Source organism: Pedobacter folensis (genome assembly GCF_056490665.1).
Map to the genome: position 1 here is coordinate 634,386 of NZ_JBWJIF010000001.1, position 57,671 is coordinate 692,056.

The 57,671-nt window shown below is 39.0% G+C and carries 39 protein-coding genes and 1 tRNA gene (2 of these 40 cut by a window edge); 27 read left to right on the forward strand and 13 right to left on the reverse strand.

Going from position 1 to position 57,671, the window contains the following annotated elements; all coding sequences use genetic code 11:
* The 4 genes from mutS to AC04QZ_RS02535 form a co-directional block, all read left to right on the forward strand.
* Positions 1-1,853, forward strand: the 3' portion of a protein-coding gene (gene mutS, locus AC04QZ_RS02520) for a DNA mismatch repair protein MutS (RefSeq protein WP_478356443.1). It extends 727 nt beyond the left edge of the window; 1,853 of the gene's 2,580 nt are visible here — the last part of the coding sequence; its start codon lies beyond the left edge, outside the window; it ends in the stop codon at positions 1,851-1,853.
* Between the two features lie 170 nt (positions 1,854-2,023).
* Positions 2,024-2,548, forward strand: coding sequence for a C40 family peptidase (locus AC04QZ_RS02525; RefSeq protein WP_086546065.1), 525 nt, complete (start codon positions 2,024-2,026; stop codon positions 2,546-2,548).
* 155 nt (positions 2,549-2,703) lie between these two features.
* A complete protein-coding gene (locus AC04QZ_RS02530) occupies positions 2,704-3,171 on the forward strand; it encodes a TlpA disulfide reductase family protein (RefSeq protein WP_086546066.1) in 468 nt (155 codons plus the stop codon).
* Between the two features lie 6 nt (positions 3,172-3,177).
* Positions 3,178-3,783, forward strand: a complete 606-nt coding sequence (locus AC04QZ_RS02535) for a thioredoxin family protein (RefSeq protein ID WP_478356444.1) — start codon at positions 3,178-3,180, stop codon at positions 3,781-3,783.
* A gap of 54 nt (positions 3,784-3,837) precedes the next feature.
* Here the strand turns inward: AC04QZ_RS02535 and AC04QZ_RS02540 are convergent, their stop codons facing one another.
* Positions 3,838-5,025, reverse strand: coding sequence for an acetyltransferase domain-containing protein (locus AC04QZ_RS02540; RefSeq protein WP_478356445.1), 1,188 nt, complete (start codon positions 5,023-5,025; stop codon positions 3,838-3,840).
* Positions 5,026-5,311: 286 nt separating this feature from the next.
* On the opposite strand from AC04QZ_RS02540, the gene AC04QZ_RS02545 reads away from it, so the two are divergent.
* From AC04QZ_RS02545 to AC04QZ_RS02555, 3 genes are all read left to right on the forward strand, one after another.
* Entirely contained in the window at positions 5,312-6,736 is a 1,425-nt protein-coding gene (locus AC04QZ_RS02545; RefSeq protein WP_478356446.1) for a glycoside hydrolase family 125 protein, read from the forward strand.
* 270 nt (positions 6,737-7,006) lie between these two features.
* Complete coding sequence (locus tag AC04QZ_RS02550; RefSeq protein ID WP_478356447.1) at positions 7,007-8,230, forward strand: GAF domain-containing sensor histidine kinase; 1,224 nt, start codon at positions 7,007-7,009, stop codon at positions 8,228-8,230.
* On the forward strand, positions 8,211-8,405 hold the full coding sequence (locus tag AC04QZ_RS02555) for a hypothetical protein (RefSeq protein WP_478356448.1): 195 nt from the start codon (positions 8,211-8,213) through the stop codon (positions 8,403-8,405). Before AC04QZ_RS02550 ends, AC04QZ_RS02555 begins: the two co-directional genes overlap by 20 nt.
* On the opposite strand, the gene AC04QZ_RS02560 is transcribed toward AC04QZ_RS02555, so the two are convergent.
* Both AC04QZ_RS02560 and AC04QZ_RS02565 read right to left on the reverse strand, forming a co-directional pair.
* Positions 8,406-8,759, reverse strand: coding sequence for a nuclear transport factor 2 family protein (locus AC04QZ_RS02560; RefSeq protein WP_086546072.1), 354 nt, complete (start codon positions 8,757-8,759; stop codon positions 8,406-8,408).
* A 135-nt stretch (positions 8,760-8,894) separates the two neighbouring features.
* On the reverse strand, positions 8,895-11,120 hold the full coding sequence (locus AC04QZ_RS02565; protein WP_478356449.1) for a glycoside hydrolase family 95 protein: 2,226 nt from the start codon (positions 11,118-11,120) through the stop codon (positions 8,895-8,897).
* A gap of 265 nt (positions 11,121-11,385) precedes the next feature.
* On the opposite strand from AC04QZ_RS02565, the gene AC04QZ_RS02570 reads away from it, so the two are divergent.
* Entirely contained in the window at positions 11,386-13,539 is a 2,154-nt protein-coding gene (locus AC04QZ_RS02570; RefSeq protein ID WP_478356450.1) for a GH92 family glycosyl hydrolase, read from the forward strand.
* Between the two features lie 202 nt (positions 13,540-13,741).
* Here AC04QZ_RS02570 and AC04QZ_RS02575 read toward each other — a convergent pair whose 3' ends face one another.
* Positions 13,742-14,152: a hypothetical protein gene (locus AC04QZ_RS02575; protein WP_086546079.1), complete on the reverse strand. Its 411-nt coding sequence runs from the start codon at positions 14,150-14,152 to the stop codon at positions 13,742-13,744.
* A 180-nt stretch (positions 14,153-14,332) separates the two neighbouring features.
* On the opposite strand from AC04QZ_RS02575, the gene AC04QZ_RS02580 reads away from it, so the two are divergent.
* The 3 genes from AC04QZ_RS02580 to AC04QZ_RS02590 are packed head-to-tail and all read left to right on the forward strand — an operon-like array spanning position 14,333 to position 17,501.
* Complete coding sequence (locus tag AC04QZ_RS02580; protein ID WP_478356451.1) at positions 14,333-16,375, forward strand: tetratricopeptide repeat-containing sensor histidine kinase; 2,043 nt, start codon at positions 14,333-14,335, stop codon at positions 16,373-16,375.
* Entirely contained in the window at positions 16,362-16,997 is a 636-nt protein-coding gene (locus AC04QZ_RS02585) for a response regulator (protein ID WP_478356452.1), read from the forward strand. Before AC04QZ_RS02580 ends, AC04QZ_RS02585 begins: the two co-directional genes overlap by 14 nt.
* Before the next feature lie 54 nt (positions 16,998-17,051).
* A complete protein-coding gene (locus tag AC04QZ_RS02590; protein ID WP_478356453.1) occupies positions 17,052-17,501 on the forward strand; it encodes a GNAT family N-acetyltransferase in 450 nt (149 codons plus the stop codon).
* 72 nt (positions 17,502-17,573) lie between these two features.
* On the opposite strand, the gene AC04QZ_RS02595 is transcribed toward AC04QZ_RS02590, so the two are convergent.
* The 3 genes from AC04QZ_RS02595 to AC04QZ_RS02605 form a co-directional block, all read right to left on the reverse strand.
* Positions 17,574-17,646: transfer RNA gene (locus AC04QZ_RS02595), tRNA-Lys, on the reverse strand.
* Positions 17,647-17,826: 180 nt separating this feature from the next.
* Positions 17,827-18,525 carry an NUDIX hydrolase gene (locus AC04QZ_RS02600; protein WP_086546083.1) on the reverse strand — a complete coding sequence of 233 codons (699 nt, stop codon included), beginning with the start codon at positions 18,523-18,525 and terminating at the stop codon, positions 17,827-17,829.
* Between the two features lies 1 nt (position 18,526).
* Positions 18,527-19,198, reverse strand: a complete 672-nt coding sequence (locus AC04QZ_RS02605) for an HAD family hydrolase (protein WP_478356454.1) — start codon at positions 19,196-19,198, stop codon at positions 18,527-18,529.
* Positions 19,199-19,490: 292 nt separating this feature from the next.
* On the opposite strand from AC04QZ_RS02605, the gene AC04QZ_RS02610 reads away from it, so the two are divergent.
* Positions 19,491-20,642, forward strand: coding sequence for an aldose epimerase family protein (locus tag AC04QZ_RS02610; protein ID WP_478356455.1), 1,152 nt, complete (start codon positions 19,491-19,493; stop codon positions 20,640-20,642).
* Positions 20,643-20,744: 102 nt separating this feature from the next.
* On the opposite strand, the gene AC04QZ_RS02615 is transcribed toward AC04QZ_RS02610, so the two are convergent.
* From AC04QZ_RS02615 to AC04QZ_RS02635, 5 genes are all read right to left on the reverse strand, one after another.
* Positions 20,745-21,914: an alpha-hydroxy acid oxidase gene (locus tag AC04QZ_RS02615; protein ID WP_478356456.1), complete on the reverse strand. Its 1,170-nt coding sequence runs from the start codon at positions 21,912-21,914 to the stop codon at positions 20,745-20,747.
* Positions 21,915-22,172: 258 nt separating this feature from the next.
* Positions 22,173-22,994, reverse strand: a complete 822-nt coding sequence (locus AC04QZ_RS02620) for an amidohydrolase family protein (protein WP_478356457.1) — start codon at positions 22,992-22,994, stop codon at positions 22,173-22,175.
* 10 nt (positions 22,995-23,004) lie between these two features.
* Positions 23,005-23,334: an L-rhamnose mutarotase gene (locus tag AC04QZ_RS02625; RefSeq protein WP_478356458.1), complete on the reverse strand. Its 330-nt coding sequence runs from the start codon at positions 23,332-23,334 to the stop codon at positions 23,005-23,007.
* A 1-nt stretch (position 23,335) separates the two neighbouring features.
* Positions 23,336-24,190 (reverse strand): fumarylacetoacetate hydrolase family protein, encoded by an 855-nt coding sequence (locus AC04QZ_RS02630; protein ID WP_478356459.1) that lies wholly within the window; start codon positions 24,188-24,190, stop codon positions 23,336-23,338.
* Between the two features lie 33 nt (positions 24,191-24,223).
* A complete protein-coding gene (locus tag AC04QZ_RS02635; protein WP_086546091.1) occupies positions 24,224-24,988 on the reverse strand; it encodes an SDR family NAD(P)-dependent oxidoreductase in 765 nt (254 codons plus the stop codon).
* Between the two features lie 264 nt (positions 24,989-25,252).
* Here AC04QZ_RS02635 and AC04QZ_RS02640 point away from each other — a divergent pair, with 264 nt between their 5' ends.
* From AC04QZ_RS02640 to AC04QZ_RS02670, 7 genes are all read left to right on the forward strand, one after another.
* Positions 25,253-27,988, forward strand: coding sequence for an alpha-d-galacturonidase (locus AC04QZ_RS02640; RefSeq protein WP_478356460.1), 2,736 nt, complete (start codon positions 25,253-25,255; stop codon positions 27,986-27,988).
* The gene (locus AC04QZ_RS02645; RefSeq protein ID WP_478356461.1) at positions 27,988-29,541 is read left to right on the forward strand and encodes an MGH1-like glycoside hydrolase domain-containing protein; all 1,554 of its coding nucleotides are present in this window, start codon (positions 27,988-27,990) and stop codon (positions 29,539-29,541) included. The genes AC04QZ_RS02640 and AC04QZ_RS02645 overlap by 1 nt, the downstream gene beginning before the upstream one ends.
* Before the next feature lie 178 nt (positions 29,542-29,719).
* Positions 29,720-31,297, forward strand: a complete 1,578-nt coding sequence (locus AC04QZ_RS02650; RefSeq protein WP_478356462.1) for a glycoside hydrolase family 28 protein — start codon at positions 29,720-29,722, stop codon at positions 31,295-31,297.
* A gap of 1 nt (position 31,298) precedes the next feature.
* On the forward strand, positions 31,299-34,115 hold the full coding sequence (locus AC04QZ_RS02655) for a glycoside hydrolase family 95 protein (protein ID WP_478356463.1): 2,817 nt from the start codon (positions 31,299-31,301) through the stop codon (positions 34,113-34,115).
* A 171-nt stretch (positions 34,116-34,286) separates the two neighbouring features.
* Positions 34,287-37,760, forward strand: coding sequence for a malectin domain-containing carbohydrate-binding protein (locus AC04QZ_RS02660; protein ID WP_478356464.1), 3,474 nt, complete (start codon positions 34,287-34,289; stop codon positions 37,758-37,760).
* Between the two features lie 98 nt (positions 37,761-37,858).
* A complete protein-coding gene (locus AC04QZ_RS02665; RefSeq protein WP_478356465.1) occupies positions 37,859-39,427 on the forward strand; it encodes a sodium:solute symporter family protein in 1,569 nt (522 codons plus the stop codon).
* A gap of 54 nt (positions 39,428-39,481) precedes the next feature.
* Entirely contained in the window at positions 39,482-40,414 is a 933-nt protein-coding gene (locus AC04QZ_RS02670; RefSeq protein WP_478356466.1) for a dihydrodipicolinate synthase family protein, read from the forward strand.
* Positions 40,415-40,634: 220 nt separating this feature from the next.
* Here AC04QZ_RS02670 and AC04QZ_RS02675 read toward each other — a convergent pair whose 3' ends face one another.
* A complete protein-coding gene (locus tag AC04QZ_RS02675; protein ID WP_025143623.1) occupies positions 40,635-41,504 on the reverse strand; it encodes an AraC family transcriptional regulator in 870 nt (289 codons plus the stop codon).
* 224 nt (positions 41,505-41,728) lie between these two features.
* Between AC04QZ_RS02675 and AC04QZ_RS02680 the strand changes: the two genes are divergently transcribed.
* The 8 genes from AC04QZ_RS02680 to AC04QZ_RS02715 form a co-directional block, all read left to right on the forward strand.
* Positions 41,729-43,366, forward strand: coding sequence for a fucose isomerase (locus AC04QZ_RS02680; RefSeq protein WP_478356467.1), 1,638 nt, complete (start codon positions 41,729-41,731; stop codon positions 43,364-43,366).
* 12 nt (positions 43,367-43,378) lie between these two features.
* Complete coding sequence (locus tag AC04QZ_RS02685) at positions 43,379-44,047, forward strand: DUF3826 domain-containing protein (RefSeq protein WP_478356468.1); 669 nt, start codon at positions 43,379-43,381, stop codon at positions 44,045-44,047.
* A gap of 554 nt (positions 44,048-44,601) precedes the next feature.
* Positions 44,602-47,718 (forward strand): SusC/RagA family TonB-linked outer membrane protein, encoded by a 3,117-nt coding sequence (locus AC04QZ_RS02690; protein ID WP_478356469.1) that lies wholly within the window; start codon positions 44,602-44,604, stop codon positions 47,716-47,718.
* Between the two features lie 11 nt (positions 47,719-47,729).
* On the forward strand, positions 47,730-49,625 hold the full coding sequence (locus AC04QZ_RS02695) for a RagB/SusD family nutrient uptake outer membrane protein (protein ID WP_478356470.1): 1,896 nt from the start codon (positions 47,730-47,732) through the stop codon (positions 49,623-49,625).
* Positions 49,626-49,672: 47 nt separating this feature from the next.
* The gene (locus AC04QZ_RS02700; protein WP_145954235.1) at positions 49,673-50,662 is read left to right on the forward strand and encodes a hypothetical protein; all 990 of its coding nucleotides are present in this window, start codon (positions 49,673-49,675) and stop codon (positions 50,660-50,662) included.
* A gap of 782 nt (positions 50,663-51,444) precedes the next feature.
* A complete protein-coding gene (locus AC04QZ_RS02705) occupies positions 51,445-54,699 on the forward strand; it encodes a SusC/RagA family TonB-linked outer membrane protein (protein WP_478356471.1) in 3,255 nt (1,084 codons plus the stop codon).
* A 14-nt stretch (positions 54,700-54,713) separates the two neighbouring features.
* A complete protein-coding gene (locus AC04QZ_RS02710; protein WP_086546118.1) occupies positions 54,714-56,543 on the forward strand; it encodes a RagB/SusD family nutrient uptake outer membrane protein in 1,830 nt (609 codons plus the stop codon).
* 396 nt (positions 56,544-56,939) lie between these two features.
* A protein-coding gene (locus AC04QZ_RS02715; protein ID WP_478356472.1) for a pectate lyase family protein crosses the window boundary here: on the forward strand, positions 56,940-57,671 show its beginning. The gene runs 924 nt beyond the window's last position; the window shows 732 of its 1,656 coding nt (coding positions 1-732); it begins with the start codon at positions 56,940-56,942; its stop codon lies beyond the right edge, outside the window.

Genomic DNA, 57,671 nt, shown 5'->3' on the forward strand with positions numbered 1-57,671 from the left:
ATATCAGTTCAATAGGCCGTATTGAAGAAGACCGCTACATGTGGTTAGACCGCTTTACGATCCGTAACCTGGAGCTGGTAAATTCGCCGAACGACAACGCCGTAACCTTGTTCGATATTCTGGATCATACCTGTACGCCAATGGGTGCACGTTTGTTGCAGAAGTGGATCATCATGCCATTAAAAGAACTTAAACCAATCCAGGAACGTCTTGGTATGGTGGAGTATTTTGTAAAACATGAGGAACTACAAGGGGAATTTTTAAGTAACATTAAACAGATTGGCGATTTAGAACGACTGATTTCTAAAGTTGGTCTGCAACGTGTTGGTCCGAGAGAATTGGTGGCGCTAAAACGTGCACTTTACCATATAGAGGCGGTTAAAAAACTGGCTGCCGATTCTAAAAATCCTTTCCTGATTAAAATAGCGGATCAGTTGAATCCATGTTTGGGCATTAGGGAAAGAATTGAAAGGGAATTACAGCCTGAGCCACCGGCATTGCTGATTAAAGGAAATGTAATTGCCGACGGCATTGATGAAGATTTAGACCGCTTACGTAAAATTGCTTTTGGTGGTAAGGATTACCTGGTACAGATACAAAAACGAGAAGCAGAAGCAACCGGAATTCCATCTTTAAAAATTGCCTTCAATAACGTTTTTGGTTACTATTTAGAGGTTACACATACCCACAAAGATAAAGTGCCGGCAGGCTGGATCCGTAAACAAACGCTGGTAAATGCCGAGCGTTACATTACACCGGAGCTTAAAGAATACGAAGATCAAATTTTAGGTGCAGAGGAAAAGATACAAGCCATTGAAATCCGCCTGTATAATGAACTGATGTACGAAACAGCCAGTTACATTAAACCGATCCAACTCGATTCATTTTTAATTGCCCAATTGGATTGTTTATTGTGTTTCGCACAATTGGCCGCTAAAAATCATTATAACAAACCTAAGGTTACCGAAAATAAGGTGCTTGACATTAAAGGTGGCCGTCACCCGATAATTGAGAAACAATTGCCTGTTGGGCAGGAGTACATTACTAATGATGTGTATCTGGATACCGACAGTCAGCAGATTATTATGATTACCGGCCCCAACATGGCGGGTAAGTCGGCTATTTTAAGACAAACCGCGCTGATTGTATTGATGGCACAAATGGGCTCTTTTGTTCCGGCTAAAGATGCTGAAGTAGGTATTGTAGACAAGATATTTACCCGCGTAGGGGCATCTGATAATATTTCTTCAGGAGAAAGTACATTCATGGTCGAAATGAATGAAACGGCCAGTATTTTGAATAATATTTCGGATGATAGTTTGATTTTACTCGATGAAATTGGTCGCGGAACGAGTACTTATGATGGTATTTCAATCGCCTGGGCCATTGCAGAATTTTTACACCAGCACCCAACCGCGCGACCAAAAACATTGTTTGCCACGCACTACCATGAGCTAAACGAACTGGCCAATACCATGCCGCGCATCAAAAACTTTAATGTATCGGTAAAAGAAATGACCAATAAGGTGATCTTTTTACGGAAACTGGTTCCTGGTGGCAGTGAACATAGTTTTGGTATACACGTAGCGAAAATGGCGGGGATGCCAACCAAATTAATTGGTCGTGCGAATGAGATCCTGAAAAAACTGGAAATAGACAGAACCGAGGGACAAAGCATTAAAGACAGTATTAAAAAAGTGCAGAACCAGGCTTATCAGTTACAGATGTTTGCCATCGATGATCCTGTTCTGGTGAAAATCCGTGATACACTGAATAATCTGGATGTAAATGCGTTAACACCAGTAGAGGCTTTGCTTAAATTGGACGAAATACAGCGATTGATTAAGAATTAGGAAAGGTTAGAGATTTAGGGTGTAAGGCTGAAGTTAGGTTTAAGGCTTAAGGCTAGGTATCTCAAGACCAAAAATATTGAAGCCTTTGAAATAATATTAAAATCTAAGCCTTACACTGAAAAATAAGCTTAATATAAGAATAACAATTTAGTGACCATAAAATTGACACGATGGAAATAACCTTAAACCTTCCACCTTATGCCTTACGCCTCAAAAATATTTTTTACTTAATAACACTCATAGTTTTTCTTTCGTCATGCGGTAGCCGGAAATACACCGTTAAAAGTGACACGAAAGCTTCAAAGGCGGCTGATGCGATGGCAAATTTACAAAGCAAACCACTTTATCGTTTCATTACCGACTGGACAGGTGTTAAATACCGTTTTGGTGGTTTAGATAAAGGCGGAATTGACTGTTCTGGTTTTGCTTTTTTATTGGAGAAAGAAATTTATGGGGTTACACTTCCGCGTATTTCACGCGAGCAGGCCAATGTGGTGAGGCGTAAAAGTATCGATAATTTAAAGGAAGGGGATTTGGTGTTTTTCTCTTTTGGCGGCAATGATGTAGATCACGTAGGCGTATACCTCAACAATGGTTTTTTTGTGCATGCCAGCACGACCAGAGGGGTAATTGTTGATGATTTAACTTTACCTGCCTACCAAAGGGTATTGGTAAAATCGGGATCGGTGAATTAGTTAATTCCTATACTTGTCGTCATGCTGAACTTGTTTCAGCATCTTATTAGTGAAAATGAATTACGATGAGTATTATTCTTTAAAGACCCTGAAACAAGTTCAGGGTGACGGACATTAAAAATAAAACAATCTTCACCAAACTTCGTTATTCATTTATGCGTATATTTTTCATAATCTGCTTATCTTTAATTACTTATTCTGTTAGTGCGCAGGTGAAATTGCTCAAACTGGATGATCTGGATAAACGTATGGCCAATGGAAAAGATACAACCTATGTGATCAATTTCTGGGCAACCTGGTGCGGGCCATGTGTGGCAGAGTTGCCGAATTTCGAGAAATTGCGTTTAGCCAATTTAAAAAAGCCGGTTAAAGTGCTTTTGGTGAGTTTAGATTTTAAATCAAAATTGCAAAAGGAAGTGATTCCATTTGTATTGAACAATAAAATTAATGCGGAGGTATTTCTTTTAAATGAACCGGATCAGCAACAGTATATTGAACGGGTCGACAAAAAATGGTCTGGTGCTATTCCTGCTACACTGTTTGTAAACAAGAAAAGCAGGCATTTTTACGAAAAGGAATTTACAGAGACTGAACTGAAAAATACTTTGTTAAACTTAAAATAGATCGTTATGAAAAGATTAATTTTAATGGCTTTTATGCTGATCTCGGGATTCGCATTTGCACAGACTGAAGGTTATAAAGTGGGTGATGTAGTTAAAGATTTCTCGCTTAAAAACGTAAACAACAAAATGGTTGCCCTGGCCGATTACAAGGATGCAAAGGGTTATATTGTTGTTTTTACCTGTAATACTTGCCCGGTAGCAAAAGCTTATCAAGACCGTATCTCGGCCTTAAATGCAACTTACGCCGCAAAGGGTTATCCGGTGGTGGCCATTAATCCAAACGATGCTGGAGCTGTTCCTGATGAAAGCTTCCAGAAAATGCAGGCACTAGCATCAGAAAAGAAATTAAATTTCCCTTATCTTTTAGATCCAGACCATGTCGTAACCAAACAGTTTGGTGCAACCAGAACGCCACATGTTTTTGTGCTGAACAAAACCGACAAAGGAAATGTTGTGGAATACATTGGCGCTATCGACAATGATCCGGAAGAAGCAAACAGCACCAAAGTAGAGTATGTTAAAAATGCAGTAAACGAATTATCAATTGGTAAAAAGCCTGCAATTGCATCAACTAAAGCTGTTGGCTGTGGTATAAAATGGAAAAAAGGTTAAACAAAAACATGACAACATCGGAGGTGAAATCGCCTTTAGGATGCCCTCTTTGTTTTAAATATAGCTTAACCACCATTGCCGGTGTTTTTCTTTATACAGTTTAAACCATCTGCAGGGGAGATACAGAGAGGCTACCACACAAATCCATATCAAATAAACTATTGGTAAACTAAAGCCAAATGCTGCTGGTCTAAATAAAAACGGAACCTGTATGATTTCTTTGGTGTGATGCCCTGTGGCAAAAAACACCACGATTAACAGGGTATGCAACAGATAAAAATGCAGTACATAGTAAAAGAAAGGCACAGCCCCATACACAGAAGTTATCCTGGTAAACCGGTTGCTTAGGTTTTCGGTGAAAGCCAAAAACAGCATCGCCGGACCTAAAGTCATGGCCGTATATTGTAAGGAAGGTGGATATTTGCTTACATTAAAAAAGGCGAGTAGATTCTTAAAAAAGTCGTGATACTCTTTTCGCGGTGCGGGATCTCCATAGATATTGATCAACCTCAGGGAGATAAATACAAATATAGTGAGCAAACCTATAATTAATAAATTGCGCTGTCTGCGCTCAGCAACGTAACCTTTTTTATACCAAGCACCAATTCCATAGCCTACAAACATTACACCCGTCCACGGAAGGATGGCATAAAATACCCCAACCAAATGATTGGCAGAAAGCGGTACCACAGTGCCTGACGCAGTGAAAAATACCTTTAAGATCAAACCACCATTTTGGTCTGTTGGCGCAGGGAATAAATTAAAAAGATTATGTCCGAAAACCAATATCAGGCCGGTTATGAGCACGGTTTTATACGAAATGCGACTGGCCAATGCCAGAAATACCATACTACTGCCAATCGCCCAGATGACCTGTAGAATAATGAAATTGTACGATGGATTAAAGGTTAATCCAAATGTGATCACCACAATTTCGATCAATATTAGCCATAAACCCCGTTTTAATAAAAAAGAACTTGCCTGTGCCGGTGTTTTGCGCTGTGCCGATAAATAAGCTGATAAGCCTGATAAGAAAACAAAGGTTGGGGCACAAAAATGTGTAATCCAACGGGTGAAAAACAACATGCCTGTAGTGGTATCAGGATTTAAGGGGTCACCGGTCATGGCACCGATATGAAAGAAATCTCTCGTATGATCCAGCGCCATAATAATCATTACTAATCCGCGTAATATATCGATAGATAAAATGCGTTTAGATAAAGTTACGGTATCAGCATTCATAACAATAGGTTTGGTTATTTAAATATACTCATTCAAAATTATTTTTACTCACTTAATTATTACCTTTAGCCTCGTCAGGATCCTATCCGAGTCTGTTTCTGTGTGTTGTAGAGGAAAATCGATTTAGGAATGGTTTAATTGACTATAATGATTTTGATGTTCGAAAAATTATAATAATATTTGTTAAGCGCTAACCGAATAATATCTTACCACTACTATTATCATCATCGATAATGGATAGATTTCGTTTAGTAGAAATTAAACCAAAATATCATAAACCATCATAATGAAAAGAAGAACATTTATACAAAACACAGGTTTGTTAGGGGCTGGAGTTGTCGCATCGAAATTTTCTTTTGCCGCTAATCTTGCACCAGAATTTCCTGTGGTACGTGTAGCTGCCGCAAAACGACACTTTCAAAGTAAAGCCGTAGATGCTGCCATTAAAACTTTCCAGGCAAACGTTAAAAATCCCGAATTGGCCTGGCTGTTCGAAAACTGTTTTCCCAATACTTTAGATACTACAGTTTACCATTCAGAAAAAGATGGCCGACCAGATACTTATGTCATTACCGGTGATATTGATGCCATGTGGTTACGCGATAGTTCGGCGCAGGTTTGGCCATATCTTCAGTTTGTAAACGAAGATGAACCGCTTAAAAAATTAATAGCCGGCGTAATTATCCACCAAACTAAATGTATTTTAAAAGATCCTTATGCAAATGCTTTTTATGGTGATCCGACCAAAGTAGGTGAGTGGAAAACAGATAAAACGGCCATGCAGCCCGGAGTGCACGAACGCAAATGGGAAATAGATTCTTTATGTTATCCCATCCGCCTGGCTTACCATTACTGGAAAAAAACAGGTGATAAAACACCTTTTGATGCCAGTTGGAAAAAAGGAATTGAAGCCACTTTAAAAACATTCAAAGAACAACAGCGAAAAGCGGATAAAGGACCCTATCATTTTCAGCGGGAAACAACTCAACCGACAGATTCACTACCCATGGCCGGTTACGGTTTTCCGGTAAATCCGGTGGGCTTAATCTGCTCCGCATTTCGTCCGAGTGATGATGCCACCATTTTCTCTTTCCTGGTTCCATCTAACTTTTTTGCGGTATCGAGCTTAAAACAGGCCGCAGAAATGATTAAAGCCTTACAAAGTGATCAGGCTTTGGAAAGTAGTTTGTTAAACATGGCTGATGAAGTGAGCGCTGCGCTACAGAAACATGCAATCGTTAATCATCCGAAATATGGTAAAATTTATGCCTTTGAGGTAGATGGTTTTGGAAGTTCTTATCTGATGGACGATTCTAATGTACCAAGCTTGCTGGGTTTACCTTATTTAGGTGCGATGAAAATTGAAGATCCCATTTATCAAAATACACGGAAATTTGCACTTTCTAAAGATAATCCATATTTCTTTAAAGGTACAGCTGCAGAGGGAATTGGTGGACCGCACGCTGGTCAGGATATGATCTGGCCAATGAGTATCACCATGCGTGCCTTAACCTCAAAAGATGATGCTGAGATTAAATCTTGTATCGATATGTTACGTAAAACACATGCTGGTAAAGGTTTTATGCACGAATCTTTTCATAAAGATAATCCTGCGAACTTTACAAGGGCATGGTTCGCCTGGTCGAACACCTTATTTGGTGAGTTGCTTTGGAGAACCTACCACGAAAAACCAGCTTTGCTAAAAGCCTAATACAAGCCACCGTATTGATTGGGGTTTGTGATTGATTTTGATATTCAGTTCAATGCCTGATCAATACGGTTTTGTTTTGTCTTACCTTATCTCCAGGATAAGGTGCACGGGGACTGTACAACGCACTACCTGTTTACATGATGTTGCACAATTTGACGGTAATTACAGGGGATTTATACGCCATTCGGGAATAAATTGATCAATGTGTGTAAAAGCTATGTTATAACGCTAAATTCTATCCTTTGCCTGTAATAAATATTTGTAAATTGCTTGAAATTATTCCCTTTAGCATTGCAAAATTTTAGTAAAACCATCCTGGAAGATATTGAATCTATAAATCAGATTCCTGCTGTTGCGCATATCTTAGAAATTGTTTGTAGAACCACAGGTATGGGGTTTTCGGCAGTGGCCAGGGTAACATCAGATAGCTGGGTAGCCTGTGCCATTCATGATGAAATAAATTTCGGATTAAGCGTGGGGGGCGAACTCAAACTGGAAACAACCATTTGTAACGAGATCAGGCAGCATAAAAATGCCGTTATCATTGATCACGTGGATGAAGATCCTGATTTTGCACAGCATCATACACCATTGATGTATGGCTTTCAGAGCTACATCTCGGTGCCCATTACGTTAAAGAATGGTGAGTTTTTCGGTACGCTTTGTGCCATAGATCCTAAACCGGCCAAGCTGAAAAATCCGACCGTAACTGGTATGTTTACCATGTTTGCCGATTTAATAGCCTTTCATTTAGATGCACTGGAAGAACTGGCTAACAAGGAGCGGGAGTTAAAAAAAGAACAGGAAATAGCTGTTTTAAGAGATCAGTTTATTGCTATTCTGGGTCATGATTTACGAAATCCGTTAAATGCCATTTCGAACAGTGCACAACTTTTATCGCGTTTGAATTTAGATGAACGCAGTGGGCGTATCACTAAAATTATTAAAGATTCATCTTTCAGAATGAATGGTTTGATTGAGAATATGCTCGATTTTGCCAGTGGACGTTTGGGCGAGGGCATTACCATCAGCAAAACACCAGACGAAGATTTAGAGAAGTTGCTGCTCCAGGTGGTAGAAGAGTTACAGGCCATTTGGCCATCGAGGGATATCAAGCTAAATTTTGATCTTGCTTATCCTGTTCATGCAGATGGAAAGCGACTGGCACAGCTTTTTTCTAATTTATTAGGCAATGCTTTAAATTATTCTCCATCAGATTCTACAGTCGAAATCAGTGCTTTCAGTACCGAAACAGAATTTAATCTTTGCGTAACCAATGAGGGTAAACAAATTCCGGCTGTTGCCATGGACAGGTTATTTCAGCCTTTTTCCAGGGGTGAAGTAGAACCCAATCAAAAAGGCCTTGGTCTGGGTTTATATATTGCATCAGAAATTGCCAATGCCCATAATGGAACACTCAAGGTATCTTCTACGCCTCAAAACACCTGTTTCACCTTGCACTTACCTTCTAGTGATGATAACAATAAACGATAACCTGCCTACCTCTACACTTTTAGAACTGAAAGTAGGCGATAAGATTACAGACGGGAATACTCAATCTGGTACCATAAAAAATATCGAGATCAGTGAAACGGATGAATTTTTAATGTTTATTTTTCAGTTGGAAAAACAGCACCTTACCGTGAAGAAACTCAAACAGGTTTGCTAATTATAAAATGGGCCTCGGATCGAATATAACCTGAAAGGACTTAATTTTTTCGTTGGCTAACTGGTACCAGCCACAGGCATATATCGTGCTTTTACCCATGTTAATATCGTACCATAAACAAACATCCTCCTGATCTAAAAATACTTTTTTAACATCGTATTTGAATTTCATTTTCTTCATGTCGTCGATATAAATATCAGCGCCGTTTCTTTCCCCCATAACGCCTTTAAAAGTCATATCATCATGTAGTTGTGCCCTGGCCACCTCAAAATTTTCGGTGTTTAAGGCATTGATAAAATCAAGTACAACAACCTTTGCATTATGCTCGGTTAATAGTTTATCGGATGTGCTCATAACAAAATCTATTTACCATTAAACGAAAGTCAGAACCAAAATGTTTGGAAGGAAGTGACTTGGTGAGTAACAAATGAACATTTAAATAAAAAGAGTCGTCATTGCTGAAAAAGCCTTCATGCAATGACGACTATGCTATCCTTCAAAACTATATACTTTTCCAGGCTGTGTTTTAAAACTGTATTTAAAGTCCTTTCCTGATTTTTCTTCTTCGATAGCCTTAAGCTTACGCTTTAACGCATTTGGAGATCTCACGATACAATCTTCGCCTGATAATGATTTGATCGACAGCTTTGTAATTTTACCATCTTTCCATTGCAGGTCTGTAATTTCAAAGTTACCTCTGGCTCTTAGGCCTTGAATACTTCCCGTTGACCATTGATCAGGTAGGGCCGGTAAAAATTGTAGCTCACCTGCCTGGCTTTGCAATAACATTTCTGAAACGCCTGCTGTGTAGCCAAAATTTCCATCAATCTGAAAGGGGGGATGTGCACAGAAAAGATTGGCGTAAATGCCTCCGCCTTTATTATAATCGGTGCCCGAGCCACCCACTGGCGTAATAAAGTTCTGCAATATTTTATAGGCATGATTACCATCCTGCAGCCTGGCCCAAAAATTAATTTTCCAGGCCATAGACCATCCTGTTGATTCATCACCTCGGGCTGTTAAAGTTACCTTAGCGGCTTTTGCAAGCTCAGGCGTTTTAATGGTACTGATTTCTCTGCCAGGATGCAGGCCAAAAAGATGCGAAATGTGTCTGTGTTGGTCTTTGGGGTCGTCGCGGTCGGTTTCCCATTCCTGTAATTGTCCCCATTTACCAATTTTTGGTTTTAATAAATGAGCTTTAAGATCTGCAATGTGTTTTTTATAATCACTATCGATGCCTAAAATTTCAGCTGCTTCTATATAATTCGTAAATAAATCGTAAACAATCTGCTGATCGTGTGTTACGCCATCTTCAGTCGGGCCATGTTCTGGTGACCAGCCTAATGGCGATACCAAAGTGCCATCTGCTCTTCTTTTTAAGTGGTCATCCCAAAACTCGGATATCTCTTTGATAATGGGGTAGGCGAAATTTTTTAAATAATCTTTATCCCTGGTAAAAGAATAGTGCTCCCACAACGCCTGTGCATACCAGGCACTTCCAGGTGTATTCCATAAAAAACTCATTCCACCGAAAATATTGTTTTCTGTTTTTACGGTCCAGCCACGGGTATTTGGATATTTCTGGCGTGTAGTGATGGCACTTACCTCGCGCATGCTGTTTATATAATCCAGATATGGGATATGACATTCTGAAAGGTTGGTTGGTTCTGCCAGCCAATAATTCATCTGGATATTGATGTTAGAGTGGTAATCGCTGCCCCATGGTGGAGTATTGCTCTCATTCCAAAGTCCTTGCAGATTGGCTGGTAAACCTCCCTTTCTTGAGGAGCTGATTAAAAGATATCTGCCATATTGAAAAATTAAAGCTTCTAAGGCTGGGTCAGGCGTCTTTTTGTAATTGATTAACCTTTGGTAAGTTGGTAAACTATTGTTTTTTAGATCATTCTGACCCAAATTAATAGCCAAGCGGTTGAATAATTGCTTGTAGTCATCAACATGTGCTTTTAATAGATTTGAATAGGATTTTGTAGCGCTTTGTTTCAGTATACGATCGATTTTTGAAGCCGGTTCTTCTCCTTTCCAGTTTTCACTGCGTTTATTACTGTAATTAGTAGCAGCGGTGAAAAGGATAGTTATGGCATCGGCATGATCGATTTTTAATTTTTCACCATCATCATCTTTAACCGTATGGCTGCTACCATTCTCAATTTTAACCAAAGCAGTCGCCTGATAAGGCATTCCATTAGATAATTTGCCTGTAAATTGGATGGTATTCCCGCTAACGGTGATATTGCCCTGATGTGCATTTTTTAATCTTATGGTGGCAGAATACGACTTTTTCTGATTAGCAGTGAACCTTAAAACCATTACTTTGTCCGGAAAGCTGCAAAAATATTCACGTTTATAGCTGGTTCCATTTTGGGTGTAATTGATGGAATGGATGGCATCAGCAAGATTTAATTGACGTGTATAGTTACTGAAATTTTGTTCTTTATTGTCGAAGTCAATCCAGATATCTCCAAAAGCCTGGTACATACCCCGGTCATTTTCATCTCCTGTCCAGAGGGTGTTATCGTTAAACTGAATATGCTCCTGATTAACACCACCGAAAATCATACCCCCAATGCGGCCATTTCCAATAGGGTAGGCTTCAGTCATCCATTTGCTTGCTGGTTTGTTGTCCCAAAGCAATAGAGGCGTGGTTTCTTTGTTTTGAGCGAAAATAGGTGTGGAAAAGCTAAAGGCTAAAAACAAGATTAGCGTGCAGCGAATAGCTTGCTTGCAATTAAAAAACATGTCGGTTATTTGATTAGTGTGTAGTCAAATATATAGATTATCAAACGATTGTGCTATGCGCTAAGCAGGCGAATGCTTATCGATTATTGGCATACTATTCAGTTATTTAAGCATGTGATGAGGTGCACCAGCATATTTTTTTTGGTAACTATTGTGATAGCTTAGATTGGATTTTAACAGATTTTATATATTTGGTATCACACACTAAAACGTTTTATGTAAAATGAAATCGCTAACCAAATTTTTATCCCTAATCCTTTTTTTGAACCTAATGGGCATTCAAAATGTTCAAAGTCAGACGAAAGGCTCTTTTACGAAATATGTAAATACTTTTATCGGAACTGCTCCCTTAACTGACCCTAAAATTTTAGATTATGAGTTACCGCAGGGTTGGCGATCGTGGGCAGGTTTAACTTTTCCAGGCAGCTCATTGCCTAATGCGATGGTGCAATTAAGTCCGATTACCGAATTTGGATCTGGTGCCGGATATGAATATGAAGATGATACCATTTATGGCTTTGCGCACACCAATAAAGGGCATTGGAATTTATGTAATATTCCCGTTTTGCCATTATCCAATGCCACTGGTAGGTTCGGATCGAAGTTTTCGCACAAAAATGAAAGTTCGGCACCAGGTTTTTATCAGGTTTATCTTGATGACTATCAGGTAAATGTAAAGCTGACTTCGACTTTAAGGGGTGGATTCCATCAGTATGAATATAAAAATTCCAATAATAGACAGATTCTTTTTGACATGGGAAAAGCCAATAGCAGGGTTTCTACCTGGAATATCGAACAAGTGGGCACTTCTGCCATACAAGGCTTTCAGGGAGGAGAGAATATTTACTTCTACGCCACGGTAAACGCCAGGATTGAAAAACTGGATCAGACGGATGCAGGTAAACGCTCAGGTTTTGCCATTATCCATTTGGCCGATGGCGGGGCGGAACCTGTAGAACTTAAAATCGGTTTATCGTTTGTGAGTATGGCCAATGCCAAAGAAAACCTGGAACAAGAAATCGGCAATAAAACTTTTACACAGATTCGTAATGAAGCTACTGCAAAATGGGAAGCTCTTTTATCGACCATACAAGTAAAAGGAGGTACCGATAAGCAGAAACAAATGTTATACTCTTGTTTGTACCGTTCTTTTTTATGGCCAGCTTTACGCAGTGATGTAAACGGCGAATTTAAAGATGCAAAGCACAACGTAATAAAGGGCAATTTTAATTATTATACCGAACCTTCACTTTGGGATACCTATCGCAATAAGGACGTGCTGTTGGGCTTAATTACGCCAAAAGTTACATTAGATGTAATTAAATCGATGAAAGATGTAGGCGATAAAACTGGTTTCATCCCGACGTTTTTTCACGGCGACCATGGTGCGTCTTCTATTGCAGGCGCTTATTTGAGGGGGATAAATGATTTTGATATTAAAGGCACTTACCAGATTTTATTGCGTAATGCCAATGTAGATGGTGGTGCCCGTCCCTTTGTGAAAGAATATATCGAAAAGGGTTATATTTCAGATCCTGATGTCAAAAATCCACATGTTGAAACCAAAGCTAAAGCGGGTGTTTCTAAAACACTCGAATATGCTTATGATGACTATTCTCTGGCGCAAATCGCTAAAAAACTAGGCGATAGCAGCAATTATCGGATTTTAATGACCCGATCAAAGAACTATAAAAATATGTTCGATCCCACTACGCGATTCATGAGGGGCAGATTAGAGAACGGCGACTGGATTAAACCTTTTAATCCGCAATATCCTTATTACGAATATATGTACAGAGAAGCCAATGCCTGGCAGGTTTCGTTTTATGCCCCTCATGATATGACAGGTTTAATTGAACTATATGGCGGTGCAAAAGGTTTCGAATCCAAGTTAGATTCTTTGTTTACTTTACCCTGGAATCCGAAATATATTGCCCGGAATGTAGAAACCATGATTGGTCAGTACTGCCAGGGAAACCAGCCCGATCATGAAGCGCCCTTTGCTTATACTTTTATCGGAAAACCAGAAAAATCACAAAAAATCATCGATAAAATCCTGAATGAACTATATGGCATAGGCGACGATGGTTTGGCACTTTCGGGAATGGATGATGCCGGTGAAATGTCTGCCTGGTATGTATTCAGTTCTTTAGGTTTGTATCCATTTTCTGCAACTGATGCTGAATATTTGGTTACCGCTCCACTTTTTGATGAAGTTAAATGGAAAACCAGTACAGGGAAATTGTTAACAATAAGCAAACCTAATAAGGGAAGGGGCATTACCAATATTAAAGTGGACGGAAAGACAAATAATGGATATTTTATTTCTCACGATTTATTTAAGAACGGAGGGAAGGTAGAAATTGGCACTAAATAGGATTAACCATGACCAAATATTAATCAATGTTAATCCATGCAATGGGGAAATGGTGCGTCTGGTTATCTGTTATTCATTTAAAACCTGAATGAATATGTTAAATGAACATTCAGGTTTCAACACAGGTGATGGAGTAGCAATTAACTTTACAACGGTAATATTTATCGTTTATTTAGCCCCTATTAAAGTAACTGTGTATGGATTAATAAAGCAATTCGATTTTACTTTTAGTTAAATCGATGGTTTTGCCTACGGAGTAATCGACTGCTAATTTTGCAGAGAATGTTTTACCCGCCTGAACATCGGCTACATAACTATTTTCATCATAACCAGATCCATCAGTTGCTACTACTGTCAGTTTGAGTTTAACGGGATTAAGTGCATATTTTTCTACCGTATAATCAGTACCCGAAGTGTTCTTGATGTCAAAGTCAATTAAGACTGCCGATTGCGAAGTAAGGTTTTCCTGTTTGGTAATTTTAGCAGTGAAATTTGTCAGGGGGAACTTGTCATTTGACGGCGCATCATCCTTTTTTTTGCAGGATGCCAATAAAGTAACAACGAATAAGAAGGTAAATGCACTTGTTAACTGGGTTTTGAATAATTTTTTCATTGCGTAAATAATTTTTTATAGGTGAAATATTAATTACCCAAAGCTACAGGCACAAAATCGTAGCAGCAATGACTGGAAAAAGTCAATTTTTAACTAGCTGTTTTCAGCTATTTTTTACATTTATTTTTATATGTAAGATTTTATCTTAAATATTGCGGCAAACCGGTTTGGTCATTCGCTATGAAAATAAAAATAGGCATCGTTTGCTTTTTGTTTGCTTTTAAGCTTTACGCACAAAGTCCTGCAAATAAGTTAAATTATGCAGATAGTATTACGCAGGTATTAAAAAGGCAGTTGCCCCCCAGCAGCAAGCGCTTCTCCGATAGTTTAGTGAACCTCACCAAACGCACCAAATCTGATAGTTTGAGGGCCCGTGTGTTTTTTAAACTGGGTTTCTATTGGCGTGATCTAAATCGTACTGTATCTGAGAAATATTTAACTGCCGGCTATAAGTATGGTGCTAAATTTCCCTATGTAAAAGCCGTTTATTACCATTATCTCGGGGCTTTCTATTATCCGGTTGATGCAGCAAAAAGTGAACTTAATTATATTGAAGCAGATAAACAGTTATCAAAGTTTAATACAGAAGAAGCTTATTTTTTAAGGGCAAAAGGCTGGGGGAATTATGCCAATTTGCAGCAACAAAAAGGTGATGAACTGCTTATGGCAGAAATCCTGTTAAATAAATGCATCCCTTTAATAAAAAAAGCAGGAGTAAATGAATTTTTGGCTAAGTACTATGAAGATCTGGCAACCGTATTTATGGACCAAAAGCAGTATGATAAGGCAGAAAAATATTTTTTGCTGGCTATTGCTACTTTCGAAAAAATAGAGCTATGGGATGTGGTTCATTTATACGATGCTTACATTGGCACCACAGAAAACTATTTGTTTAACAATAAAATAACGGAAGCCAAAAGAACTTTAGAAAAAGCTAAAAATCTGATGTCGAAATGTAACGACACTTTAAGCCATACGGAGTATTATTTAGCCGAATGCATATTTTATAGAAAAACCAAAGCTTATGATCAGTCACTTCAAAGTGCAAATACCGGGCTTAAAATGGCAGTTAAAATAAACGACGATTACCAGGTAGAAGTGCTGAATATACAAAAATACAAAACACTCATTGCGCAGGGGCATTATCAAAAAGCGGCCGTTCTCATCGAAGACATCGTTCGGAAAAACAGTTCAAAATCACCAACAAATATCTTAGCCTGCTTTTTTGACCTGTCGGAAGTATATGATAAAATGGGAAATCCTAATACGGCCTATTTCTGGCTCAAAAAATATAGTGTTTTAAATGATAGTTTAAATAGGCAAGAGGTTTTAAGGAAAATTAATGCCTTAGAAATAAAGTTCAAAACAGCGGAAAATGAAAAGACAATTATGAACCTCAACGCTGAAAATGAGAAAACAAAACTCATTACAAAAAACAGCAGGTTAGTAAACTGGCTTTTAGTTTTAACCTGTGTGTTTTTATCCATTCTGGCGATAGTGGGTTGGTTCTTTTTTCGCAACAGTAAAAAACTGGCTTTGCAAAAAGATTTAAATCATCAGCAGGATCTTAAAGATATTTACAGTCAGCAACATATTCAATTGGTAGAAGTCATGTTAAATGCCAAAGAAGATGAACAAAACAGAGTAGCCAGAGATTTGCATGATGGTGTTGGTGGCATGCTGGCGGTTTCAAAAATGAACCTCGCACATTACATCAATGAAAGTAAAAATAACGACTCAGACCTCTACAATGTGACGGTTCACCTGGAAAACACGATGAAAGAACTCAGGCGTGTAGCGCATAACATGATGCCCGAAATGCTAATCAGACTGGGACTGGAGGCTTCGCTAAGGGATCTGTGCGAATCTATAGCTTCAGATCGTTTAAAGGTTGACTTTCAATGCCTGGGTATTAGCGATCATCTAAAATCACGCGAACAAATCAATATTTACCGCATTGTGCAGGAAGCCATGGCCAATGTGGCAAAACATTCCCATGCTAAAAACCTGTTGCTCCAATGTTCTCAAAATAAAAATATATTTTTCATTACCATTGAAGATGATGGGAAAGGTTTTGATACCCGTCATATCGACGCTGCTGATGGGATAGGGGTCCGGAATATAAAAAGCCGGGTAGAATACCTAAAAGGAAAAATTGAAATTTTATCGCAGGAAAATAAAACCGGTACATCCATTAATATAGAATTGTATGTTACAGCCTAAAACTACCATAGCCATAGTAGACGATCACCCGATCATAATAGAAGGGTTGGTTAAGTTGTTGCATAAAACATCCTCTTTTGAAATTGTCGGTGGTTTTACCAGTGGACAAGCGTTTATTGCTGCTTTAAAAATAAAGCCCATAAAAATTGTTTTATTGGATATTATACTGCCTGATATTAGCGGGATAGAGATATGCAAGGAAATCAAAGCCATTTCTCCCGGTACTGTGGTTTTGGCTTTTAGCAATCATCAGGAAAGGAGTGCCATTATGAAAATGCTAGCCAATGGTGCCAATGGATACATCCTTAAAGATGCACCTATTGATGAAATTGTGAATTGTATTAACATGGCTTTAAACGGGCATATTGCTTTTAGCAAAGCGATAAGTGAAATTATTTCACGACCACCTTTAGACGGGCATCAGGGTATCGCTAACCTGACTGTACGGGAAAAAGAAATTCTAAAGCTGATTGCTACAGGTTTAAATACAAATGGCATAGCAGAACGATTGTTTTTAAGCAAGTTCACCGTAGAAAACCATAGGAAAAATCTATTACAAAAAATGAAAGCCAAAAATGTAGCCGATTTAATGCGGATAGCCACCCAGGGCGGTTTACTTTAATTATCCCGCTAATATATTTACCTTTTTTACTTAATCCTTCAGCATTTATCTGTAATGATTAAATACCGCCCGGCCACTGCTGCAGACTTTGAACTCACTTTACAGCTGAAGGCTCATTCCATAAAGCCTTATATCTCTGAAATTTGGGGCTGGGATGATGCTGTGCAGCTTGAATACCATAAGCATGATTTTGTGGCGGAGCACATGCAAATTATACTGGATCGGCACGATCAGGAAATAGGATTGATCGATAAGGTAGAGACCAGAAAATTAATTTTTATTAAAAGCATATTGATTGATCATTCGGTTCAGCGAAATGGTATCGGAACTAAGGTGATGAGCGATATTATACAATACGCGCTTTTAGCTGATAAACCTATCGAACTTCAGGTCTTTAAAATTAATATTATCGCAAAGAAGTTTTATGAAAAACTGGGCTTTATAATTAAAGGGAGTACAGCGCTACACTATCAAATGATCTATAAAAACGAAGAAATTGTATAATGTTGCAATATCTGATGATTTATAAGGATAGATTTATAACAAAAAAGCCTTACATCTCTGTAAGGCTTTCTGTGATCCCGCTGGGATTCGAACCCAGGACCACTACATTAAAAGTGTAATGCTCTACCAGCTGAGCTACGGAATCATTTCCTTTTGTTTAAGGAGGTGCAAATATAGGGATTTATCTTTTTCTTGCAAACATTTTTTGAAAATGTTTTTGATGTTTTTTCCGTTGTTAAAAACCGGCTGTTCTAACTGCTTGATTTTAAATTTTGTATGCCTAAAAATTAGCTTAAAATTTATTTTAAGACATCAGCAACCATCACTATTTACTTGCTTTAGGAATAAAGTTCAGGAAAGACTGGAACTGTGCTTTGTGTTTATTCCTATCCAGTTTAAAATAAAAAGCCCCGCGGCGTGAACTTGATTTATCCTTATCCGTCTGTTTAATCAATAATCCACTGGCGGTAATCTTGCGGATAAAGTTCCGGTTATCTATCGGCGAATCGTAAACCTGCTCATATAAGGCCTGTAATTGCGGTATCGTAAATCGTTTTGGTAAAAGCTCAAATAAAATAGGGTGGAGGGCGGCCTGATAACGGATTTTATCCATAGCAGCCTTAACCATCATATCGTGGTCGAAAATTAACTCCGGAACTTCTTTTAACTTAAACCATTCGGCATGGTACTGATCATTGATCTGTTTACTGTATTTATTAATATCGATCAGTGCGAAGTAAACTACCGAAACCGTACGTTCGATCGGATCCCGATCGGGACTACCGTAAGCATGAAGTTGTTCCAGGTAAACATCATGTAATCCCGTTAACTCTAATAAAATCCTTTTGGCAGCGCCATCAAGATCTTCGCGCTCACCAATAAAACCACCCATCAAACTCCATTGATCTTTTACGGGTTCTATTGCCCTTTTTATCACCAGAAGTTTTAGCTGATCACCGTCATAACCAAAAATAATGCAGTCGACTGCAACAAGAACAGGTTTTTGATTTAAATATTTTCCCATGTTAAAATAGCCTATTTAATTTAGCATCGTTATAATCTGTAATATAACCTAAGATATTCGGATAACCTTCAAATTCTTCGATTGTATGTGTGGTGTTTAATACCATGCAGGGCATACCTGCGTTTAAAGCCGATTCTACACCTTTGGGTGCATCTTCGAAAACCAGACAATCGGCCGGCGCAATATTTAATGCTGCCGCGGCCTTTAAAAAAGTTTCAGGATCTGGTTTGCTTGTTTTTACATCATCTGCACTCACGATGGCATCCAGATAATGACGGATATTTAAGCCATCTATTACAAAATCTATATTAAAAGGTATTGCAGCAGATCCGATCGCCATTGGAATGTGAGCTTGTTTTGTGCGTTCTAAAAAGACATCCAGTCCTTCAATCAGCGCCAAATGCGGCAGGAAGCCTTCCTGATAACGCTTTTCTTTATCAATAGAAAGGCGTTCTATTTCTTCGGCGTTAAATTTATCTTTTCCGAAAACGCGTTCTAAAACTTCGTGGTTTTTACCATACATTTCTTTTTTTACGCTTTCGTAATCAAGTTTAGCACCTAAATCTTCCGTCATGATGCTGTACCAGGCCAAGGTATGGTATTCCATATCATTAATCATTGTACCGTTCAAATCAAAAAGAAAAGCCTTTGGCTTGAAATTTAAGTTATGCATATGGCTGCTAAATTATGTGATTTTTTTTACTGTTGGGAATCCTCGCCGATAATATGAAAAATAATAAGTATAATCGTTACTTTAACGTTAATAATTTTTTACTACATTAGCCATAACCAAAAATAAATCAATATGAAGCCCTGTCTGCTTTTTGTATGCAATTGGAGATCCGTTTTCACCAATTTTAATCCATGAAACCGAGCTTGTGGGTTCTTGAACTCATAAAGGGAAATAAAACACCAGTGAAAAATCATGACAGCTTCATCACACATGAAAACAAAATTTTAAACAGATGAAAAAAAAAATCTTTAAGGCATTGCCCTTCGCTACGCTATGCTTAGCCATTTCTTTTACTTCTTGTAATCCTAAATCGGATAAAGGGGCGGCAACAACCGAACAAAGTGATTCATCAAAATACACCAGTACCATTGATGGGAAAAGTATTAAACTGTATACTTTGAAAAACAAACAAGGTGCTTCGGTTTCTATTAGCAATTATGGCGGGAGGGTAGTTTCGCTTTTGGTGCCTGATAAAAGTAATAAGTTAACCGATGTGGTTTTAGGCTACGATAGTGTAGGCGCCTACCGCAAAAAAGGTGAACCATTTTTTGGTGCCTTAATTGGCAGATACGGAAACCGTATTGGTAAGGGTAAATTTAACCTGGAAGGAAAGGAATATACTTTACAGCTTAACGATGGTGTGAATACTTTGCATGGCGGTACAGATGGTTTTTTCGCTAAAGTTTGGGAGGCTAAACAATTAGATGCGCAAAAACTGGAGCTGAGTTATGTTTCAAATGATGGCGAAGCAGGTTATCCAGGGAAACTGGATGTTAAAGTAACTTACACTTTAACGGATGATAATGCCTTACAAATTGATTATTTAGCCACTACTGATAAAACGACCGTAGTGAATTTAACCAATCATGCTTATTTTAACTTAAACGGTGAGGGCAATGAAACGATTTTAGATCACGAATTGACAATTGATGCCAATGCCTATACACCAGTAGATTCTACCCTTATTCCAACAGGTAAATTACAACCTGTAGTTGGAACTGCTTTCGATTTCAATAAAGCCAAAACAATCGGGAAATCGATTGAGGAAAATGATCAGCAGTTAAAATTCGGCAAAGGTTACGACCATAATTTTGTACTGACCCACCATGATGGCAAAACACCTGTAGCAGTAGTAAAAAGTCCGGTTACAGGAATCGTAATGGAAGTTTACACGGTTGAACCAGGATTGCAGTTTTATAGCGGAAACTTTTTAACGGGCGCTGATAAAGACGGTAAAGGTGGAAAATCATATCCTCATCGTTCAGCATTCTGTTTAGAAACACAACATTTTCCTGATGCACCTAATCATGCAAATTTTGCATCGACAGTACTTAAACCAGGTGAAACTTATAAAACGAGTACTACCTATAAGTTTTTGAAATAACCATACTTAAGAAAATCGACTAAGATCATTATCGAATTTGAAATAAAAAAAGCAAGACTTCAGGTCTTGCTTTTTTTGTTTATGTTACCTGCAAATTCGGCTTTAAGGGTTTAATAACCGATCAGGAAATTGTGTAATTTTCTCAATGGTTAATTGTTGCATAATCTGGTATAAATGAGTTTTGAACATATTGATGGTATGATCGCCTCCTTCATTACCTAAAGCGCCAACTCCATACATAAAAGGCCGACCCATAAAATTGAATTCAGACCCAACGGCATGTGCTCTGGCTAAATCAACGCCTGAACGAATACCACCATCCAACATGATCTTCAATTTTGATTTGTATAGTGGATTATTCGTCATTTTGATCAGCGAATTGATTGAAGATTCGCCTGCATCAATTTGTCTGCCGCCATGATTGGAAACAATTACACCATCAGCACCGATCTGGATAGCAGCCTGCATATCTTCATCAGTGGTGATTCCCTTCAATACTAAAGGTCCTTTCCAAAGATCGCGAATGGCAGAAACCTTTTCAATATCAACCTTACCGGTAAAGGTTCGGTTCATGAATTGGCCCAGCTGCGACATGTCCATTCCTTTTTCCATATAAGGCTTTAAGGTAGCAAATGATGGAATGCCATGTTGAAGCGTTTTAATTCCCCATAGCGGACGGGCAAAAGCCTGCAAAATATTATTGATCGACATTTTTGGTGGAATAGATAAACCACTCTTAATTTCTTTATATCGTAAACCAAATGCAGGCACATCTACCAGAACAACCAATACCGGGCATTCAACAGCTTTTAAACGATTTAAGATATCATCTCTCAATCTATCCTCCGTAGGGTGGTACAGTTGAAACCAGGCTTTTCCTTCAGATACTTCGGCAATTCGTTCGATACTACTGGTAGATACGGTGCTTAATGTATAAGGAATATCGGCTTTAGCGGCAGCCCTGGCTAAAATTTCGGGTGCATTAGGCCACATCAAACCCTGCAAACCAATCGGAGATATCCCAAATGGTGCACTGTAACGACGGCCAAATAATTCAACCGACATGTCGATATCTCCACCAACACGTAAGTAATTCGGTTTAAGGTAAATATTGTCGAAGTCGCTCTCGTTTCTCGATAAATTAAGTCCCTCATTACAACCACCCTCCAGGTAGTCAAAAGCAAATTTAGGAATCCTTGATTTTGCCTTTTTTCTTAAGTCGGCTACAGAAGGGAATTGAGGATTGTAAGGGAATATAATTTTTTTACTCATTTTTAAATATTGTATTGGTCAGATCTGTTTTAACATGCGAAAACTAATACTTTATATTATATTTTCCATCCTGCTCTATCTGCTATTTTGTAATTATCGTTTCTGCCTGCGCTCTTTTCCAGGCAAGTGCACAAATATTTCTTTTGATATCGTCCTGCTGTTCCGAATGTTCAGGATCAGCATCTTTCATGTTTGTTCTGTTTACTAATTTTATGGATCCTGAAACAAGCTCAGGATAACGGGCGTTTAAAAATCAGACTAAACTCCATAAAAAGCCTTCGCATTATCGCTAAAGATTAGTTTCCTTTCAGCTGCAGAGAATTGTCCGGTGTACTTCGTAACTAAATTAAACCAATCCTGATAAGGCCTGCTGAGCAACATAACCGGCCAATCGCTGCCATACATGATCCTTTGAGCACCAAAATGTTCAAATACGACATCAAAACAATTAAAAAGCTCTTTTTCGGTCCAGTTTTTCCAGTCTGCTTCAGTAAGTAAACCCGATACTTTACAAAGCACATTTGGGTTTGCGGCCAGCGTTTTAATATTTTCAGACCAGGATTTTATCTCCTGACTTTTCACATCCGGCTTTCCACAATGGTCTAATACAAATGGCTGATCAGGAATTTGATCAACCATTTTGATGATATCAGCTAATTGATCGTGATAGCACAATAAATCGTAAGTGTAATGGTATTTTTTCAGGAGATTAACGCCTGCGATAAACTTTTTGTTCAGGATAAAATCGGCGTTTTCGGCTTGCAAGATATGTCGCCAGCCCTTAATCTTTTTAAAATTGCTCCAGTAAGTTAAACGTTCGTCTAAATTCGGATCGAGTAAATCTACCCAGCCTACAATACCTTTAACCATTTCATTATCTTCAGCCAGCGATAACAGAAAACGGTTTTCTTCTTCCGATTGGCTGGCCTGCACGGCAATACATCCTGTAATTTGAAGATCGTGATATACCGCCGTAAGATCTTTTGGAGAAAAATCATGACGGATAGCCGGCATCTCTTCATTTATCCAGCTATCTCTAACCGGATCGAAATTCCAAAAATGTACGTGTGTATCAATCATAAAAAGCGTTTTAAAGTTTAAATATCTGATCCATTAACATCCATTTTTCACCTGGTTTTGAACCTGGCAGTGCCTGCTGGAATTTCCACATTAAATTTTCCCATTCCTGTACTTTTGGATTGGTTAAATCAGCTTTTCCTTTTTCTTCAAAAGAAAAGTGCTCGTTCACTTCCATAATCATGAACAACCGGTTTCCCAATAAATAGATTTCCATGTCCTCAATGCCCGAAGAAGTAATACTTTCTTTAATTTCAGGCCAAACTGATTGATGATACTGCTTATATTCTTCGATAAGCTTTTCATCATTGACAAGATCGAGCGTTAGGCAGTATCTTTTCATATTAATTTCCGCTGTAAGCCTTAGCTGTTTGTTTGCTTGTACCTAAGCCATCAATACCTAATTCTACCACATCACCAGCTTTTAAATACCATGGTTCAGGTTTTTGACCTAAGCCCACACCGGCAGGTGTTCCGGTTGTAATCACATCGCCTGGTAAAAGTGTCATAAACTGGCTGATGTAGGAAATCATGAACGGAACATTAAAAATCAGGTTTGAAGTATTACCATCCTGCATAGTTTTTCCGTTTACGGTTAACCAAAGGCGAAGATTGTGCACATCGGCAATTTCGTCCTGGGTAGCAATAAATGGCCCAATCGGTGCGAAGGTATCGCAGCTTTTTCCTTTTACCCACTGTCCGTTTCTTTCGATCTGGAACTCACGCTCACTATAATCGTTATGCAAAACATAACCGGCAATGTGGTCTAATGCGTTTTCTTCAGTAACATAGCTTGCCTTTTTGCCAATCACAATAGCCAGTTCTACTTCCCAGTCGGTTTTTTTACTGTTTTTTGGAATGATCAGATCATCATTTGGTCCAACAATTGCTGAAGTAGCTTTGAAGAACAAAATGGGCTCTGATGGGATAGGGGCATTGGTTTCTGCAGCATGGTCCTTATAGTTTAAGCCTACACAGATTATTTTTGAAGGACGGGCTAATGCCGGGCCAAGACGCACACCTTTATCTACCTGAGGTAAATCAGCAGATTGAACAGCGGTCTTTAATTTCTCCAGGCCATCGCCACCAAAAAAATCTTCATTATAATCTTTAACCAATGCTGAAACATCGAAATAATTATCGTTTATAATTACGCCTGGTTTTTCAGCTCCGGCTTCGCCAAATCGTATTAATTTCATTATAAAATTCTTTATGGTATTTGAAAATATTTATTAATTGTTTAAGGTAGTAAATCCACCATCAATCGGATAATCACAGCCTGTAATAAAAGATGCTTCGTCGCTACATAAGTATAAAGCAAGGGCACCCACTTCTTCTGGTTTGGCCATTCTGCCAATAGGTTGTGTTTTAGAAAGTTTTTCGAACATTTCAGGGATATTATCCGGGTAATTCTTCTGTAAGAAACCATCTACGAATGGTGTATGAACCCTCGCCGGTGAAATAGAGTTACACCTGATGTTTTCTCCAATATAGTCTTTCGCTACACTCATGGTGATTGCTTTTACAGCCCCTTTTGCAGCGCTATAAACAAAACGATCAGGAAGGCCGATTAATGCGGCAATTGAAGCCATATTAATAATAACACCTCCACCTGATAAACGGATCTGTGGAATAGCCGCGTGTAAGCAGTTATAAACCCCTTTTACGTTTACGCGCATCACGCGGTCAAAATCAGCTTCATCGGTTGTATCGGCTTTTCCAATATGGGCAATACCTGCGTTATTAATCAGGATATTGATATTTCCGATTTCGTTAAAAACTGCTGCAACCGCCTGGTGATCTGAAACATCACAACCATAGCTGAAAGCTACTCCACCATTTGTTTTAATTTCATCTAAGGTATCCTGCGCGTGTTCCGTTCCTAATTCGATGATGTGAACCTCAGCACCTTGTTTGGCTAAAATAGTCGCAATAGCTTTTCCAATGCCACTTCCTCCGCCTGTAACTACGGCTTTTTTGTTTTTTAGTGAAAACATGTATATGATTGGTTATAAATTATAATTGATTAGAATACAAATAAAATAAATATTCTTGATTAAAAATTTTATCTTCTTGTCTAAATATTAACAGATATTGTCATACGCCGTAACGAATGTTCAAATGGCCTTACCTTGCATAAATTTTACAAAGCCAATCAGTATTATTACTTATATTTGAATATTATCTTTATATTTAAATATAATATTAACCAAATATTACATAAAAACCTAGCAATAGGTTTTGTTATTAGAGCCTGTTGAATGAGAAATTTTCTGATTTTTATTTCCTGTTATTTTTTATCCATATCATTTTCAAATGCCAGTGTTCCGGCGCCGAAAACAATTGTAATTTCAACGGAAAATCACGTGCGTGTGCGCTTTGGTGCCGAAAAGCTTTCAAAAGCCTTAGCTAAGTTGAATTATTCAACCAAAATAGAACAAAAGGATAAACTTACAGCGACGAACAATATCATTGCCGTTGGTGTATTTTCAGATAAACTTTTTGCCAATAATCTTCCGGCAGAAATTAAAAATAAAATCTCCGTTACCCAAAAAGAAGGTTTTCATATCTATAGCGGAAAAAATGGGGTGCTTTATATTATAGGTAACGATGCATCCGGTGCTTTATATGGTTGTGTCGAACTGGCCGATCAGATCAACAGCAAAGGTAAATTGCCCACGCAGTTGACCTTTTCCGATCAGCCTGAAATGGTGTTAAGAGGTACCTGTATTGGTTTGCAAAAACCTGATTACTTACCAGGACATGATGTTTACGAATATCCCTATACGCCGGAAACTTTCCCCTGGCTTTATGATAAAGCTTTGTGGATTAAGTATCTCGATATGATGGTCGAAAATCGCTACAATTCGCTTTATTTATGGAACGGACATCCTTTTTCATCGCTGTTGCGCTTAAAAGATTATCCCTATGCCGTGGAGGTAGACGATGCTACTTTAAAAAAGAATGAAGAAATTTTTCAGTTTTTAACCAAAGAAGCTGATAAACGCGGCATATGGGTGATCCAGATGTTTTACAATATCATTATTCCAAAACCTTTTGCTGATAAACATGGCTTGAAAACACAAGATAGAAACCGGCCCATTATTCCTTTAATTGCCGATTATACCCGCAAATCGATTGCTTCATTTGTAGAGAAATATCCGAATGTAGGTTTAATGGTGGCTTTAGGTGAAGCGATGGAAGGTGTCGGTCAGGATGATATTGATTGGTTTACCAAAACTATTATCCCAGGAGTAAAAGATGGATTAAAGGCGGCTGGCATTAAAGAAGAACCTCCGATTGTACTGCGGGCGCACGATACCGATGCACCAAGTGTAATGAAAGCGGCGTTACCCTTTTATAAAAACCTGTATACTGAAAATAAGTTTAATGGCGAGGCTTTAACGACTTATACACCACGTGGCGCCTGGGCCGATTTAAACCGGAAGTTAGCAGCTATTGGTACGGTTAATATTTCTAACGTACATATTTTAGCGAATCTAGAGCCATTTCGGTATGGTTCGGCCGATTTTATCCAGAAATCAGTTCAGGCGATGAACAAAATTTATGGCGCAAAAGGTTTGCATTTATATCCTCAGGCCAGTTACTGGGATTGGCCTTATTCGGCCGACGAAGTAAAAGGCAGGCTGCTGGAAGTAGACCGCGATTGGATCTGGTACAAAGAATGGGCAAGATATTCTTGGAACTCACAAAGAAACCGCAGTCAGGAAATAGATTATTGGGGCAAAGAACTGGCTAACAAGTACGGGGCTAATTTAACAAGTGGTAAAGCCATTCTGAATGCCTACGAAGAATCAGGTGAAATATCACCTAAACTGTTGCGCAGGTATGGTATTACCGATGGCAACAGGCAAACATTAACCTTAGGCATGTTGATGACGCAGCTGATTAACCCGTTGCGTTATGGATTGTTTACTTTAATGTACGAATCTGAAGCTCCTGAAGGAGAGATGATTATCGAGTATGCAGAAAAAGAATGGAAAAAACAGGGACACATTGGTGAAACACCCGTTCAGGTGGCACGCGAAGTGGTAGAGCATGGTAAAAAAGCCATCCAATCGATTAATGAGGCGGCACCGAATGTAAGCAAAGATACTGCAGAATTTAAGCGCCTTAAAAACGATATCTATTGTTATGATGAAATGGCTAATTTTTATGCTGAAAAAGTGAAGGCAGCACTTTGGATACTGAGATATAAATATTCAAATCAGGTAGCTGATTTAGAGCAGGCATTACCTTTTCTCCAAAAAAGTGTAGATCATTATGCTAAACTCGTTAAACGCACAGAACACAGTTACCTGTACGCCAATAGCATGCAAACCAAACAACGAAAAATCCCGATGCGTGGTGTAGATAAAACTTTTATCCACTGGAAAGAGATGTTACCTGTTTTTACCAAAGAACTTAATCATTTCAAACGCAGTATCGATTCTCTAAAATCAATAAAACAGGGAACAGTCGCCGCAATTGTGCCCTATAAAGCTGCTGAGGTTAAAGTTTTAAACGAAACAGAAAGTTATGTGATTGCTAAAGATGCACAGCTTTTCGCAGATACTGCGGTTAAAATTAAAGAAGTTGCCGCACAATTGTTAGGTTTAAAGGGGATCAAACTTGCGAAAGAAAAACAAATTAAAACCGGTACTGAAATTAAATTCAGTACGAAAACACCTGTAAAATTGCTGATAGGCTTTTTTAATCAGAAAGATCCTCAATATCTTGCTCCTCCACAGTTGGAAACAGATGCCAGTGCCAATAATTATGGCCAATCTGAAATCAAGATATCGAACGCATTAGTACCTTATGGCTTTCCTCCGGTAAATGTTCATGCTTATTCTTTCCCGGCAGGTACACACACATTAAACCTGGGTAAAGGAGCCTGCCTGGTTTTAGGTTTTATTGATGATAAACAGGAACTGCGCATTTTTAATGCGGGTTTAGATGGTAGAGGAAAAGATATAGATTGGTTATTTGAATAATGAAACATACAAGAAATTTTATAACAACAGTTGTATTGTCGGTAATGGCAATCACAGGTTTTGCGCAGCAGAAATCAATTCTGGGGACTGATAAACTGAAGAAATATGTCACCTATTTCAATTCTATAGACACAGAAGCGGTTAAAAACTATATACCCAATGCAGATGCCTTCGCCTGGTTAGCGGAACAGGCACCATTATTCGAATGTCCTGATTCGGTTTTAGAGCAAAACTATTACTACCGCTGGTGGACTTATCGCAAACACCTGGTTAAAACACCTGAAGGTTTTATCTTCACCGAGTTTATCGAACCCGTTAAGCATGCCGGAAAATATAATTCCATCAGCTGTGCCTTAGGTCACCATATTTACGAAGGCAGATGGTTAAAGGACAATGCTTATCTAAAAGATTATATCAAATTCTGGCTTTACCATGCCGATGTGGGTCAAACCAAACAACGTTTTCATCAATTTAGCAGCTGGGTAGACGATGCCATTTATCAGAATTATTTGGTGCAACCTGATCTGGAATTTTTAAAGGAGATTTTGCCTGCATTAGATAAAGATTACAGCAAATGGGAATCGGAAAGACAGCTTAAAAACGGCCTTTTCTGGCAGCATGATGTTAAGGATGGCATGGAAGAATCCATCAGTGGATCACGAAAAGACCAGAATCAACGGCCAACCATAAACAGTTATATGTATGGCAATGCGATGGCTCTGGATAAAATTGCCACGCTTTTAGATGATGGAATGCTTGCCGGTAAGTATAAAAATAAAGCAGTAGTCTTGAAAAAATTAGTTCAGGACAGTTTATGGAATGTTTCTTCTTCGTTTTTTGAAACCAGAAAAGCCAAAGGAGGTTCAGCTGATGTGAGGGAAGCCATCGGTTTTACACCATGGGAATTTAACCTGCCGGATGATCAGTCAAAATATGCAAAAGCCTGGGACCAGCTGCTCGATACTGCCGGATTTAAAGCACCCTGGGGATTAACCACCGCCGAAAGAAGAAACCCAACATTCAGAACAAGGGGTACAGGACATAGCTGTGAATGGGATGGTGCACTTTGGCCTTTTGCCAGCTCGCAAACTTTAAAAGGATTGGCCAATCTGTTGACCAACTATAAAAAACACGGTAAAATGAATGCCGAAGTTTTTTACCAGGAACTGCACCAATACGCGGCTTCTCACGTTAAAAATGGCAAACCTTATCTGGGTGAATACCAGGATGAGAAAACAGGAGAGTGGTTAAAGGGCGATAATCCGCGAAGCAGTTTTTATAATCACTCCACTTTTAATGATTTAATTATAAATGATTTGGTGGGTATAAAGCCACGTCAGGATAATGTGCTTGAAATTTCTCCATTAATCCCTAAAAATCAGTGGGATTGGTTTATGTTAGATCAAGTTTCATATCACCATAAAACACTGACTATATTGTGGGATAAAACCGGAAAAAAATACAATAGAGGTAAAGGATTATTGGTGTTTGTGGATGGCAAAGAGATTTACAAAGGCAAAGATTTGAAACCTTTAAAGGTGCAGATGAATTAGTGAAATACCTTGGTCTGTGTCCTCACAGACCAAAGTAAAAATTGATTAATGGGCGATGAAATCGCCATTCTCACGCATCCTCGTTACAAACGAGGACGATGTGGGGTCTGTTTTGCATAACTGATGCTGATCCCGAAGATTCGGGACAGCATGACGCAACACTTAATAATATAACCAAATGAAATACATGCTCAAAACCTTAATTTTTGTACTTGCAATTTGTAGTGGAATAACCGCTAAGGCCCAGTCGTATTACAACGTAATTAAATATGGTGCAAAAAACGATAGCAGCAAACTGGCCACTACCGCTATCAAAAATGCGATAGATGCAGCATCCAAAGCTGGTGGCGGAACGGTTTATTTCCCTGCCGGAAAATACCTAACGGGAGCCATACATTTAAAAAGCAACATCACCATCTTAATTGATGCCCGAGCTGAATTACATTTCAGCGATAATTTTGATGATTATTTGCCGATGGTAAAAAGTCGTTACGAAGGTGTTGATGTAACCAGTTTTTCACCCTTGTTTTATGCCTATAAAGTAGAAAATATCTCGATTATCGGCAGAGGACTTATTGATGGTCATGGCAAGAAATGGTGGGATTTTGTTGAAGGTTATAAAGAAGGGCAGGCCCGATCGAAATGGCAAACTATTTTTGACGGTTTAAATAAGGATATTCTTTTGCCTGACGATCCCAAACAAATGAAACGAGGTTTTCTTCGTCCGCCGTTTATACAACCCATGTTTTGTAAAAATGTGTTGATTGATGGGATCACGATCCGTAATTCGCCTTTCTGGACGGTAAATCCTGAATTCTGCGAAAATGTTAAGGTTCATGCGGTTACCATCAACAACCCGCATTCGCCAAATACGGATGGCATCAACCCGGAGTCTTGCAAAAATGTACACATTTCAGATTGCCATATCAGCGTGGGCGACGATTGCATCACCATTAAATCAGGCAAAGACGCGCCAGGAAGAAAAATGGCTGTTCCGGCAGAAAATTATGTCATTACCAATTGTACCATGTTATCAGGTCATGGCGGTGTGGTGATTGGTAGCGAAATGTCGGGTGATGTACGCAAAATTGCCATTTCCAATTGTATTTTCGATGGAACAGAGCGAGGCATCCGTATTAAAACCGCACGCGGCAGGGGTGGTGTGGTGGAAGATATCAGGGTGAGTAACATCATCATGAAAAATATTACCGATCAGGCTATTGTATTGGATATGCAATATGCAAAAACCAATGTCGAAGCCGTTTCAGCGCGTACACCGATTTTTAGAAATATTCATTTCAGCAACATTACAGGACAGGTTAACCAGGCGGCTTATTTAAACGGTTTAGAAGAAATGCCTATCGATAATATTACCTTCAACGACATTAATATGGATGCTAAAACTGGCTTTTCTATCCAAAATTCCAGTAATATTGAGTTTCATAATGTAACGGTAAATACAGAACTAGGAGCCTCATTAAAAGCTTTAAAAGTTAATAATTTAATTGTTGATGGTTTAAAAAGCAATAAACCTCATGCCAATGCAGCAATAATCGATCTTACAAATGTATCAGACCTGTTTCTGTACAATGCTTTTCCGACGAAAGAAACAGTTACTTATTTGAAATTAAACGGAGCCGAAACTAAAAATATATTCCTGGGAAACAATAATTTTAGGCGGGTGAAGGAGGCGGTTAAAAAAGAGAAGGAAGTGAGTAGTAACATCGAAATTATTTCGGGAGATAAAGGACAATAATATGAAGTTTAAACTTTTATTAAGTACATCATTTTTATTATTAACTGCTCATTTTAGCAGCGTTGCACAAGAAAACAACCATACTTTATGGTATACTAAAGCTGCCGAAAAGTGGACTGATGCCTTGCCCATCGGAAATGGCAGACTGGGCGCCATGATTTTTGCAGGAACAGCTGTTGATCATATCCAATTTAACGAGGAAACCTTATGGACGGGCAAGCCAAGGGATTATAACCGGAAAGATGCCTATCAATATCTTCCGGAGATCAGAAAGTTACTTTTTGAAGGAAAACAGGCCGCCGCTGAAGCCCTGGCTCAAGAACATTTTATGGGCCTGCAAAGCAGTTCGGGTGACAGAAAAGTTTGGGTAAATGAAATGAAAACCGGAAAAGGTATCCAGGGAAACCCAGCACTTGCAAGCTTTGACGACAAAAGCTGGAAAACCATAAAAGTACCTGCTTACGAAGGATGGGAAACTGTAGGTTTAGCCAATTTAGACGGTGCCGTTTGGTTCAGAACCACTTTCGATGTACCCGAAAACTGGGCAGGAAAAGATCTAGTTCTCGATCTTAACCGCATCCGTGATCAGGATTTTACTTATATAAATGGTGAATTGGTTGGCAATACCGATAATACGGAGCCAAGAAAGTACACCATACCTGCCAAACTGATTAAAAAAGGTATAAATGTAATTGCCATCCAGGTACTTAATTATTTTGATAAAGGTGGATTGGCCGGTTATAAAGACACCACAAAAAAGATTGGCATTTATCCCGTTGGAGCAAGTATGGAACAGGGTGTTTCGCTGGTTAAAGAATGGAAATATAAAATTCAGGATGAAAACCCACCAGCCGTTCCGCAATACCAGGGAAGTTATCAGCCTTTTGGTGATTTGAATCTGTATTTCAAACAAACCAAATCGATTGTTACCAATTACAAACGGTCTTTGGATATCAGTACGGCGATTGCTAAAACCACTTATACTTTAAATGGCGTAAACTATACGCGTGAGTATTTTGCAAGTCAACCGAATCAGGCGGTAGTAATCCATTTAACGGCTGATCAAAAAGCTGCTATAAGCTTCGATGCCGAACTTTCCAGTCCACACCGAAAATCATCGGTAAAAGCTTTAGCTAACAACGTAATTGCATTAACGGTTCAGGTTAAGGATGGCGCATTGAAGGGCGAGAGCCGGTTAACCGCGCTTGTCAAAAATGGCTCATTAAAGATTCTGAATGGTAAAATCAGCATCAGTCAGGCCGATGAAGTAACGCTTTATTTAACAGGTGGAACCAATTTTATCAATGCACAGGATGTTTCGGGAAATCCGGCAACCGCAAATATTAAAGCGCTAGATGGTTTGAAGGGTAAACCTTATGCCGAAATCAGGCAGCAGCACATTAAAGAATATCAAAGCTATTACAACACTTTTAGTGTCAATTTTGGTCGCTCAGAGAATGAAAACCTTCCCACAGACGAAAGGTTAGCAAAATTTGCGACCGCTAACGATCCTGCTTTTGCAGCCTTATATATGCAATATGGAAGGTATTTGTTGATTTCGAGCTCTCGCCCGGGTACACAACCGGCTAACCTGCAGGGAATCTGGAACGATTTGTTAACTCCGCCATGGGGAAGCAAGTACACGACCAATATTAACCTCGAAATGAATTATTGGCCGACAGAAACTCTCAATTTATCGGCACTAAACGAACCACTTTTTAGCAAAATCAAAGGATTATCTAAAACCGGTGCTGAAACGGCAAGAGCATATTACAATGCCCGTGGCTGGGTTTTACACCACAACACCGATTTATGGAATGGAACAGCGCCAATTAATGCTTCAAATCATGGCATTTGGGTAAGTGGGGGGGGCTGGTTAAGTCAGCATTTATGGGAACATTACCAATTTAGTAAAGATCGTAAGTTTCTCGAAACCGAAGCCTATCCTTTAATGAAACAGGCAGCCTTGTTTTTCGAAGATTTTCTGGTGAAAGACCCAAAAACAGGTTGGTTAATCAGTACGCCATCCAATTCGCCTGAAAATGGTGGTTTAGTGGCTGGCCCAACAATGGATCACCAGATCATCAGGTCGCTGTTTAAAAATTGTATTGCTGCCTCAGAAGTACTTAATATCGATGCAGATTTTAGAAAATCACTAGCGGAGAAAGTCAAACAGCTGGCACCAAATCAGATAGGTAAATATGGTCAGTTGCAAGAATGGCTGGAGGATAAAGACGATACCACCAACAAACACCGCCATGTTTCGCATTTATGGGGTGTTTACCCTGGAAACGACATTACCTGGGATAGCAATGAAAAGATAATGCAAGCCGCAAAACAGTCCTTATTGTATCGAGGAGATGATGCTACCGGCTGGAGTCTGGCCTGGAAGATCAATTTCTGGGCAAGATTTAAAGATGGCGATCATGCGATGAAACTGGTGAAAATGCTGATGAAGCCGGCTAATAATGGCGCAGGTTCTTATGTAAACCTTTTTGATGCGCATCCACCTTTCCAGATTGATGGAAACTTTGGCGGCGCAGCCGGAATTGCCGAAATGATCGTGCAAAGTCACCAGGGTTATCTGGATATTTTACCGGCATTGCCAACAGCTATTCCTTATGGTGAAATGAAGGGACTCCTTGCCAGAGGGGGCTTTGAACTGGATTTAAACTGGGATAAGGGATTACTAACCTCATTAACCGTAAAATCTAAAGTGGGTGGGGCTTGTAAAATCCGTTACAAAAACCATAACATCAATATCGAAACAAAAGCAGGTGAAAGCTATAATTTAAATGGAGCCCTGAAATCGCAATAAAATATGAACAACAAAATCGTTATTGCGAGAAGGAACGACAGCCTGCCCCGACTTTTCGGGGAAGTAATCTCCCTTAGAAGAGACTTGTTAAAAGTTAATTTTTTTAATGTTTTTTGCTGCATGGGCCTTGGTTCGTGTCGCCACGAACCAAAACGAATTCAATTTAAACAGTTGCTTTTACTACTGTTATGCTTCATCAATTTTTATGGAGTGAGTTCGCTCTATGCACAAAACCAAACCAGGAAAGATATTCTATTAAATTCAAACTGGCTCAGTATCGCCGACGAAAAAAACAGCAATGCTTTTGAGGGCTTTCAATTAGCCAGCTATAAAACCCTTGACTGGAAAAAAGTAAATGTTCCGCATAACTGGGATCAGTATGAAGGTTACCAACGGAAACTCCATGGCAATAAACACGGTTATGCCTGGTACCGCAAAACATTTAAAACCACTGAAGGTAAACAAGGAAAACGGTTTTTTCTGTACTTTGAAGGTGTTGGCTCTTACGCAACAGTTTGGTTAAACGGTAAGGAAGTTGGCTATCATGCAGGCGGCAGAACAACTTTTACGTTAGATGTAACTGCTGCAATTAAACTGAACAATCAGGAAAATATTTTGGCTGTTCGGGCCGATCACCCTGCAAATATTCAGGATTTACCCTGGGTTGATGGCGGTTGTTCAACCGAACGAGGTTTTTCAGAAGGTTCGCAACCGATGGGTATTTTTCGTCCCGTACATTTAATGGTAACCAACGAGCTTCGTGTTGAACCTTTTGGTGTGCACATTTGGAACGATAATAAAATTTCAGAAAAGGCTGCGATTTTGAATCTGAGTACCACAGTTAAAAATTATAGTTTAAGGCCTAAAAATGTTTCCATAATCAACAGATTACTAGATCAAAATGGGAAGCCGGTTAAAGAATTAAAGAAAACAACAACTGTTCCTGCTGGTAAAGAAATTCAGATCGATCAGCAGACTGATAAAATCACTAACCCTAAACTTTGGTCGATAGAAAACCCATATCTCTATACTTTACAAACTACGGTAATAGAGAAGGGGAAAATTGTCGATGAACTGAAAACGCCATATGGTATCCGCTGGATTAGCTGGCCTATTGGTGATCAGGCTGCTCAGAAACAATTTTTTTTAAATGGAAAACCTGTTTTCATTAACGGGATTGCAGAATATGAGCATCTAATTGGTCAGAGCCACGCTTTTAGTAACGAGCAGATCAGCTCGAGGGTTCGACAAATTAAAGCAGCAGGTTTTAATGCCTTCCGGGATGCACACCAACCACACAATTTATTGTATACTGCTTATTGGGATAAGGAAGGTATTTTATGCTGGACGCAGATGGCTGCACATATCTGGTACGATACGCCGGAATTCCGGAAGAATTTTAAATCACTTCTAACAGACTGGGTAAAAGAACGCAGAAACAGTCCGGCGGTGGTATTATGGGGTTTAGAAAACGAAAGTACTTTACCTGAAGATTTCGCGAAGGAATGTACCGAGCTGATTCGGAAATTAGATCCTACAGCTTCATCACAAAGAAAAGTAACCACCTGTAATGGCGGAAAAGGCACGGATTGGGATGTTCCCCAAAACTGGACCGGTACCTATGGCGGTAATCCTTTAACTTATGGCGAAGATTTACAGCGCCAGGTTTTGGTTGGCGAATATGGTGCATGGAGAACCATCGATCTTCATCACACAGATGCAAATGGTAAAGGTTACACGGAGAACAAAATGACCGATTTAATGGAAACTAAGGTGCGCCTGGCGGAATCGGTAAAGAATAAAACCGCAGGTCACTTTTTCTGGCTATACAGTTCACATGATAATCCGGGAAGGGTGCAGGGAGGAGAAGGATTGAGAGATCTCGATCGGGTAGGCCCTGTAAATTACAAAGGCATGTTTACGCCCTGGGAAGAACCTACAGATGTATTTTATATGTTCAGGGCAAATTATGCACCGAAACAAACTGAACCTATGGTGTACATTGTTTCGCATACCTGGCCAAACCGCTGGACGAAACCCGGCATTAAAGACAGTGTGGTGGTGTATTCCAATTGTGATGAAGTAGAGCTTTTTAACGATGTAAACGGCCAGTCTTTAGGCCGAAGGAAACGTGATGTTATTGGCACACATTTCCAGTGGAACAAACCAGATATCCAATATAATGTATTGTATGCCGTGGGTTATGCAAATGGGAAAGCTGTGGCCAAAGATCAAGTGGTATTACAGAATTTGCCTGAAAGCCCAAACTTTAATGTTTTAATTAAGGATAAACAATTAACAACTCCCGCTCAGGGCTATAATGATGTGTACCTCGTAAACTGTGGCGGTGGCGATTATACAGATGCCAACGGGCGTAAATGGTCGGCTGATAGGAATTTATCTTCGCAGCGTAATTTTGGCTCTACCTCATGGACAACAGATTTTAAGGATATTCCTGCTTTTTTTGCCAGTCAACGCCGCACCTTTCAACCCATTTCCGGCACCAAAGACTGGAAGCTTTTTCAGACTTTCAGATATGGCAGAGATCAGTTGAAATATCATTTCCCGCTGCCTGACGGAGAATACCTGGTCGAACTTTATTTTATAGAACCCTGGTTGGGTATAGACGGAGGTTTTGATGCCAAAGCCATGCGTTTATTTGATGTGGCCTTTAACGGTAAAACTGTAATTAAAGATTTAGACATCTGGAAGGAAGCCGGAAGCAACTCTCTGTTGAAGAAAACAATCAAAACGACGGTTAAAGGTGGCTTTTTGGATATTAACTTCCCGGAAGTAAAGGCAGGTCAGGCGGTGATTTCAGCTATTGCCATTGCCAGTTTAAATCCAGATATTCAAGCTGCACCGCCTAGTCAATCGCTTTTAACCAAAATTAAAAATGCCGAACTAAACAGCTGGCTCGATATTGGGGATGAACAGTTTAAAAATGAAAATTCGACCTTTACCGATCTGCCTTCTAATTTATATGGTGCAGAATGGTTAAAAGCATCACGGGCGCAGGAAAGTATCGAATTCACCGCTACAGATAGTGTCGACGCATTTATTGCTTTGACGATAAACAGCAGCATTCCCCAGGGATTCGAAGACACCAGGACCTCAATAAAAAACAGTAGGGATGAAAGCTTTAATCTCTATCGGAAAAGACTCCTGCCTAACGAAAGGATTATCTTCGATAACAGAACAGCCAGTGTTTTTGTATTGCCTGTTACGCATTTACAACCCGCATACGATTTAAAAACGACGACTTCCTATAAAGCGACTGATGGCATTGTGACCGGTAAAGAAGTGATAAAAGCCGTATTGATGGATAAACAGCGTGTTGTTTTTAATGCTGCTAATCAAGGTAGTTTAAGCTGGAAAATTTCAGTGGGCGTGGCCGATACCTATTCGTTAACCATCAAATACCATAATCCAACGGAGCAGCTTTTAAAAGGAAAACTGGAATTCTCCTCAGCAGATGGAACCGTGATGAAAACAGAAAGTGTTGAATTTGCACCAACCAAAGCGGGTAAATGGAACTACCTGAGCACCAATACCGGAAGTATGATTAATGCCGGAACTTATCACCTCAGATTGATTGCTGCTGATGCTAAAGGCCTTGCAGTTGATGCTTTAGATGTTCAATAAGATAAGATGGTACAATATGTGGCCAAAATCTTATATTAATGTTGATATTTAGTCATGCATATTTGTTTTAACCAAATTAATAAACGAGCCAACAAAGAATGAAAGGACTTCCTGTAGTCGATCTTGCAATAATCTTCATTTATCTTGTTGGAATGATATTAGTTGGGGTTTATTTTTCGAGGAAAAATAAAAATTCCGAGCAATTTACAAAAGCTTCGGGCCTGATTCCCGGATGGGCAATAGGTTTATCTATTTATGCAACCTTTTTAAGCAGTAATACTTTTTTAGGCGTGCCGGGCAAGGCTTTCGGGAGCAATTGGAATGCATTTGTATTCAGCATTTCGATGCCTTTGGCAGCCTGGATCGCTTCCAAATACTTTGTTCCTTTTTACCGGAATACGGGAGAAATATCGGCCTATACCCATTTAGAAAAACGTTTTGGCGCATGGGCAAGGGTATATGCAGTAGTATGTTTCCTGTTAACGCAACTGGCCAGGATGGGATCGATATTTTTTGGAATTGCCCTGAGTTTACAAGCACTTACCGGCTATTCGATGCAGATGATTATGATCGTAATGGGCATATGTATTATCATTTATACCGTTTTAGGAGGAATTGAAGCGGTAATATGGACGGAGGTGGTACAGGCTGTCGTAAAAACTTTTGGCGCTTTGCTTATTCTGTATTTAATTATTTCGAATATGCCGGGAGGGGTTTCGAAAATTGTGGAGATCGGGCAATCCGCTAATAAATTTAGTTTAGGTAGTTTTAAGCTGGATTTTGTGGGATCATCTTTTTGGGTGGTCTTGCTCTATGGATTTTTCATCAACCTGAACAATTTTGGGATGGACCAGAATTATATCCAGCGTTACCATACGGCATCCTCAAGTAAGGCAGCTTCAAAATCAATCTGGTTGTGCGTGTGGTTATATATTCCGGCATCATTGCTCTTTTTTATTATAGGATCTTGCTTGTATGCTTATTACGAAATTAATCCGGACCTGGTGCAGTCGATCAAACATCAGGTAGCGCTGGAGCGTTTGCCCTTACATGCCTCAGCTGCAGAAATATTAAAAGTGCAAAATGCCTTACAGCCGGCAGATTATGGGGATAAAATTATGCCGCATTTTATGGTCACTAAAATTCCAATCGGTTTGGTTGGATTAATTGTATCAGCCATTTTATCAGCGGCCATGAGTACCATCAGTTCGGGGATGAACGCCTCAGCAACAGTGTTTTCGGTTGATATTTATAAACGGTATTTTAAACCGGGCGTAACCGAAAAACAAAATTTATCACTGTTACATTTAGCCACCGTTGGCTTTGGTTTACTGGGTATGATTGCTGGCATAGCCATGATTGGCGTAAAAAGTATTTTAGATGTTTGGTGGGAATTATCAGGGATTTTTGCAGCAGGAATGCTGGGTTTATTTCTTCTGGGTATCATCAGTAGGCAAACTAAAAACCACGAAGCCATCACCGCAACAATAATCGGCATTGCCGTAATCATATGGATGACATTTTCTTCGCTTCTTCCTCCAGAATATGAAGTTTTTAGAAATCCATTGCATAAAAATATGATTATTGTGATCGGCACTTTAACTATTTTTTTAGCAGGACTTTTCCTGACGAAAATTAAAAACAAAAAGACTAAAACAGCCAATTAAACCCTTCTGGTTTTTTCAGGCACTATAAAGAACAATTTACCATATCAGATTATAATGGAAAACTCACAAAAAGGGTTCATCCCGGTTATGCTTACGCCTTTTTTAAGCAACGGAAATATAGATTATCCCGCACTTACACAGCTTACTGAGATTTATTTACAGGCAGGATCATCGGGTTTATTTGCCAATTGTTTGTCGAGCGAAATGTTCGAATTGAGTGGTAAAGAGCGGATTCAGGCCATTAAACATGTGATAAAAGTGGTAGATGGGGCAGTGCCTGTAGTGGCTACCGGAACATTTGGCGGGGAAATAAGTAAACAAGCCGATTTTGTAAAAGAAGTGAGCGATGCAGGGGTAGAGGCTGTGATTGCCATTACCAGTTTGTTAGCTGATGAAAGTGAATCGGATGAGGTTTTTAATGATCGTGTTTTTGATCTGCTTCATCAAACGGATAAAATTCCCCTTGGATTTTATGAATGTCCGGTTCCCTATAAAAGAGTGTTAAAACCGCAACAATTAGCCGGTTTTGTGGCTACTGATCGCGTAATTTACCACAAAGATACCTGCCTTGACCTTGGTCAGATTAAAGAAAAACTTAAACTAACAGCAGGCAAGACTTTTGGGCTTTACGATGCCTATATCGTACATGCGGTAGAATCGTTAAAAGCCGGAGCTTCAGGTTTATCCTGCATTCAGGGAAATTATTTTCCAGAACTGATTGTCTGGCTTTGCGACCATTATAACGACGAAACTTTTAAAGATGAAGTAGAGGTGGTACAGCAGTTTTTAATCGATAATATGGATGTGATGCATAATGTTTATCCGGTAGTATCGAAATATTTCCTGCAAAAACGTGGTCTTAATATTTCGACCTTTACGCGCCGAAATGTAGGTTCCTTTACGCCAAGTGTAGTTAAAAAAGTAGAAACTTTGTTTGATGATTATACTTCGCTGCGCAATAATTTGAATATTAAGGTATTTATATAGTGGCGTAATCGTCATTTCGACCGAAGTGGAGAAATCTTTGTAAATAGATCTCTCTCCCGAAAACTTCGGGACTGCGCTACAGTCGAGATGACGATAAATTATGTTCATTTCGTCATCCTGAACTTGTTTCAGGATCTATTTTGCCAGTAATTTTGAGGATCTGTAATGTATTGCAGTATAGATGCTGAAATAAATTCAGCATGACGATCACTATGAAAATCTAATTCAAATACTTCCTTTTATAGTCTAAAGGCGTCATCCCTGTAACTTTTTTAAAGTGCCGGTAGAAATTAGATACATTATTAAAACCACAATCGAAACAGATCATTTCGGTAGGCAGCTTGTTTTCAATTAAAAAACGACAAGCATGACTTACCCGAATTTCAATCAGAAAATCATAAAAGGTTTTCTTTGTCATCAGCTTAAAATACCTGCAGAAAGAAGTCACGCTTAAATTACTCAGCGATGCCACTTCTTCCAGTGTGATATCCTTTTTATAATTACTCAAGGTGTAATTACAGATTTTATTAATGCGCAGTGTTTCAGACTCGTTGCTTTGGTAGAATGTATTTTTACTGGTTACAATAGTCGAATATTCATCTGTTTCGGCTAGTGTTTTTAAAATAGAAAGCAGAATAATAATCCTGTCCAGATTTGTAGCATCAACCGCTGCCCGCATTAAATCAACCAGTTTATCTTTAGCTTTTCCCTTAATTACCATACCGCTTTTAGCCTTTTCAAATAATTTAGGTATTAAATAAGCTTCGGGTAAAGTAAGCATATATTTCCCCAGGCAATCGGGCAGGAAATGAATCACCATGGCTTCGGTGGTAAGATCGGGGTTGTTTTGAAAATATTCATCCTTACAACGCCAGGTATGTGGTAAGTTCTCTCCTAAAAGTACCATCTCATCTGGTACAAAATTACTGATGTTATCACCGATAAAACGAACGCCTTCACCCTTGATTACATAATGCAATTCCAGCTCGGGATGGTAATGCCAGATATTCCCAAAATCAGGTTTAATATCATGACGGATACTAAAGGAACTTTGTAAAGTAATCGGAACTTTATGAAAATGAGGTTTCATGTTACTGATAAATATTTGGTTAGGACTGTGTTATCATATTTTGCAAATGGTACCACAGCGTGCTAAAGTTAACGAGTTTAATGATAACATCCTATATTAATTTGATAAAAACCATCAGAAAATAGTGTTTTTCATTGTTGAGTTTTGTATATAGCCGTAAAGGCATAACCCAAATATAAGCTAACAAATTATTTTTATATAAATTATTTGTTTATTAATAAATTATGAGACAAGGCAAACAAGGAGAAATTCTACTGGTTTCGAGTGGCGATTTACGGCTTTCGGCGAATCAAAACTGCTGGGCTGCCCAAGTTGAAATGGAGCGAAAATTAACTTTGGCTATCGAACAATTTGGCTGTAAAGTTAAACGCGCCCATCCTTATCATTCAACAAAAAAACATGGCTTTATCGATTCGCAAAGAATGGGAATGGATATCTTTAGAAATATTAATCCCGACCAGCCTTTAATTGTTGCAGAAAGTGTTTGGCAATACTCTCATCACGTATTAGCAGGGCTTAGCACGCATCGCGGACCGATATTAACAGTAGCCAACTGGAGCGGTCAATGGCCTGGTTTGGTAGGTATGTTAAACCTGAATGGTTGTTTAACCAAAGCGTCTATTCCTTACAGCACTTTATGGAGCGAAGATTTTACGGATGATTTTTTTACAGAGGGACTTCAACAGTGGTTATCAACGGGTAAAATCAGTTACGATCAGGGGCATGTAAAGAGTTTTGCACTCAGTAAAATTCCATTGAGCGATGATAAGATAGGAAGAACCTTTGCGAAAAGTTTAAAAGAGCGAAAAGTGATTATGGGCGTGTTTGATGAGGGTTGCATGGGTATGTACAATGCTATCATTCCCGACGAGCTCTTGCACAAAACCGGTTTTTTTAAAGAACGATTGAGTCAATCGGCATTATATGCTGGTATGCTACAGGTTAAGCAAGCCGAAGCTGAAGCCGTTTTAGACTGGCTTTTACAAAAAGGAATGACTTTCAACTGGGGAACTGATGAAGAAAACCAGCTAACAAAAAGGCAAACCCTTGAACAATGCAAAATGTATATTGCGGCCTTAAGGATAGCTGATGATTTTAGCTGCGATACCATTGGGATTCAATATCAGCAGGGATTAAAAGATTTAACTGTCGCCAGCGATTTAGTAGAGGGTTTATTAAATAACGAAGACCGCCCGCCCGTATTTTCTGTTGACGGTAAAGAACTTTATGCCAAACGGGCTTTACCGCATTTTAACGAAGTAGATGAATGCGCCGGTTTAGATGCGCTGATAACCTATAATCTTTGGAAAGAATTAGGAATGACCGGAGAAAACACACTTCACGATATCCGTTGGGGCGAATATTACAAAAATGAAGAGGTAGATGGTTTTGTTTGGCTATTTTTAATCTCCGGAGCAGCACCACCTGCACATTTTATTGATGGTTATGCCGGAGCAAGCAGCGACAGGCAGCCTGCCATGTATTTCCGTTTAGGCGGGGGATCGTTAAAAGGCATTAGTAAACCTGGCTTTATTGTATGGAGCCGTGTATATATAATGGATAATGAAATACATTGCGATTTAGGTGTTGGAGAAGTGGTAGCTTTACCTGAAGCCGAAACCAAAAGGAGGTGGGAGGGCACCACTCCGGAATGGCCAATTATGCATGCCATTTTAAAAGGAGTTAGCCGCGATCAGTTAATGGCCAGGCATAAAGCCAACCACATTCAGGTGGTTTATACCAACTACGAAGCAGGAGCACACGAAGCTTGCCGGATTAAAGCCGCTGCCTTAGATGAGCTCGGTTTAAAAGTACATTTCTGTGGAGATGTAAACCTGACAAAAAAAAGAAATTCAATTTAAAATAATAAAAACATGAAATCATCAATTTTAGCTTTGCTGTTAACCTGCTTAAGTGTTACCGCAATTTTTGCCCAGAACAATGCAGTTGCCGATAAGGAAGCTTATACTAAAATGATTACGGAGCGCTCAGCTAAAATTGTGGCCAATCTGGGCATTAGCGATGCGAAGAAAACAGAAAAGACAACGGTCATCATCAGGGATCAGTACAGCAATTTAAATGATATCTATGCTGCACGCGATGCCCGTGTTAAAGCCATTAAAGAGACAAATAAAGACAATAAAGTTGTGCGAGATTCGGCACTTGCTAAAGATGCCCGGCTTGTAGAAGCTTCGCTGGCTAAACTCCATAAAAAATACATAAGCAAACTTTCGGCACAACTGACTAATGAGCAGGTTGATTTAGTGAAAAACGGCATGACCTACAATGTACTGCCGATTACTTATAAAGCCTATCAGGAACAGATTTTAACTTTAACGGAAGACCAGAAAAAACAAATCCTGATCTGGTTAACCGAAGCAAGGGAGCATGCCATGGACGCAGAATCATCAGATAAAAAACACGCCTGGTTTGGTAAGTATAAAGGCAGAATAAACAATTACCTGTCGGCTGCCGGATACGATTTAAAGCAGGAAGGAATAGAGTGGGAGAAGCGCAGAAAAGCAAAAGCACAAGCAAATTAGTGATGCTGATGGAGCGTGTTTAAACGCTCCATTATTTTTTTTACTTTTTTTATTCAAGAATATTTCATTTATATATGAATTTATACTTATATTGTAGTATGAATAAAATTACTAAATAGCTTATACCGAGATGGTTATTTTTGTCTTGATAAGATGATACAATAACTGTTTGAATTCAGCTTGAAATATGGATTTTATTTCACCATTGCAAAGTTAAAATATACTTTCTAACCAATAATTTTTAATCAAAAAAAAGAGAAATATGAGTCGCCACAAAGACAATTAAGGTGAGATAGATTTTTAAGTTAACGCTATCTAATTCTTTTGCCTAACTAGCAAGCTGTAAAAAGCAAACAAAAAACAAACCCATCCTTAACCGGAAACACTATTGATAAACTGTATAAAGCAATTGCGATTACAGCTTATATATGCTAAATGAAATTAATCGTGCACGAGGCCTGATTAATTCAGATTAGATGTATTAGTAAAAAACTAACCAAATAACGAATATGAACTCAAAATTTTTACGAAAAACCTCATGGGTTTTAGTGCTCATGCTAATCACATGTACCGCTGTTTTTGCCCAACAAAAGCAGATCACCGGTAAAGTGGTCGACAAAAAAGACGGGCAGCCCCTTCCCGGTGTAACTGTTGGGATACGTGGTAAAACCAATAATGTAAGCACCAACGATAAAGGGGAGTTTGCATTGATCGCTGATCCTTCAACTGATGTACTGGTTTTTTCCTTCATTGGCTATATCAGACAGACCATTCCTTTAGCCGGAAAAACAAATTTAACCGTAAGCTTTGCCGAAGATAGTCAGAATTTAGATGAAGATGCTGTGGTGGTGATTGGTTACGGAACCAAGAAAAAATCAGAAATCCTTGGTGCGGTAGCAACCATTAGTGGTGCTGAAATTCAAGATGTTCCTGCACCTAACTTAGCAGGCGCATTGCGGAATAGGGTAGCTGGCGTTGGTGTGAGTCAATCGTCAGGTCGACCAGGTTCGCCAATTACGTTAAACATTAGAAATTCTACCACGACAACTGCCGCGGCGGGTACCACCGATGAGCCGCTTTATGTTGTAGATAATATTACCGTAACAAGAGAAGCTTTCGATAATATAGATGCTTCTATGATTGAGAATTTAACCTTCTTAAAGGATGCTTCTGCTGCAATTTATGGTGCTGCCGGTGCTAAAGGGGTTATTTTGGTTACGACAAAAAAAGGCAGAATTGGCAAGCCAAGCATCACTTACAATGGTTATCTGGGCATTTCAGATGCGATCAAGGTGCCAAAAATGTTATCTGGATATGAGCATGCCTTATTATTAAATGATACCTTCCGTTCTCAGGGTGCTCCTGCATCGGATTACTTCGCTCCGGAAGATTTAGAGTATATCAAAACGCTGGATTATAAAAGCTGGTATGATGAAGTATGGCAGGCGGCTACCACACAAAGGCATAATATCGGTATTTCTGGTGGCAGTGATAAAATTACCTTTTTCGCAGGTGGAAGTTACCAGGGTGAAAATGGAAATTATGCAGGAATGAAATTTAACAAATATTCATTCAGAAGTGGTGTAGTAGCAACTGTTGCAAACGGTTTAAAAGCGGATGTGAATTTTAACGTTGATTATGGCACGAAAGAACTACATCATAATGCCCAGGATAATGATGCTGCCTTTTTTGAAAGACTGATCACAGTTCCAAGATGGGTTCCAATTAGCATCGATGGAAAATTTGTTAATTATAATGTTAACGGAGTAAATTCTGCTAATATAAATCCATTAGCCATTTCTGAATCTGGTTATTACAATAATGGTTCAAATAAGTCATATCGTATTAACGCCTCATTAACTTACGAACCAACCTTCCTGAAAGGACTTGTTATTCGCGGGCAGGTTTCGCAATCAAGTGGATCTTCGAAGAATACGCAATATGTACCACCTTTTACGCTGTACAATTTTGTAAAAAGAGGGAATAACCAGGAATTGTTCACCAATCAGTTACCTACTGCTACTTCACCTACTTTTCAGCCAACCAGTGCAGTAAGCTCTACTTTCACGCCTGGTTTAACGGATAACAATAGCTATCAGTTTTTTCTAACACTGCAATACAATAAAACTATTGCGAAACACACTTTTAGTGTTTTAGCTGGTGCCGAGCAAAGTGAGGGCAATACACAAAATTCAACCGTTCGTTATTCAAATCAATTAATACCTGGTGTAGATCAATTTTTTGCTTATGATATCAATACTTTAGTCGCATCAAATTTAGATCAAACAGCGGTTTCCAAACGCTCTGGTTTTGCCCGCTTTAGTTATGATTTTGATAAGAGATACCTGATTGAGGGTATTGCCCGTATTGATGCATCATCTAACTTCGCTTTAGGAAATCGTTGGGGGGTATCGCCAAATATTGGAATTGGATGGGTAGTGAGTCAGGAAAAGTTCTTTAAAAACAGCAATGCGCTTAGTTTCATTAATTTCCTGAAATTAAAAGCAAATGTGGGTATTACAGGTGATGACCGCGTTGGGGTTCGATTATGGCAGGATAGATTCCAGATTGACGTAACCAATGGATATATTTATGGAACTTCAAACGGGAATAGTTTAAACCGTTCCCGTCTGGCTAATCCTGAAATCACCTGGGAGAAGAAAAGAACCATCAACGTGGGTTTAGAAACTTCAATGTTTAACAATAAATTAGATATTAGTATCGAAGCCTTCCAAAACTATACCTATGATGGTTTCGAACTGGGTGCAAATAATCAATATCCACAATATTTCGGTACACAGGCACCAGTATTAAACTACAGACAGCTTTATAACTGGGGTTCTGAATTTAGCATTGGCTATAAAGCGAAACTTGCAACAGACTGGAATCTTAGTGCAAGCATGAACTTCTCTTATGGTAACTCGGTTACAGACAGGATCCTCTATACGCCAGGTAACTTAATCAACAATACTTTTCCTAACTTACAATTGTTCGGTACAGACCCACGCAAGTACAATACCAGCAATTATGGTTTAACCAACCTGGGCATGTTCAGAACGCAGGGAGAAGTTGATGCCTGGATGGCGAAATACCCTAATTATAGGATTTACGATAAAATCCCGCAAGCTGGGTGGTTGTATTATGAAGATACCAATGCTGATGGAGTAATCTCTGACAGCGATTTAGCGCCTTTGTACAACAATACCAATGCCTTCTTTTCTTCTGGTATTTCATTAAACCTGACATACAAAAACTTCAGTTTAAACACGAATATTAATGCAAGATTTGGCGGTAAAATTTTCTACGATAGCAGGGCAAGAACAGCACCGTCAAAAACCAGAAATACCTTGTCTATCTGGACAGATCGCTGGACATTAGAAAACCCAATGGAAGGTAAATATCCTAGGTTTGATGATCCTTCGTTAGGAATAAACTCTGATTTTTGGGCAGTTGACGGAACAATGATCCGGATCAATACCATGACATTGAGTTATAAAGCACCTACTGCTTTTGCAAATAAATTAGGGATCGGCGGAGCCCGTATCCTACTAACCGGAAATAATCTTTGGACCATTGTAAATCCGCTGCCTTATAAAGATCCATACACCTCAAGTGCATGGGATTATCCAATGTTGAGGACGATATCTTTAGGATTAAGTGTTAACCTATAATTTTTTGAGCAATGATTAGTCAAATAAAAAACAATATAAAAAAAGCAGTAGCTATTTTAACTTTAGCTGCACTTTTGCCCGCTTGTGTAAATAAAGATGAGTTTTTCTTATTGCCAGATACAGGCGGTATCGATCAGGCCATATGGGATAATGAGGGTTCTGTACAACTACACCTTAACAGGGTGTACGATGTAGCCATGTATCAGTTTCCCTTACAACTCACTCCTGATCGTTATGGTGTTCACTATGCCAGTGATGAAAATTATTTTCCGGACGGAGATGCTAATGCAAAAATGGCACTTGGCCTGCAGGGTGTTTTGGGCAATAACGATGTGAGGTATACTGGTAATACTTACGGCGGTAATCCAGGCCAGAATAAGTACTGGGATATTGCGAGATGTAATGATGCCATTGCCAATCTTCCGAACAGTACCATGCTAACCCAAAAGAAAAATGAATTGCTTGGACAGTATTATGCGTTAAGAGCGATAACTTATTTCGAATTGGTTAAAGTTTATGGTGGTGTTCCACTTCCATTAACACCGCAGGGAGCTGACACTGTTTATGATGAAGGTAGAAGGCCGGCTAGAGAGTGTTTTGCAGCAATATTGAGCGATTTAAATAACGCCATTGTCTTGTTAGATGGTTTTGCGCCAGGCGACGCTGACGGAAGAGGTAAGATCACTAAACTGATTGCCACCTGTTTAAAAGCAAAAGTGTTATTCTATTGGGCTAGTCCACAATTTAATCCGCTAAATGATGCAAAACATCCTTACCAGGCATCAAGATGGACTGATGCTTTAGCTGCTAATAAAGAAGCTTATGATATGTGCGTTTCGGCAGGAAAAAAATTAATGCCAAATTATTTAGATATTTTCCGGGTAGAAGGCACACCTAACACTGAAGCCATTCTTGTTAGAACTTATTCAAATACAGTACCTAACAGAGGGAATGGAACTGAACAGCGGGTTAGACCAACTTCAGAAGGTGGAAGTACCGGCTTTCCAAATACATACTTTATGCCAACTACAAAAATGTTGGATGCCTACCCAATGAAAGATGGAAAACCATTAAATACCTCAACAGCTTTTCCTTATGATGCAACCATGTTCTGGCAAAATAGAGACCCGAGATTTGAAGCTACTTTTGCTACAAACGGATCGGCATATCCTTTAAGCGGGAACGCGAATAGAAAACAGTGGACTTACAACCTGGCCGTTGGGGAAAGCAGTGGAGTTGCGGTATATGTAAAGCGCTTCTCTACACCAGCTTTAACCGCAAGTGCTTCTGCTTACAATAGCTCTGTTGGTGGCGGAAGTGGTATGGATTGGATTGAATTGAGATTTGCAGAGGTAATGTTAAATTATGCCGATTGTTTGAATGAAACCGGAAATATTGCAGGTGCAAAAGATTTAGTGAGACAAATTCGTATAAGAGCTGGAGTAGTGGCAGGTGATGCAGATTACGGACTCGCTTTGGCTGGAAGCACGCCACAGTTGCGTAACTTAATTCTTAACGAAAGACAAATTGAATTCGCTTTCGAGAACAAACGTAATTCAGATTTGAGAAGATCCCGCACCATGCATTTGTTAACCGGGAACATGTCTAAATTGGAAGTCCAGTTAGTGAACCCTCCGGTAGGATCAGACCAAAAAGATAAAAAAGTGTTAGAAGATCCAACAGTTCCTGGCGGTACAACTGCATTTAGAGAAACTTTAAATATTAATGATAAAGCAGTTTATACCAAGTATTTTAAAAATGTTGTTATAACAAACACAACATACTTGCCATATAATATTCCTGAATTTCATTACTTCTACACCTTCCATAATGATTTTGTGAGTTTTGGTAATAAAATTCTTCCAACCATTGGATGGGCTGGTGGTTCGTTTGACCCACTAGATTAGTATTTAAAGCATAAATGTTTCAGTTGATCTGACTAAAAATTAAAATAATGAAAACTAGATATATAAATAAGTTACTCATCGGGTTATGCTTGATTCTTTTCGCTTCTTGCAAAAAAGAATCGGCGAACATTTTTAACATGTTCGATGATGTTACCGTAACTTTCAACAATAGCGATCCTCGTTGCGTGACCGATTACAAAGTAATTAACGACAAAGAAGAGGTATGGATTGATTTCACTATAAACTCGGCTAACGAGGATATGTATTCGTATGTATTTGAGGTTTCTTCAGGTACGGTTCAGGCTACGCGTTATACAATAGCCATTACCGATCCTACTAAACGCAGAAGTTTTTCAGCCGTGATTAAACTTCCAAATAACACGCTTTTTCCTGCAGCTGCACTTCGTGATGGCAAACAAAGCTTTCGTATTTGTGCGTTAAATGAAAAGGGTGTGTACATTGGCGACGGATACAAAAAAGTAACAGTTGAGGTAAATCCGAGTTTTATGATTTACGCCAACAGGGATATTTATTTACCAGATACGGTTGCGAAATCTCTACCAAGCTTTTTATCACTTACTGATGCTACAGGTTTTAGTTATACAAATGCATCAGCCAATGCCGGAAAGATAGATTTTGGTATATATAGAAAGCCAGGATCAAATTCTACAGTTCAGACGCCAACCTGGGTAGTTAATTTATATTCCCTAAGCGTAGCTACTAATCCATTAACCGTTTACGATATTAGCGGCTTTAGTCCTAAAAGAGCGACTAAATTTAGTCAGCCTGTTACCGGACAAGCCAATGCATTTCTCACTACGGCAATTTCTGGCTCATCTATAGAAACTTTAGCTAAAGCAAGGGCAATTACTTTTAATGAAACTACTCAAGTTCTTCCGGCTAATGGTTTAGCGCCAGGTAATGCGGTGTTTTTCCTTACTCCGGAGGGTAAATATGGGATGTTATATGTTAATGTAGTTACTGCCGACTTGCAGAAAAGGCCTTACATTAATGTGAGCATCAAAGTTCAGCGATAAAGTGTTTTGTTCGGCGGTTGGTACCGCCATATATTTGGTTTGAAGAAAAAGGGAGCAGCGATTGCTTCCTTTTCTATTTAAGCCCCATCGTATTAATGAGCAGGTAAGGCCATGCGGATCATTGTTGTACCCTTGAGAAAAAAGAATTGTTAATAGCTCATCAAATAATACTTAGGTTCGAGTATTGGAAGCAATCAGAAGGAATAAACAGTATCATTTTTATGATCAAATTTAAAGGGACACCACTCATGTCCCTTTTTCTTTTGTAAATATTTTTTTACCAAAGCTTTAAAATAAGCGTCTAAACAACGTTTTTAACTTAAAAATCAGCTAAATTCCAATATTAAAATACTTTTTATTTAAATATTAAATTTATATATGAATTTAATATCTACCTTGTATATCAGTTATCGTAATCAATTTAATTTGTTACAAGGATTTTTGCCGAATGATAATATACTACAATAGCTGGAGAAAATTATACATAAAATAGTGATATTTTGCGTGCAATTTTGAATTATAATATACTTTCTAACCAAAATAATTATCAAGATCAAAATAAAAAATGAGCCAAATCACCGCATATTATTTTCATTTTTTTTCCGGAAAGCTTGTAAGACCTGTTTTAATTTATAGTTCCGAAGGAAACAGAATTTAATAGAAAAAAAATCTAACTCATTAACCCTCTCCATTTATAAAGTTTAAAATTTAGCGCAATAAAACCTTTGATTAAGGACGTATAAATCCTCAACCATTGAATTAAAAACTAACCAAATAATAAGATGAACTTAAAATTTTTACGCAAAATTTCTTTGTCCTTGCTCATGATCTTACTGGCAAGTACAATGCTTTTTGCTCAAGACCGAAAGATTACAGGTAAGGTTGTAGATCAGGCCGATGGACAGGGAATTCCTGGAGTAAACGTAAGTCTGAAAGGTGTTCCAAGTAATGTGAGCACCAACTCTGATGGGGTTTATACCATACAGGTAAAATCAAACAGTGATGTACTGGTGTTTTCATACATCGGCTACGCCCGGCAAACCATCCCGGTAGGTACACAAACAACCATTAATGTGAAACTGGTTTCTGATAATCAAAATTTAGAAGAAGTAGTGGTTGTGGGTTATGGTACACAAAAGAAAGTTACCTTAACCGGTTCTGTATCAACAGCCGATATCAAAAAGGTAGAAGATGTACCGGCGTTAACTTTAAGTGCTGCCTTAAGAGGAACAGCACCCAACCTGAACATTTCTGGAGGTACACAAAGACCGGGGCAGGGAACAACCATTACCATCCGTAATCCGGTTGCGTTTGCCAAAGACGGCGGTCAGGGTACCAATCCGATTTTCGTAATTGATGATGTCATCAGAACGCAGGCAGATTTCGACCTGTTAGACCAAAACGTGGTAGAAAGTGTTTCCGTACTAAAAGATGCCGAAGCTGCAATTTTTGGGGTTTCAGGTGCAAACGGAGTAATTATTGTTCGCACGAAAAGAGGTAAAACGGGTGCGCCAAAAATTAATTTCAGTTCATCGGTAGGTTTTTCTGACGCCACTAAACTTCCAGATATGATGAGTGGTTTACAGCTTGGTAATTTTGTGAATGATTATCTGGATGCAAGCGTTTATCAGCAAGTTACAGCTGGGGTAGTAAGGCAAAATACTTATATCAACCCGGCAGACGGATTTAAGGTTGTGGACGGTGTGACGACCACTAAAGAACCATTGTGGTATACGCCTGATGAATTAGAATATTTTGGCAACCACAATAATAACTGGTTAAAAAGTGCATTTCAAACTTCGAATATGTATCGTCAGGCCTTAAACATCAGCGGAGGTACCGATAAGGTGACTTATTTTGTAGGTGGCGATTACATTACCCAAAATTCAAATTTTAAAGGTGTTAATTCAAGTAAATATGGCTTAAGAGCAAGTATCGATGCTAAATTAGGTAAAGGATTAACGGTTTCGGCATCAATCAGCACTGATGTTAATCAGTCGAAAAGTTACTTTTACAAACTGAACAGCACCAGTGAGAGTTTAGACAATGACGTAGCGACCCTACAAAATGTTAATCCCTGGTCTGAATATTTTATTGATGGCAACCCGGTATTATTGGGCGCCAACGCGGGTGGCGGTTTAGAGAATGTAAACTTCTTCTTAATCCAAAATACCGATAATTTTACAAGCAGCAAAGCCTACGTAATGAACATGTTAGGTAAAATAACCTATCAAATACCGGGCGTAAAAGGTTTGACAGCTACATTTACCGCAAATAAGAACATCAACGCCAGCAATGGAAAGCAGTTTGGTACTACATTTAACTATTACAAATATGCTGGTTTAGGTTTAAACAGCCATATTCCAGGTGGTGCTTTATTGTCGGTGTCTTCAATCAAAAATGGCGATAGGATTCGTTTGAATCCGGTGTTCAGCGAATCATACCAATTAAATGGTGGTTTTACCTACGACCGTACTTTTGGCAAACACAGCATATCTGCCACAGCTTTATTAGAGCAGAGGGAATCGAATCAGGAAGGGGTATCAGCAATGGTTGAAGGTTTGGTTACCGGTGCATTACCATACCAAACATTTGCAGTGGGTACACAAAGTTCAAATCAGGTAGGTTTGGTGAATCAGTTTGGTTTCCAATCCATTATTTCGCGTATTAACTACGATTACGATAATAAATACCTGTTACAATTGGTTTACCGTAGAGATGGTAGTTCGAGGTTTGCTCCAGGGCGTAACTGGGGTGGTTTCCCGGCTGCTTCTGCAGGATGGGTGGCATCGCAGGAAAAATTCTTTAAAGACCATGTTAAATTTATGGACCTCTTAAAGTTTAGGGTTTCAGTAGGTTTAACAGGTACAGATAATACCAAACCTTACCAATACCTGGCATCGTACAATGTGGGTACCGGGAATAATGGTGGCGCTGTTTTTAATAATGGCGACAGAACCATCGGTGTGAAAACAAATATTGCTATTCCTAACGAAATGGTTGTTTGGGATCATTCATTAAAAACCAATTATGGTGTGGATATGGCTTTCTTAAACAACAGACTTACGGCTACGGCAGAATATTTCTGGAGCCATAATTATGATATGTTAACCACATTATCTTCTTCTGTACCGGCCGTTATTGGTGCAGCTGTTCCGACAGAAAACTTTGGTATTGTAAATACTTTTGGTTACGAGCTTAGTTTAACCTGGAAAGATAAAATTGGTGAAAATTTCAGCTATAGTTTCTCTCCGTTTTACACCTGGAATGATAATAAATACATCAGGTATGATTTGGCATCGGGAAAGATTGGTACGCTTGAAGACCTAACTGGTCAATCAAACGATCCGGGTTATTTCGGATACAAATCTTTAGGTATTATCAGAACACAGGATGAGGCTAATGCTATTATTGCACAGCGTATTAACGGATCGGCTGTTGGAAATGACGCTAAAAAAGTTAAAATATTAGATAATGTTTTACAGCCGGGCATGATCAACTATGAAGATGTAAATGGCGATGGTGTGATCAGTGTTGCGGATAAACAATATATTACGAACCGCCAAACCAACCATAATTACTTAGGTTTAAACTTTAATATTGGTTATAAGGGTCTTAGTCTTAATGTTGTTGGAGGTTTATCATGGGGTGGCTACACCAGTATTGGTGGTTTAAAACCTAGTGGAACAAGTCCTTCTATTTATGGAAACAGGGCCTCATACTGGGCAGATCACTGGACCAAAACAAATACCAATGCCGCTTATCCTAACCCTTATTTTACCAGCGCATTCGAAGAAAGTGATTTTTGGTTGGTATCGGCCACGCAATTGGGGATTACCAATGCCAATTTGAGTTATTCAATACCGGCTACTTTAACCCAAAAAGTAGGTATAAACAGCATTAGGGTATTTGCACAGGCAACCAATCCGGTTCAGTTTATTAATCCATTTCCAGATAACTATAGAGATTTTCTTTCTCCAGTGGGTACCTATCCAACACTAAGGACAATTTCTTTTGGTATAAATGTTGGCTTATAATTACAAGAAATATCATGAAAAAATTAATCATATTAATCGCAATTTCTGCCTCACTTACTATGCTCTTCAGCAACTGTAAAAAGGTATTGGAAAAACAAGATTTGGGCAACTTTGTTGCGGAACAAATTTATAATGATTCGGTTACTGCAACTTTAAGCATGAACTATATTTACGGACAAAATCAGCCCTCATGGTTTGGTAATGTAGGTGGCTTAAGCGGTTCGGTAAATTCATTGTCTGATGAGCAATACGGAGATAACGTTTTTGTAAAAGGTACAGCAACCATCGAGTCGGTTACCGATTTAGGAAATTTGAATACTGCCGGTAACTATGTAAAAATCAGGTCTATTAATATGTTCATCAGAGACATAAACAATGGCACCTTGTCGGCTGGAACTAAAAGACGATTTAATGCACAGGCTACATTCTGGCGGGCGTTTAGGTATTTCGAACTGGTTAAACTCTATGGAGGGGTGCCCATTGTGCTTACCCCACTGGATGCGGTAGGCGATGAGGCGAAAAAAGCTGCATTATTACCTAGAAATACAACTTCTGAAACTTTTGCTCAAATTATTAGAGATTTAGATACCTGCATTAAGTATTTACCAACCAAATGGACGAGCAATGCAGATTATGGCCGTATTACCAAAGGTGCAGCATTGGCTTATAAAGGTAAAGTATTGATGTATTGGGCAAGCCCGGAATTTAATCCTACGAATGATCAGACAAGGTGGAAAGCTGCTTACGATGCCAATGTGCTGGCCGTAGAAAATCTTTCAACCAACGGATTTGGTTTATATTCAAAATTTGATGTCACCATGTGGACAACCGAAGGAAGTAAATCAGGCAGTACCCCACAAAACCCTGAAGCGGTGTTAACCACTCAATATAATATGGCTACAACTGATTTGGCTCAAAACAATAATACGTATCCAAATGCAACGGTGCCAAAATATATCGGAACTACTGGTGGGTCTAATTTGCCGACTTACGACATGGCTTTGGCTTTCCCGATGAAAGATGGTAAAGATGCAGGTACTTCGACCAAGTACCCTTACACTTTAGCCACTTTTTACAAAGACCGCGATCCGAGGTTCGATCAGACAATTGCTTATAATGGTGCAAATTGGCCATTAAATGCCAATCCGAATTATCGTTTATGGACTTATAATTACACTAAAGGCTCTACAACGCTTAGTACAGAATCACAGGCAACCGCCAGCGGTTTTTACTTAAGAAAAGGTATCGATCCGGCATTAACAACCAGTAATTTTATTTATGCCGGTACCGATTGGATCGAAATGCGTTATGCGGAAGTGTTGTTGAATTTAGCAGAATGTGCGGCTGAGATTGGTAATGTAGGTCAGAGTCAGGAAGCTTATGCGAACCTGATCGCGATCAGAAAACGTGCAGGTATTGAGGCCGGTACAGACGGACTTTATGGCTTAACTGCCGGAATGAGCGGTGCTCAACTGGTAACGGCCATTATGCGCGAAAGAAGAATTGAGCTGGCTTTTGAGGGGAAACGTTTCTGGGATTTAAGAAGAAGAAAATTACTGGAAACAACATTGAATGGAAAAAGAAGGTTGGCCATTAATATTGCACTGAAAAACACGGGCACAGGAACGGATTATATCCTGAGCACCAGAGATGCAGCTGCAGCCACAAACCTGGATGCTTTTTATGCCACCAACTTTACAGTGACAACAAAGGCACTGGATACCTATGATATTGCTTACCAGGCTGGCGTATACTTTTTTGGCATTCCAACCGCGTCTATTCAAAACAATGTAAACCTCCAGCAAAACAATACCTGGGGTGGCGCGTTCGATCCATTTAAATAATTGAGCTAAGATCTTTGGGGTGGTTTGCTCACCGCCCCGGTTTTTTTTATTTGGTTTTTGAAAAAAGGGAACATTAATTTGTTTCCTTTTTTTTATTTAAGAATGTTACATTTATATATGAATTTTATTCCTATCTTGTAACATGGCTGCGAGAATGAATTTAATTTGTTACAGGCATTTTTGCCAATTGATAAGATGGTACAATAGCTAGCCAAAATTATACATTAAATAGCCGCTTTTTGCGTGCAAATTTGAAAGATAATATACTTTCTAACCAAAATTATTTACAAGGATAGACAAAGAAATGAGCCACGATTTTAAATATTATAGATTAGATTTTTTCTGCTGATCAAAAATATTTCGTAACTTCTTTCTCTTCCCAACGAGCAAACACAAATGAAAAAGAACTTTTTAAATCTGTTGTGTACAACGGCATTAATTTTCTCCGCAAATTATACATTTGCCCAATACCCGAATATTCCGGCCGACATCAAAAAATCTTCCGATTCGATGATGAAAGAAGCTTATCACCAGTCGGATATAGCCTGGGAAAAAGCCAAGCCTATTATGGCCAAAGAAGCTGCTGAAGGTAAGCCTTATATTCCATGGGCTGGCCGGCCAACTGACCTCCCTCAGTCTAAACTCCTGGCATTTCCAGGTGCTGAAGGTGGAGGTGCATACAGCTTTGGTGGTCATGGCGGTAGGGTAATTGTCGTTAAAAATTTAAACGATAGGGGTCCGGGCTCTTTGCGTGATGCCTGCGAACAAGGTGGAGCAAGAATTGTTGTTTTCAATGTTGCCGGAATCATCAGGCTGAAAACGCCATTGATCATCCGTGCCCCATACATTACCATTGCTGGGCAAACCGCGCCGGGTGACGGTGTGTGTGTAGCTGGCGAATCGGTTTGGTTAAATACCCACGATGTTATTGTTCGCTTCATGCGTTTTAGAAGAGGTGAAACTTTTGTGGGCCGCCGCGATGATGCCATTGGTGGAAATCCGGTTGGAAACATCATGATTGATCACGTTTCGGCAAGTTGGGGTTTGGATGAAAATATGTCGATGTACCGCCACATGTACAATGATAGCACAGGTAAAACCGAAGAAAAACTGGGAACAGTTAATATC

Bases quoted from the DNA above. Each gene is read 5' to 3' on its own strand.
- AC04QZ_RS02525 (WP_086546065.1), top strand. From the start codon at position 2,024: ATGGAAATAACCTTAAACCTTCCACCTTATGCCTTACGCCTCAAAAAT.
- AC04QZ_RS02530 (WP_086546066.1), top strand. From the start codon at position 2,704: ATGCGTATATTTTTCATAATCTGCTTATCTTTAATTACTTATTCTGTT.
- AC04QZ_RS02535 (WP_478356444.1), top strand. From the start codon at position 3,178: ATGAAAAGATTAATTTTAATGGCTTTTATGCTGATCTCGGGATTCGCA.
- AC04QZ_RS02540 (WP_478356445.1), bottom strand. From the start codon at position 5,025: ATGAATGCTGATACCGTAACTTTATCTAAACGCATTTTATCTATCGAT.
- AC04QZ_RS02545 (WP_478356446.1), top strand. From the start codon at position 5,312: ATGAAAAGAAGAACATTTATACAAAACACAGGTTTGTTAGGGGCTGGA.
- AC04QZ_RS02555 (WP_478356448.1), top strand. From the start codon at position 8,211: ATGATAACAATAAACGATAACCTGCCTACCTCTACACTTTTAGAACTG.
- AC04QZ_RS02560 (WP_086546072.1), bottom strand. From the start codon at position 8,759: ATGAGCACATCCGATAAACTATTAACCGAGCATAATGCAAAGGTTGTT.
- AC04QZ_RS02570 (WP_478356450.1), top strand. From the start codon at position 11,386: ATGAAATCGCTAACCAAATTTTTATCCCTAATCCTTTTTTTGAACCTA.
- AC04QZ_RS02575 (WP_086546079.1), bottom strand. From the start codon at position 14,152: ATGAAAAAATTATTCAAAACCCAGTTAACAAGTGCATTTACCTTCTTA.
- AC04QZ_RS02580 (WP_478356451.1), top strand. From the start codon at position 14,333: ATGAAAATAAAAATAGGCATCGTTTGCTTTTTGTTTGCTTTTAAGCTT.
- AC04QZ_RS02585 (WP_478356452.1), top strand. From the start codon at position 16,362: ATGTTACAGCCTAAAACTACCATAGCCATAGTAGACGATCACCCGATC.
- AC04QZ_RS02590 (WP_478356453.1), top strand. From the start codon at position 17,052: ATGATTAAATACCGCCCGGCCACTGCTGCAGACTTTGAACTCACTTTA.
- AC04QZ_RS02600 (WP_086546083.1), bottom strand. From the start codon at position 18,525: ATGGGAAAATATTTAAATCAAAAACCTGTTCTTGTTGCAGTCGACTGC.
- AC04QZ_RS02605 (WP_478356454.1), bottom strand. From the start codon at position 19,198: ATGCATAACTTAAATTTCAAGCCAAAGGCTTTTCTTTTTGATTTGAAC.
- AC04QZ_RS02610 (WP_478356455.1), top strand. From the start codon at position 19,491: ATGAAAAAAAAAATCTTTAAGGCATTGCCCTTCGCTACGCTATGCTTA.
- AC04QZ_RS02615 (WP_478356456.1), bottom strand. From the start codon at position 21,914: ATGAGTAAAAAAATTATATTCCCTTACAATCCTCAATTCCCTTCTGTA.
- AC04QZ_RS02620 (WP_478356457.1), bottom strand. From the start codon at position 22,994: ATGATTGATACACACGTACATTTTTGGAATTTCGATCCGGTTAGAGAT.
- AC04QZ_RS02625 (WP_478356458.1), bottom strand. From the start codon at position 23,334: ATGAAAAGATACTGCCTAACGCTCGATCTTGTCAATGATGAAAAGCTT.
- AC04QZ_RS02630 (WP_478356459.1), bottom strand. From the start codon at position 24,190: ATGAAATTAATACGATTTGGCGAAGCCGGAGCTGAAAAACCAGGCGTA.
- AC04QZ_RS02635 (WP_086546091.1), bottom strand. From the start codon at position 24,988: ATGTTTTCACTAAAAAACAAAAAAGCCGTAGTTACAGGCGGAGGAAGT.
- AC04QZ_RS02640 (WP_478356460.1), top strand. From the start codon at position 25,253: ATGAGAAATTTTCTGATTTTTATTTCCTGTTATTTTTTATCCATATCA.
- AC04QZ_RS02645 (WP_478356461.1), top strand. From the start codon at position 27,988: ATGAAACATACAAGAAATTTTATAACAACAGTTGTATTGTCGGTAATG.
- AC04QZ_RS02650 (WP_478356462.1), top strand. From the start codon at position 29,720: ATGAAATACATGCTCAAAACCTTAATTTTTGTACTTGCAATTTGTAGT.
- AC04QZ_RS02655 (WP_478356463.1), top strand. From the start codon at position 31,299: ATGAAGTTTAAACTTTTATTAAGTACATCATTTTTATTATTAACTGCT.
- AC04QZ_RS02665 (WP_478356465.1), top strand. From the start codon at position 37,859: ATGAAAGGACTTCCTGTAGTCGATCTTGCAATAATCTTCATTTATCTT.
- AC04QZ_RS02670 (WP_478356466.1), top strand. From the start codon at position 39,482: ATGGAAAACTCACAAAAAGGGTTCATCCCGGTTATGCTTACGCCTTTT.
- AC04QZ_RS02675 (WP_025143623.1), bottom strand. From the start codon at position 41,504: ATGAAACCTCATTTTCATAAAGTTCCGATTACTTTACAAAGTTCCTTT.
- AC04QZ_RS02680 (WP_478356467.1), top strand. From the start codon at position 41,729: ATGAGACAAGGCAAACAAGGAGAAATTCTACTGGTTTCGAGTGGCGAT.
- AC04QZ_RS02685 (WP_478356468.1), top strand. From the start codon at position 43,379: ATGAAATCATCAATTTTAGCTTTGCTGTTAACCTGCTTAAGTGTTACC.
- AC04QZ_RS02690 (WP_478356469.1), top strand. From the start codon at position 44,602: ATGCTAATCACATGTACCGCTGTTTTTGCCCAACAAAAGCAGATCACC.
- AC04QZ_RS02695 (WP_478356470.1), top strand. From the start codon at position 47,730: ATGATTAGTCAAATAAAAAACAATATAAAAAAAGCAGTAGCTATTTTA.
- AC04QZ_RS02700 (WP_145954235.1), top strand. From the start codon at position 49,673: ATGAAAACTAGATATATAAATAAGTTACTCATCGGGTTATGCTTGATT.
- AC04QZ_RS02705 (WP_478356471.1), top strand. From the start codon at position 51,445: ATGAACTTAAAATTTTTACGCAAAATTTCTTTGTCCTTGCTCATGATC.
- AC04QZ_RS02710 (WP_086546118.1), top strand. From the start codon at position 54,714: ATGAAAAAATTAATCATATTAATCGCAATTTCTGCCTCACTTACTATG.